This is a genomic window from Glycomyces sp. MUSA5-2 (assembly GCF_037034145.1).
GTDB classification, from domain to species: domain Bacteria; phylum Actinomycetota; class Actinomycetes; order Mycobacteriales; family Micromonosporaceae; genus Glycomyces; species Glycomyces artemisiae.
The window spans coordinates 114,730-161,968 of sequence record NZ_JBAGKG010000010.1 but is presented as its reverse complement, the minus strand read 5'-3'; the positions used below and the strand labels follow the sequence as shown (position 1 = coordinate 161,968).

Below are 47,239 nucleotides of genomic sequence, written 5' to 3'. Positions count from 1 at the left end.
ACCCAGAGGGGAACCGTAGGCGCCATCCTCGCCGACGGGTCCGACAACAACCGCTCGCACACCGGCCCGTGTCCCCCGAAAGGGGACACGGGCCGGTGTCGTGGCGGGCGGGGACTACTTCGTCTCGTCCCAGGCCGTCTGGTAGATCTCGACGTAGCGGTCGGCGCCGAGGTCGGTGAGGTTCTGCTGGAACTCGTCCCAGTCGGCGTCGCTGTTGATGTCGCGGACGCCGGTGACGAATTCGGCGCTCGCTTGGACGATGAAGTTCTCGATGTTGGTCTGGATCGTGGCGAGCTCCGTGGCGGTGTCACCGGTGATCTTGACTTCCCAGAAGGGGAACAGCTCGGCGGACTCGTGTCCTTCGTAGAGCTTCGTGGCCTCGAAGAGGCGGCGCTCGTAGCCCTCGGCCGTGTAGATGTCTGTCGCGGTGACCTGGCTGTTGCGGAACTCCGCGTCGGAGAAGAACTGCGCCATCGGGCCCCACGCGTTCTTCAGCTGCTCGCCGCTGGGGGCGGTCGTAAGCTCGAAGTTCGGTTCGAGCGACTCGTCGAGGGCCACATCGCCCTCCTCGGGCTGGACCCAGTCGACGCCCTCGACGCCGAACTCGGCCTGGAGGTGTCCCTCGTAGGAGACCATGAAGTCGACGATCTGCATGAGCTTCTGCTGCTTGGCCTCGCTGGAGCGGTTCGTGATCACGAAGGTCGCGCCGGGCGCGGCGCCCGCGCCGCCACCGCTGTAGTAGGTGTCGTCGCCGCCGGGGCCGGCGAGCGGCGCGACCGGGTCGTACTGCGCGTAGCGGCCGTCCTCGTTGTCGGCGCTGACGAACCACGGGTGCATGACAGCGACCGATCCGAGGATCACGCCTTCCGCGCTGTTGCCCTTGGCGGTGAGCGCGTCGCCGTTCTGCGTGAACGCACCCTCGTCGATGAGCCCGTCGGCATAGAGGGAGGTGACGTACGAGATGGCGTCGCGCCATTCGTCGCGGGTCGCCTGCAACGTGACCTGGCCGTTCACGGCGCCGAGGGCGGAGGGGTTGACGCCCTCCGCGTTCGAGTACATCTCGGCGGTGTAGAGGAACGGGTTCATCAGGTACGACAGGAGCGTGGCGCCGCCCGATGCGGAGAGCGGGATCTCGTCGGCCTGGCCGTTCCCGTTGGGGTCCTGGGTCTTGAAGGCCTCAAGGACGGTCCGCAGCTCCTCGGGCGTGGTGGGCTGCTCCAGGCCTAGGCGCGCGAGCCACTCGGAGTTCATCCACAGCTTCGACGGGTACGAGCAGTGGTAGCAGTCGTTCCACGCGGGGATGCCCCAGATCTTGCCGTCCGGGGCGGTCGCCAGCTCCTCGAAGCCGGGCTCCTTCTCGAACGCGGCGGTGAGGTTCGGGGTGTCCTCGCCGATGAGGTCGTCGAGCGGGAGGATCACGCCCTGGCCGCCGAGCTTCACCAGCTCCTCCATGGAGAACTGGTCGACCCACGGGATGAGCATGTACGCGTCGGGGTAGTCGCCGCTGGCGAGGGAGATCTGCCGCTTCTCGGCGGCCGCGGTCCCGTCCCAGTTGGTGGTCTCGAACTTGAGGTCGACGTCGAACTTCTCTTCGATCAGTTCGGTGAACGCGTTGTTCTCTAGGTCCTGGCCCTGGGCCGAGTCCTGGGGGGCGAAGATGGTGATCACGTCGTCCGGAGTGGTCTCCGGTCCGGAGGAGCACGCGGCGAATGCGAGGGAGGCGACGGCGAGCGCCGTTCCCGCCGCTGCGGCTCGGGCGAATCTGCTGGTCATCGTTGACTGCCTTTCGATGAGGAGTGGTGACGGGGATGAGGAGTGGGCGCGGTCAGCCCTTGACGGAGCCGAGCATCACGCCCTTCGTGAAGTGCCGGGCCACGAACGGGTAGACGAGGAGCACGGGCACCGTGGAGATCACGATGAGCGAGAACTTCATCAGGTCGGCCATCTGCTGGGCCGCGAGCTGGTCGGCGATGTTCGTGCCGCCGCGGGTGTTGACGATGAGGATGTCGCGCAGCACCAGCTGGAGCGGGTAGAGGTCTTCGCTGCGCAGGTAGATCAGCGCGGAGAAGTACGAGTTCCACTGGCCGATGCCGTACATGAGGGCGATGACCGCGAGCAGCGGCTTCGACAGCGGCAGCACCACCGACCACAGGAAGCGGAGGTCGGAGGCGCCGTCGAGCTGCGCCGCCTCGTACAGCTCGCCGGGGATCGAGGAGCGGAAGAACGTCATCGCGATGAGCACCTGCCAGGCCCCGATCGCCGCGGGCAGGATGATCGCCCAGCGGGTGTCGAGCAGGCCGAGGGCGCGCACGACCATGTAGGTCGGGATCAGGCCGCCGGAGAACAGCATCGTGAACAGGACGCCGCCAATGAGGACCTTGCGGCCCACGAGTTCGGTGCGCGAGAGCGGGTAGGCGATCATCACGGTGAGCGCGACGCTGACGAGCGTGCCGACCACGGCGTAGAAGACCGAGTTCCCGAAGCCGGTGAGGATCTGGTCGTTGCTCAGCACGGCTTCGTAGCCGATGAACGTGAACTCGACCGGCCACAGGAACACCCGCCCGCCCGAGACCGCCGCGGGGCTGGAGAACGAGCTGGCCACGATGTTGATCAGCGGCACGAACACGATGAGCAGGAACGTCGACAGCAGGATGTAGACGCCGACCATGAAGACGCGGTCGACGCGCGTGTCCTGCACGGTCGTGGAGCGGCGGCGCCGCGGCTTCGGCTTCTCGGTCGCCGCAGCGGCCGGCGGGGTCGCGGTTTCGAGTGTCATTGCAGGCGCTCCCTTCACCACAGGCCGTTGCCGGTGATGCGCTTGGAGACGGCGTTGACCGCCAGGAGGAGGATCAGGTTGATCACGGAGTTGAACAGCCCCACCGCCGTCGCGAGGCTGAAGTCGGCGCTGAGCAGGCCGATCTTGTACGTGTAGGTCGCGATGATCTCCGAGGTGGAGAGGTTGAGCGGGTTCTGGAGCAGGAACGCCTTCTCGAAGCCGACCGCCATGATGTTCCCGACCGACAGGACCATCACGACCACGACCGTGGGGGCGATCCCGGGCAGGTCGACGTGCCAGATCTTCCGCAGGCGCGAGGCGCCGTCGAGCCGTGCGGCCTCGTACAGGCTCGGGTCGATCCCCGCCAGCGCGGCCATGTAGATGATCGCCGAGTACCCGGCGGTCTGCCACACGTCGCTCCAGACGTAGACCGAGCGGAACGCGTTCGGGTCGGAGAGGAGGTTCGCGTTCACCCCGAAGAAGCCCATGACGTCGGCCATGAATCCGATGCGGGGCGTGAAGATCAGGATGAGCATCGAGACGACGACGACGGTCGAGAGGAAGTACGGGGCGTACGTGACCATCTGGACGGTGCGCTTGAAGAACCGCGCCCGGACCTCGTTGAGCGCCAGCGCGAGCAGGATCGGGACGGGGAACCCGGCGAGGAAGCCGTAGAGGCTCAGCATCAGCGTGTTGCGGATGAGGTCCCAGGCGACGGGGTTGGCGAAGAACCGCTCGAAGTGGCTGAGGCCTGCCCAGGGCGAGCCCCAGATCCCCTGGACCACGTTGTAGTCCTTGAACGCGATCACGTTGTTCGCCATGGGGATGTACTGGAAGATGACGAAGTACGCGACGGGGAGGACGAGCAGGAGATAGAGCTGCCAGTGGCGGCGGAGGTTCCGCCTGCGGGTCCGGCTGCGGCGTTCGCGCGCCGTCGATGCGGCGGTGCGCGCCGGTGCCGCGGCGGTCACCGGTCGGATCCTGTCGTCAGGTGCTTCTGGTTCGTGGTGCTCACACCCGCTCCTTTGCGGTCCGGTTGGAACTGTAACGGTAAAGTCGTGCGCTTCCTCACGTCAATACTTGAGGCGCAAAAACATCAGATCTTTTCTTGCATCCTTTCGCCAATGGGATCGAAAACGGTGATGTTCATCCGTTTCATCCCATCGGACTACCGTTGATGGGATGAATTGATTGCATCAATCGCCCCGGCGCACTCGGGGTCAGTCGGTCGCGAGGTCCGGGACGCGGTCGGCGAATTCGAGCTTGACCACGTACGCGGGCGAGGCGAAGGGGGCTTCGGCGGCGGGGAGGGCGAGGTGGAGTCCGGTGTCGTCCTGGCGGTGGCCGGGCAGGTCGACGGCCGCTCCGGCGGCGGGGCCGAGGAGGAGCGCGCGCCGCAGGCCGGTGAGGTCGATGCGTCCGGCGGCGAGGGTGGGGATCGCGAGTTCGGTTCCGGGCCAGTCGAGGACGGTCGCGTACAGGACCGTGCCGTCCTTGCTGCGGGTGAACCGGAGGTCGTCGCTCGTGCCGCGCACGGGTGCGACGAAGTTGTCGCCGCCCATGGTGGTCGGGCCCTCGCCGAACACGGTCCAGGGCCGGGTGTCGTAGACGGACTCGCCGAAGCGGGCGAGGTAGTCGCCGATGCCGAGGAGGAGCTCCCGCTGCTCCGGGGGGATGACGCCTTCGGCGGTGGGGGCGACGTTGAGGAGCATGGTGCCGCCCTTGGCGACCCGGTCGACGAGGGAGTGGACCAGGACTTCGACCGGGTAGTAGCCGATGCCCTCGGTGTAGCACCAGCTGGAGTCGGAGATGCTGTCGTCGGTGAGCCAGTAGGGCTCGTGGAGGCCGGCGGGGCCGCCGCGCTCGTAGTCGAACATCGCGGCCCGGTCGTTCATGCCGTCCTTGTAGGTGGTGGCGACCTGTGTGCCCCAGTCGGACTCGTGGTTGTAGTAGTAGGCGAGGAATTCGAGCAGGCTCGCCTCGTCGAGCTTGTCGAGGTTGAAGTCCTGGCAGATGAGCTCGGGCCGGTAGCGGTCGATGACCTCTTTGAGCCGGTCGACCCAGAGGCGCTCGTGCTCGGCCTTGTCGAGCTGGCCGTAGAGCTTCCGGAGGCTCGGGTCGGTCTGGGGCGCGACGTGGTCGAAGTAGCCGGTGAAGTGGTAGGCGTGGTGCATGTAGACCATGAACCTGAGCCCGGCGGAGCGGATGGCGTCGGCGTGGAGGCCGACGAGGTCGAGGCCGGGGCCGCGGTCGACGGAGTTCCACTCGTTGGTCTCGCTGGGCCACAGGGAGTACCCGTCGTGGTGCTCGGCGGCGAGTCCGGCGAAGCGGGCGCCCGCGGCGGCGAACAGGGCGGCCCACGCGTCGGGGTCGAAGGCGCCGCCGTCGGCGGTGAGCCGGGGCTTGAACTGGACGTGCCGGCCCTCGCGGTCGGCGCCGCCGTTGATGAAGCGGTGGTAGGGCCAGTCGGCGGGGTCGCCGTAGACCGCTTCGTGGTGCGCGCGCTCCTTCGTGTCCGGCACGTGCATGTGCCGCGGGTACCACTCGCTCTGGAACGCGGGCGCGCTGTAAGCGCCCCAATGGAAGTAGATGCCGAACTTGGCGTCCTTCAGCCACTCGGGCACGGGGTCGTGCCGTTCGACCGAGGCCCATGTCGGCTCGTAGGCGCTGGCGTCGTCGGTCATGGGGGGCCTCCTCGGGGCGGTGCGACGGTGAACTGCGCGTCGGAATCCTATATACATTCGATCTTTTCCGTCAACGCCGCGGAAAAAACCTGTGTTATCTCGCCGTTTGTCGGAATTGCTTCCTCAGTCATTGGATTATTTCAGCGTTGTAGGGCGGCAGCCGGTTGCACTGGGCCGCCCGACTCGGCCATACTGCTGCCATGTCCCGCACCGACGACGTCATCAACGGCATCAAACAGCTCATCCTCCGCGGCGAGTTGCGCCCCGGCCAGCGCCTCCCCGTGGAGAGCGAGCTCGCCGCCACGCTGGAGGTGTCGCGCGGCTCGCTCCGCGAGGGCGTCCGCGCGCTGTCCATCCTCGGGGTCCTCAACACCCGCCAGGGCGACGGCACCTATGTGACCAGCCTCGACGTCTCGAAACTGCTGGCGCCGCTGGGGTTCCTGGTGGACCTCCAGGGCGAGGGGCAGGCCGAGCAGGTGCACGCGATCCGGCGGCTCCTCGAGTGCGAGTCGGCCCGCCTCGCGGCCCCGCGCATCACCGGCGAGGCCCTCGATGAAGCGGACGCGCTCCTCGACGAGGCGCAGCTGATCCTCGACACCAAGCCCGAGGAGCACGAGCGGATCATCGAGATCGACATCGCGTTCCACCGCCTCATCGCCGACCACTCCGGGAACACCCTGCTCGCGGGGATGATCGAGGCGCTGGCAGGGCGCACGGTGCGCGAGCGGCTGTGGCGGAGCCTGCGGGAGGACGGCGCCGACCGCCGCGCGCACGAGGAGCACCTGGCGATCTGGCGGGCCCTGCGCAGCGGCGACGCCGACGCGGCCCGGGTGCGCATGGCGAACCACCTCATCGGCGTGGAGGAGGCGGTCCGCCGTCTCGCCGACGAGCGCCCGGAAGCGGCAGATCATTCGAATGCCACCACCTCGGCGTCGTAGGCGCCGAGGGTGAACCCGCCGTCGTGGCGCGCGTCGGCGAGCACGCCGGTGCCCTTGCCGTGGAACGCGATCGGTTTCGGTTCGGCGTCGAGGTTGAGGTAGAGCACGTGCCGGTCGTCCAGGGCGCGGGCCATGACGCCCGCAGGGACCTGCGGGCCGGGGGCGACGCCGAGGCGGGCGAGTTCGGCGTCCAGGAGCGGGTCGAGGATCTCGCGCCGCGCCGGGAGCGCGACGTAGACGGCGCGTCCGGCGCCGTACCGGTTGGCGGTGACGAGCGCCGGGCGCCCGTCGAGCCCGGCGGCGCGGGCGAGGACGTCGGCGGAACCGGGTTCCACGAGGTCGAACCGGGGCGTCGCGGCGGTGATCGTGCGGCCGTCGTACTCGACGTCGAGCTGCTCGACGCCGGTGCGGCCCAAGGCGAGTTCGTTCAGCATCGCGGTCTCCTCGTAGGAGCCGACGCGGATGCCGAAGACGTCGTCGAGGCGGCCCGGACGGGTGGCGGCGAACGCCTGCCCGTCGGCGTTCAGTGTGGCTGAATACGAGGTCATGATCGCGGTGCCGCCCCGCTCCACGAAGTCGCGGACGCGGGCGGCGGCCGCTTCGTCGAGGACGAGCACGCCGGGGATGACCAGGAGCTTGTAGTCGAGGCCGCTGCGGGCGAGGTCGACCAGGCGCGCGTCGAGGTTGCGGTCGAGGACCGCGTCGAACGCGGTCCGCGCCTGGGCGTCGTGCCGCTCGGGGAGGGCGGCGCTCGCGATCTGGCTCGGGAAGTCGAGGGCCACGGCGATCTCGGGGCGGGACCGGTAGGGGAAGCTGCGGCCTTGGAGCTTCGCGAACTCGGCGGCGATCCGCCGGTACTCGTCGAGCTTGCGGTTCGGTCGGCCGTCCCAGTCGACCATGCCCTGGAGGAACTGCTCCTCCCCCGCGTGCATGGTCTGCCAGGTCCAGCCGCACACGAGCTGGTTGCCGAGCATGAGGGACGCGTACGCGGACTTGCGGATCGAGCCGGGCACGGCGATCATGGTGGTGAACTCGGTGCACCAGAACGGGGTCGTGTTCTCGTACTGGATGCGGGCCATGCCGAACAGGGCGCCGCGCAGGCCGTCGTCGCCGATGGCCGTGCCGCCCGGGTAGAAGCCGTTCCCGGCGCGCGTGATCCGCCCGGAGTAGGCGAGCGGCGCGTAGTCGAAGTGCTTGCCGTCGGCGTAGTACCACATGTTCGTGGTGGTGAGGACGCCCGGCGCGTTCGCGTCGACCACGTCGAGGAGCTCGCCGAGGTAGGTCTCCACTTCGTGCGAGACGAAGCGGCGGAAGTCGAGCACGCGCTCGGGGGCGCCGGTGTACGCGCCGGACTTCGGGAGGCCGACGTCGGCGAAGTCGCCGATGCGGCGGGACCACCGGTGCCCGGCCCAGGCCGTGTTCAGCGCCTCGACGGTGCCGTACTTCTCCTGCAACCAGGCGATGAAGCGGGCCCTGACGGTCTCGGAGTAGGAGATCGGGCCGTCGCCGGGCTCGTTGTCGATGCCGAACGCCGCCAGCGCGGGGTGGGCGGCGTAGCGTTCGGTGACCTTGGCGGCGAAGCGCATCGCGTGCGAGCGGAACGCGGGGTCGCCGACGTCGTCCATGTACCGGTGGTTGGGGTAGAGGCGGTCGCCGTTCGCGTCGACCACGTCGATCGACGGGTGCTTGCGGTGCAGCCACAGCGGCGCGGGCCGCACGGCGAGGTCGAGGACGACGGCGATGCCGTGGTCCTGCATGAGGTCCATGACCTCGTCGAACCAGTCGAAGGTGAAGACGCCGTCGCTCGGTTCGAAGGTGTCCCAGGCGAGGTGGCCGAGGCGGACGAGGCGGATGCCGGCCTCGCGCATCATCGCGGCGTCGCGGCGCCACGTGGCCGGGTCGGAGTCGTGCGGGTGGTAGTTGGCGCCGACGATGAGGTCGGGCAGGTCCTGGCCTGCGGCGGAGCGGTTCACGGGTGTCCTCCGGTTCGGCGGTTCAGTAGACCTTGATGGAGTCGACGTCGATCGGCCGCTCCGGGAACGAGAGCCGGACGGCCTTGGCGAGGCGCACCGGGAACTCGAACTCCGGGGAGGCGTCCGATCCGGCGTCGGCGCGGTGGAGCGGCTCGAAGGCGTCGCCGTCGGGGCTCGTTTCGAGGATCCACGGGTGGACCGGGGGTTCGGCGAAGCGGACTTCGATCCTGTTGATCTCGTAGGGGAATTCGAGGCTGGCGGTGAGCCACGCGCCCGGGCCGCGGTCGGCGGCCCGCCAGCATTCGGTGCTGCGCGGGTCGGTGGCGTTGCCGCCGCCGTGGCCGGGGAGGGCGCTGCTGGCGGCGACGGGGCGGTAGTCGGCGAGCGAGTAGGTGCCCGCGCCTTCGGGCGCCTCGGTGATGTACGGGGCGGGCGGCGCGAGCCGGCGCGGCCGGACGGGACGGGGCTCGCCGACCGCGGTCAGCTCGATCTCGACCGGGGCGAGCCCGTCCGAGGCGGCCCGGATGCGCTGGCGCCCGGGGACGTAGCTGCGGAACTCGATCGCGACGGCCCCGTCGTTGAGGCTCTCGGTCTCGGCGCCGAGGGTGATCGCGGTGCCCGAGGGGAAGAGCCCTTCGCCTTCGACGACAGTGAGCGTGACGGACCGCTCGGCGGCGACCCGCTCGCCGTCCGTGTCGAGGAACTCGACGATGAGCTGGGCGTCGCCGGTGCCGTCGGTGGGGATCTCGCCGGTGTCGGCGCGCAGGCGCATCGCGGCGGCCTCGCCGGGCGGCGGGAACGCGGGCGGCGCGATGCCGAGCAGGCGCTCGCGGTACCAGTGCCAGGGGCGGCGCGGGAGCCGGTAGTAGTCGATGAGGCCGTTGCGGCCGCCGCCCTTGGCGATCGTCTTGTAATGGAAGGCGCACCAGAAGAGCTTCCCCGAGCGCCACGGGTAGTCGGTCTCGACGCCGTGGTGCCACTTCACCTCGTACTCGCCCGCGCCGTGACCCTGCACGCCGTGGTACTCGGACACGATGTTCGGGATGCCGGGGTCCATGAACAGCTCGGCGCCGTCGCCGTTGTACCCGGCGATGTCGCCGAGCACGTCGAAGCCCTTGCGCTGGGCGCCGCCGACCGCGGCGGGCCGGGTCGGGTCGAGCATGTGGACGAGGTCCACGAGCTCCACGGTGAGCGCCTTCGCCTTGTCGACGACGCGGTCGTTGGTGAAGAACGCCTCGTTGCCGACGCTCCAGACGACGATGCTCGCGTGGTTGCGGTGGGTGCGGATCATCTCCCGCAGGGACTGCCGCAGGCTCTCCTCGAAGTCGGCCTCGTGCTCCTCGTGGACGGGGTAGGCGCTGGCGGTCCAGTAGCCTTCGGCCTCCTGGCCGCCCATGCCCCAGAAGTGGAGCTCGGACCAGAACAGGACGCCCTGCCGGTCGCATTCGGCGGCGAAGTACGGGTGGTGCGGGTAGTGGGAGCCGCGGATCATGTTCATGCCCATGGCCTTCACGAGCGCGACGTCGCGGCGGATGCCCGCCCGGGTCCCGGCGTCGCCCCAGCCGCCGCGGTTCTGGTGGACGTTGGCGCCGTGGAGGTCGAGGTGCTCGCCGTTGAGGAAGAAGCCCCGGTCGGCGGTGAACTCGAACCAGCGCACGCCGAACTCGGTGGACTGGGCGTCGCGGGCCCCGCCGTCGACGGCGACGGTCGCGGTGAGGTCGTACAGGTGGGGGTGGTCGGGGTGCCACAGCAGCGGGTCGTCAAGGGCCCCTTCGAGTTCCACGGTCGCGGTGGCGCCGCCGGGGATCGTGGCGCGCTGCGGTTCGAGCGTGGTGACGGGCCTGCCGGCCTGGGCGATCGCGGCGGTGACGTCCACGTCGACCGGGTGCGGCTCGTCGTTGACGACCTCGACGGCGGCGCGCACGAGGGCGCGCGAGTGGTCGGCTTCGGGGGTGGTGACGCCGAGGCCGTGCCAGTCGATGCGGACCCGGTCGGCGACGATGAGGCTGACGTCGCGGTAGATGCCGCCGTTGAAGCTGTAGTCGCCGCCGCGGGGCGCCAGGCGCGGGTTCCAGTGGTTGTCGACCCGCACGAAGACCTCGTTGGGTCCGGGTTGGACGAGGTCGGAGAGGTCGACGGTGAAGGGCGTGTAGCCGCCGTCGTGGCGGCCCGCGGGCCGCCCGTTCACGAACACCTCGGCGGTCTGGAACACGCCGAGGAACTCCAGGGCGATCCACTTCCCCGCCCACGACTCCGGCACGTCGAGGGTGCGGCGGTAGCAGCCGTGGCCGATGTAGAAGCGCAGCTCGCGGAAGTCCGGCAGGTCGAAGGAGTGCGGCAGGCCGACGTCGAACCAGTCGGGGTCGGCGGGTTCGCGCTCGGCGCCGGGGTGCTCGCCGTAGGCGAAGGTCCAGCCGTCGTTGACGAAGCGGTGCTCGCGGATCATGCGGGGGCCTTTCGAAGGTGGGTGGTGAACCTTCACGAACCAGTTTCGGGAAGGTTCACGATAGGGTCGTGAAGCGGTGGTGTCAAGGGTGCGGCGGAGGTCAGGCCGAGCCCCTCCAGAGGAGCCTGGAGGGCACCGATCGCTCGATCGGGTCGATGCGGGCGAAGTCGGCGCCGGCGAGGATCTCGACGATGTCCATGACGTGCCGGGCCAGCTCGTCGCGGTCGAGCGCGATCGAGGTGAGCGGCGGGTCGACCGCCTCGCCCAGCGACAGGCCGTCGACGCCGACGATGCGGACCCGGCCGGGCACGTCGATGCGCAGCGCGTGCGCGCTCTGCACGGCGCCGAGGGCCATGAGGTCGTTGAACATGAGCACCGCGTCGGTGTCGGGGTGCCGCTCCATCAGCTCGGCGAAGGCCCTGCCGCCGCCGGAGATCGACTCGTCGCCGATGACGACGCCCGACAGCGCCTCCCCCACGGCCTCCTCGTACCAGCGGCGCCGCGCCGAGGGCTCGTAGGTTCCGAAGTACCGCTGGAAGTGGCCGGACTCGACCATCCCGAAGCGCCGCGCCCCGCGGTCGCGCAGCTCCTTGACCGCCTCCTGTATCCCGGACTGCATGTCCAGGCCGACCGAGTGGAAGCCGGGGAGGCGCTCGGCGTCGTGCGGGACCTCGGACTCCATCCGCACCACCGGGAGGCCGCCGCACACGTCGCGCAGGCGCTCGTCGGCGATGCCGAAGTGGCCGACGATGACGTCCACTTGCGGCGCGAGGAGGCTCAGCGCCTCCTCGACGCCGCTCTCCCCCGCCGTGAGCATGATCTGCCAGCCGCGCTCGGCCGCGGCGGCGAGGAGGGACGCGGCGATGTCGGTGTAGTACGGGTTGCCGAAGGACGCCACCATGACGCCGAGCGCGTGGGTCTTCTCGCGGGTCACCAGGTTGCGGGCGAAGCGGCTCGGGCGGTAGCCGAGGCGGTCGGCGGCCTCCAGGACCTTCCGCCGCGTCGACTCGCTGATGCCCCACGCGTCGTTCATCGCCCGCGAGACGGTCTGGCGGGACACGCCCGCCGCCTCCGCGACGTCGATGATCGTCACCCGCTTCGCCATGTGACCGCTCCTTCCCCGTTGCGGGCCATCGTATTGGCACCCGCGGTCGAGGGTTCGGCGCGGGAGCCGCGGCGGCGGAGCGCGTCCGTGTCGGCGCCGAGGGCGGCGCGCACGTCGGCGCGGGCGGCCTCGACGATCGGCGGCAGGTCGGCGCCGCGGAAGCCGCGGGCCGCGCCGACGATGAGCCTGCGGCCGTCCCAGGCGGCGGCCACGGCCCGGTCCGCGCCCGCGGCGACGAGCCATTCGGCGTCGCCGTCCTCGAAGACGCGGACCTCGACGCCCGGATGCGGCGAGGAGAACGAGAAGCCGCCCTGCGCGACCACCGGCGCGGTCGTGTCGGCGACCAGCACGCGGTCGGCGGCGCTCAGAAACGCCTCCATCGCATACGGGCCGTTCTCGATCCGCACAAGATCCGCGAGGCCGAGGCGCCGGTGGCCGAGGGGGGCTTCCGTCGGGCCCCAGTGCCAGCGGAGCCTGCCGAGCGCCGGGGACGCTCCGGCCTCCGCGGGACGCGCGGAGTCGAGGGAGAGGTCGAAGTCCTCGATGCCGGGTCGGCCGCGCAGGGCCGCTCGGAGCGGGCCTCTTCCAAGGACGAAGTGCTCGTGCGCGGGCGCACGGAGGTCGACAGGACTCGGGTGCGCAGCGCGCGGGTGGTCGGGCGTCACGGCCTCCTCCTCAGCGGTAGTGAACCTTCACGATAATGTTCCGGCGCCTCGGGGGCAAGAGCGCGGGCCGCCCTGTATCGCCGGACCGAAAGATACGATGTATGAGATTCGAGCACTCAAACCCTTGAATCTATTGGGCCTCGATTTCTGGGCAAACCAGTCATAACCGGGGCGGTTTGTTTCAGTGGTAAACACTGTCATCAGATTTTTTGGGGCGCGAACTCTTGTGCGCGGCCACGACGCGGGTTAGTTTCATATATCAACAAAACCAAATCGATGGCTCCCCGCTGCCCGCCGACTCCCCTCCGGGCAGCTGCCTGCGAGAGGACAGTTCCATGCAATCCCCTACCCCCTCAACGCCGTTCAAGCGCCGGTCCCTGTTCAAGGGCACCGCTCTAGGCGCCCTCGGCGCGGCGGGCCTCCCGTTCGCCGCCGCCTGCTCCGACATCGAGTCGGGCGAGGGCTCCACGCAGGCGACCTCCGGCTTCGACTTCCTTCCGACCCACAAGGACTGGCCGCTCCCGGTCCAACCCGACCTGGTCGGCGAGCCGCCGAACCACCCCTCCGGCTTCACCTCCTACCCCGAGCCGGTCCAGGCCGTCACTGACCTGCCCGCGGGCGGCGGCTCCTACGAGCTGACCGTGCCGTGCTGGGGCCCGGCCCCCGCGAAGGACGACCCGTACTTCTCGGCGGTGTACGAAGCCTGGGGCGGCACCAAGCTCGAACTGCGCCAAGGCGACGGCATGACCTTCGCCGACACGGCGGTGCAGTGGGTCAAGGCCGACGAGTACGGCGACGGCATCCAGCTCTTCAGCTACATGACCGGCTCCTTCAGCAGCTTCCAAGAGACGGTCGTCAACTCGTTCTACGACCTCACCGAGATCCTGAAGGGCGACATCTCGGAGCGCTGGCCGCTGCTGGCGGCGGTCCCGACGCCCGCGTGGGGGCTGTCGGTCTGGTCGAAGGACCCCGACGACCCCGACACCGCGGGCATCTACGGCATCCCCATGAGCTACTCGGGCGGCCAGGGCAACGGCATCCTCGCGCGCACCGACCTCATGGAGTCCGCCGGGATCGCGATGCCGACCACCGTCGAGGAGCTGCTCGAAGCGGCCCGCGCCTGGTCCGACGACGCGAACGGCAAGTGGGCGTTCGCCCAGCTCGACTGGTTCATCGGCCAGTGGTTCGGCCTCGGCGGCACCGACGGCTGGAACTGGGACCCGGACCAGGAGAAGATGGTCAACAACATCGAGCGGCCCGAGTTCACCGAGATGATGGAGTTCCGCCGCACGCTCTGGGACGAGCAGCTCATCCACCCCGATGTGCCGACCGGCACCCTGGACGCCGCCGCCCTCCAGGAGGCCGGGCAGGTCCTGTTCACCCAGGACAACCTGGTGCGCTGGAACGACTTCAACATCAAGGTCAAGAAGGGCGAGATCGAAGGCGCGGTGGCGCCGCTCCCGCCCCTGGCCGCGAAGGGCCGCACGCCCACGGTCGCGATGGCCGCGGGCATCGGCGGCTGGACCTTCCTCAACAAGAACCTCTCCAGGGAGCAGGTCGAGGAGATCCTCGACCTCGCGAACTGGTGCGCGTCGCCGTTCGGCACCAAGGAGTACGAGCTCCTCAACTACGGCGTCGAAGGCGAGCACTTCACGCTCGGCGACGACGGCACTCCCGTGTTCACCACGCTGGGCAGCGAGGTCGTCCAGGGCCCGGTGCACTACAAGGCGCTGGGCAGCCAGGTCGAGACGTTCCTGACCGGCGACCCCGACATGGTCGCCGCGCGCTTCGAGTACGACGCCTCGATCCAGGACTACGCCATGGAGAACGCGTTCGAGGGCGTGCGGATCGAAGCCCCGGCCGAGGCCAAGGCCGCCGGGCAGACCCTCTGGGACCAGCAGCAGGACATCGCGTTCGGCCGCGCCGAGCTCTCGTCGATCCCCGACATGGTGGAGACGTATCTCAACAACGGCGGGGAGGCCGCCCGCCAGTACTACACCGACGCGTACAAGGCCGTCCACGGCGAGTAGCGCCCCGGCCGGGCGGCCCCGCGGGGCCGCCCGGCCGGACGACAGCTCCATACAGGATCTACGACGACTGGAACCCAAGCCATGGCAACACTTCAGAGCACGGCGCCGCCGGACACCGGGCGGCCCGCGAGCCGCCCGATCGTCAGGCGCAAGCGGACCGTGGCGCAGCGGCTGCGGCACGACTGGCCCCTGCTGCTCCTGGCACTCCCCGTGGTCGCCCACCTCGCGGTGTTCCACTACTGGCCCACGGCCTGGAACATCATCGCGTTCATGGACTACAGCCCCTACCGGCCGTTCTGGGAGAACCCGTTCGTGGGCTTCGCATGGTTCGGGCGGCTGTTCGACGACCCGTACTTCACGCCCGCGCTGCTGAACACGCTGAAGTTCTCCGCGCTGAACCTGCTGTGCATGTTCCCGCTGTCGATCGTGCTGGCGCTCGTCATGAACAGCATCATCTCGATCAGGGCCCGCAGCGCGTTCCAGTCCATCGTGTACCTCCCCCACTTCTTCTCGTGGGTCCTAGTCGTCACGGTGTTCGTGCAGGTCCTCGGCGCCGACGGCCTCGTCTCGAACTGGATCATGGACGGCGGCGGGGAGCGGCTCAACTTCACGTCCAACCCCGAGACGTTCACCCTGCTGGTGTGGATGCAGTGGGCGTGGAAGGACGCCGGCTGGGGCATGATCATCTTCCTCGCGGCCCTCTCCTCGATCAACCCGAGCCTCTACGAGGCCGCGGCCTCCGACGGCGCGAACCGCTGGCGCCGCATGTGGCACATCACCCTGCCCGGCATCCGGCCGGTCATCATCCTGCTGCTGATCCTCCAGATCGGCGGGATCCTCTCCGTCGGCTTCGAGCAGTACCAGCTCCAGCGCCAGTCCGTGGGGTACCAGGCCACGGAAGTGCTCGACACCTACGTGTACTACCAGAGCATCGTCGGCAGCCAGGGCGAGTCGTTCGGCACGGCGGCGGGCCTGTTCAAGGGCGTGATCGGGCTGGCCCTGATCCTCGTCTCCAACCACATCGCGCACCGCCTCGGAGAGCAAGGGATCTACCAGAAGTCATGACCGCCACCGACATCCGACTCAAGCCCCGGCGCGGCAGCGCCCGGCCCATCTGGGACGAGGAGCCGTCGCTCCTCGGAAAGGCCGTCAAGGCCCTGTTCCTGATCTGCTACGGCGCGGCCATCGTCCTGCCGCTGTGGGCGGTCGTCGCCACCAGCCTCGCGAGCGAGCAGGCGCTCACCCGCGCCGGCGGGAACCTCCTGATCCTGCCCACCGACGTGAGCTTCCAGGCGTACCGCGAGATCTTCTCCGGCGGCGCGCTCACCGACTCGCTGGTCCTGACCACGATCCTCACCGTCGGCGGCACCGGCATCAGCATGGTCCTGACGATCTGCGGCGCCTACGCGCTCTCACGCACCGGGTCGCTCCTGCACCGCCCGATCCTGTGGCTCATCCTGCTCACGTTCCTGTTCGGACCGGGCATGTACCCGAGCTTCCTGGTGGTGCAGAAGCTCGGCCTGTTCAACTCGTACTGGTCGCTCATCCTGCCCGGCGCGGTGGGGACGTTCAACATCATCATCCTGCGCGCGTTCTTCATGAACTCGATCCCGGGGGAACTCCTGGACGCGGCCAAGATGGACGGCGCGGGCGAGTTCCGCACCCTGTTCACCATCGTGCTGCCGATGTCGAAGGCGATCCTCGCCGTCATCGCCCTGTTCTACGCCGTGGGCTACTGGAACATGTACTTCCAGGCGGTGCTGTACACGCCCGGCCTGGAGACCCAGCCGATCCAGGTGGTGCTCCAGCGGATGCTCATGTCCACGCAGGGGCTCCCCGAAGGCGCGCAGGCCGCCGCCCAGTACCAGGACCAGGGCGAGTCCGCGCCGACGGCGGCGCTGAAGATGGCCGTCGTGGTCTGCACGATCATCCCGATCGTGATCATGTACCCGTTCATCCAGAAGCACTTCACGAAGGCCGTCATCACCGGCGCCGTGAAGGGGTAAGGCTCTCGGTCCGTGAGGGGATTCGAAGAGAAGGGCGTCCGGATTCGTTGCCGGGCCCGGACGCCCGCATAAACGGCGAAGGCGGCCGTCCTGTCAGGACGGCCGCCTTTCCGGTGCTCAGGCAGTGCGTTCGAGGTACGACGCCGTCAGCTCCACAAGGCGCTCGCGGGCCGGGACGGTCTCGAAGCCGTGGCCCACGCCGTCGAAGACGTGCAGGTCGAGGCGGTCGCCGTACAGCCCCTGGTACTCCCCCAGGAGCCGCGTGCCGAGCACGAAGTCCTCTGAGCCCACGGCCAGGAGCACCGGACCGGGGTAGGCGGCGGCGTCGGCGAACGGGTCGATGCCCGCGGCGTCGTCGACGAACCCCTGGTGGACGGGCAGGCCCCCGAAGTCGTCGTAGCCGTGCTCGGCGATGGCGTCGGCGCGGCGCTTCGCGCCCTCCTCGCCCATCGCGACGGCCCCGGCGGCCGGGGCCCACAGGGCGAGCGAGCGGACCGGGCGCTTCGCCGCGGCGAGCTGCGCGGTGAGCCCGCCGAGGCTCATCCCCATGAGCGACAGGCGGTCCGGGTCGACCGCGGGGTGGGCGGCCAGCGCGTCGAGGACGGCGAGGGCCTGGGCGACCTGGTCGGAGACGGTGAGGTCGGCGAAGTCGCCGTCGGAGTCGCCGCATCCGGCGAAGTCGAAGCGGCAGGCGGCGACGCCGCGGGCGGCGAGGCGTTCGGCGAGGCGCACGAACGTGTAGCCGAACTCGGCGCGGTTGCCGCCGAAGCCGTGGCAGAGGGCGACGGCGGGGGCGTTCGGCGCGGTCGGGAGGTGGAGGACGCCGCGGAGGGTGCGGCCGTCGTGGTCGATGTCGATGTGTTCCATGCGGACCTCGTCTGATCGGGAGTTGTCTGGAGGGGTCATCGGTGCTGCCTGCGGTAGGCGGCGGGCGGGAGGCCGCATTCGAGCGTGAAGGCGCTGTAGAAGCGGCTGACGGAGCTGAAGCCGGATTCGGTCGCGACGGAGGCGATCGGGAGGGCGGTGGTGACGAGCAGGCGGCGGCCTTCGGCGAGGCGGCACCTGGTGATGTAGTCGCCGATGGTGGTGCGCACGATCTTGCGGAAGTGGGTCATCGCGTAGTTGGGGTGGAGGCGGGCGGCGGCGGCGACGTCGGCGACGGTGAGGGGTTCGCGGAAGTGCTCGGCGATGTGCCGGACCATGGTGACGGCGTGCTGGAGCGCGGGGTCGGCGCCGGTGTACTCGTGTTCGGGTTCCCGGGGGGCGTCGAGGGCGAGGCGGCGGACGCGGGCCTCGACTTCGAGGAGGAGGATGCGGCGGCGCTCGGGCTGGCCGCTGGCGAGGTCGGCGGCCCACTGGGTGAAGTTGGCGGGGTCGGATTCCTTTGCGGCCGTTGGGGGTGCGATGAGGGGGATGCCGGAGAGGAGGCGTCCGACGAGGGCGGTGGGGAGGCCCCAGCCGAGGAAGGTCGCGAAGGGCACGTGGACCCAGTGGGCGCGGGTGGCGGCGTTGGCGACGAGCTGGTGGGGGACGGCGGCCCAGAACGCGGCGACGGAGCCGGGGCCGACCTCGACGGGCAGGCCGCCGAAGAGGTAGAGCATGGTGCCGCCTTCGGCGACGAAGTTGATCTCCAGGTCGTCGTGCTGGTGGGCGGTGTCCATGAGGACGGGGCGCCCGGCCCAGCCCACGAGTTCGGGCGGGGCGATCTCGATCTGAGGATCCAAGAGATACACGCTCGCTTCGATGAAGAATTCTCCGATCAGAACTTATACGGTGGTGCCGCAGCGGCCGTCACCGGCCGCGTCCTGTGACCACATGGCAAGAGGAGTCGTTGTGTTCTCGATCGGTATCGTCGGCGCGGGCCAGTTCTCGGGCGCGTTCGCGAAGCTGTTCAACGCCCACCCGGGGGTCTCCCGGGTCACCGTCACCGACCTCGTGGCCGACCGCGCGGCGACGCTCGTGCGGGAGCTGGGCCTGGCGGGGGCGGAGGACGACTTCGACGCGATGCTCGCCTCCGACGTCGACGCCGTCGCGGTCTTCACGCAGCGGTGGACGCACGGGCCGCTCGTCGTGAAGGCGCTGCGCGCGGGCAAGCACGTGTACTCGGCGGTGCCGATGGCGTTCACCGTGGAGGAGATCGGCGCGATCATCGAGGCCGTGAAGGAGACCGGCCTGACGTACATGATGGGCGAGACCAGCCAGTACAACCCGACGACGGTGCTCGCGCGGCAGAAGGCCGCCGAGGGCGCGTTCGGGCGGGTGTTCTACGCCGAGGGCGACTACGTGCACGACATGGACCACGGGTTCTACGCGGCGTACCAGTACAGCGGCGGGGAGGACTGGAAGCGCACCGCGAGCTTCCCGCCGATGAAGTACCCGACGCACGCCGTGGGCGGGGTGCTCGGCGCGTGGGACACGCACGCGGTGAGCGTGAGCGCCATCGGCGTGCCGGACCGGCGCGGCGACGGCGTCTTCGACAAGTCCGTGAGCATGTTCGACAACGACTTCTCGAACGCCACCGCGCTGTTCGAGACGGCCGACGGCGGCAGCTTCCGCACCAACGAGTTCCGGCGCGTCGGCCTCGCCCACTGGATCCCCGAGTCCCGGTTCACCTTCTACGGCACCGAGGGCATCCTTGAGCAGAACTCGCGCGCCACGTTCTGGCACAAGCGGTCCGCAGAGCTGGAGGACGTCACGGAACTCGTGCAGCCCGGCTGGGCGACCGGCGCGGACGACCCGGTCCTCGCCAAGGTCGACCCGGCGCTGCACGACTCGTTCATCTCCGGGCACGCGCCGGTCCACGACACCTCGGCGCTGCCGGTCGAGTTCAAGGGGCTCGGCAACGGGCACATGGGAAGCCACCAGCTGCTCGTGCACGACTTCGTGACGGCGGTGAACGAGCGGCTGCTGCCGAGCGTGAACGCGTGGACGGCGGCGCGGTACACGCTGCCGGGCCTCATGGCCCACGAGTCGGCGCTGCGCGGCGGCGAGCGGCTGAAGATCGACGACTTCGGCGACGCCCCTCAGGGCTAGCGCGCGGTTCCGCCCGGCGGGCATCGGGCGGCTCGCGCCGCCGCTCGGCCCGTCAGGGCGGGCGGCGCATGTTCGCGCCGGGGCCGGGTAGCCCGGTGGTGAGCAGAGGAGGAGCCATGACCGACATGGAGCCGAACGAGCTGATCGACCCGCCCGAGCCCGGACCCGGCGACCCGGTCCCCGGCCCGCCCGACCCGGACCCGATCCCGGGCGACCCGCACGACCCCGATCCGGCCAGGCCCGTCCCGGACGAGCCGGGCCCGACCGAACCGGACCCGACGCGCCCGCTCCCGGACGAGCCGGCGCCGCCGCAGCCCTGGTAGCCGCATGGCGATCCACTGGACGACCGTGCTGCTGGACTTCCCCGGCGCGGACTTCGACGCGGCGGCCGGGTTCTGGACCGAGGCCACCGGGAGCGCGCTCTCGTCGCCTTGGGCCGAGCACCCGGAGTTCGCCTCGCTGGTGCCCGCGCACGGCGACCCGTACCTGGCGCTCCAGCGCCTGGGGCGCGGCGCGGCGCGGGTCCACCCGGACTTCCACGTCGAGGACCTTGCGGCCGAGACCGAACGGGCGCTGGCGCTCGGGGCGGCGAAGACGGGCGGGGAGCCCGGACTCGTGGTCCTGGCGTCCCCGGCGGGGCTGCCGTTCTGCCTGATCGTGCACAAGGAGGGCCAGTCCGACGTGCCGCCGCCGACGGATTGGAACGGCCGGGCGAGCCGCCTCGACCAGATCTGCGTCGACGTGCCTCCCGAGGCGTTCGACCGCGAACTGGCGTTCTGGAGCGGGTTCACCGACTGGCCGCGGTCGACCTCCGACAACGGCGAGTTCCGCCGCCTCCTGCCGCCGCCGGGCCTGCCGGTGCACTTCCTGCTCCAGCGCCTCGACAGCGCGGCGCCCGGGCAGGACGCCAAGGCGCACTTGGACTTCTCGTGCGCCGATGTCGAGGCCGAGACGGCCCGGCACGCCGCAGTCGGGGCCGTCCCGGTCCGCCGCCACCGCCACTGGCAGGTCATGCGGGACCCCGTCGGCCTGGAGTACTGCCTGACCGACAAGGCCCCGGACGGCTCGTGGGCGCCGAGCGCCTGATCCGCTGAGTCAGCCCTCTTCGGGCCCTTCAGTTCAGGCGGCGGGAGAGGTGGACGCGGACCTCGTCGCCGTCGCCCTTGCCGATGCGGCGGCGGATCGCGGCGGCGACGGGGAGCTTGTGGGTGCCGTCGCCGAGGGCCATGAAAGCCCCGCGGAACGGCTCGCCGTCCACGGTGCCCTCGACCTTGACGAGGCCGCGCGTGCCGAAGACCGCGGCCGAGTCGGGCAGCTGCACGCAGGTCCAGGTGTCGCCGGGCCGGACCTTGCCGAGGACGGCGGTGAAGTCGATGTCGAGCGGTCCTTCGGTCATGATGCCTCCTCAGGCGGGTTCAGGGTTCAGGCGAGCCAGCCGACGAGTGCGCCGATCAGCGTCAGTTTCGCGATCCAGTCGAAGGCGTGGAGCGCGGCGAGCGGCACCGGGATGCCCTCGTGGACCACGGCGCCCGCGAGGATCGCCGCGGGCAGCACTCCCAGCGCGAGCCCGAGCAGCGCGCCCGCCCCCGCCCCTTCCCATCCTGCGGCATGCATCAGGCCCGCGACGAGGATCGCGGCGACCAGGCTGCGCGCGACGACCGCGGCCATCTGGACGGCGACGGGGACGCCGGGCCGGGGCGTGCTGTGGCGGCCGACGTACGCGGCGACCGGCGGCGCGCCGTACAGGACCGCGCTGAACACGAACGAGACGACAGCGGCGACGGCGATCCCTATGAGCACCATGGCGACCTCCTTTAAAGTACGTTCCAGTACTGAAACATGGTAGCCCTGGTTTTCAGTCCGGTCAAGTACTAAAATTCGGGCATGACCGACACCGCCCGCCGCCGCGGCCGTCCCCCCGGGCGCACCGGCGCCGACCTGCTCGCCACCGCCCGCGAAGTGTTCCTCGAACACGGCTACGCGGGCACGACGATGGACGAGGTCGCCGCGCGGGCCCATATCTCCAAGGCCTCGCTCTACCGCGCGCACCCGTCGAAGCACGCGCTGTTCGCCGCCGTCGTCCGGGCCTGGGCCGAGGCCGGACGCGACGCCATGCGCCCGCACCTGGAGCGCCTGGTGGCGGGCGACGACGTCCGCGCCGACCTGATCGTCCTCGCCGGGATCATGCGCTTCGGCATCCTCAGCCGCGAGGTGCTGAACATGCGCCGCCTCGTCACCGGCGAGGCCGAACGCCACCCCGACGTCGCCGCGGGCTACCTCGAAGCGAGCTGGAACCGCAACATCCGCGCCCTCGCCGACGCCTTCCGCGCCCTCGCCGACCGCGGCGCCCTCCGACTCGACGACCCCCTCACCGCCGCCGACCAGTTCACCTGGCTCGTCATCGGCGCCCCCCTCAACCGGCGTCTCCTCACCGGAACCGACGCCTCCGACACCCCGGACGCCCCGGTGGAGAGCGCAGTGGACCTCTTCCTGGCCGGATACGGCACGCCCGCGGCCCCCTGACGCGGCCCCGCGCCGTCGGCGCGGGGCCGCCCTTCCCGTCATGGGGAGGTCAGGGCTTCGGTCGGGGAGAGCCTGGCGGCCTTGACCGCCGGGTAGAGGCCCGCGACCGCGCCGATCGCGGCGGTGGCCGCGATGCCTCCGGCGAGGGCCCAGGCGGGGATCGTCGGGGGCCAGTCCTGCCAGGTCGCGTAAGTGGCGGTGATGAGGGAGCCGAGGGCGACTCCGCCTGCGCCGCCGAGCAACGAGAGCAGGAGGGACTCGGCGAGGAACTGGCCGCGGATGTCGGCGCGGGTGGCGCCGAGGGAGCGGCGGAGGCCGATCTCGCCGCGGCGCTCCAGGACCGAGATGACCATCGTGTTCGCGACCCCGACGCCGCCGACGAGGAGCGCGACCGCGCCCACGCCGAGCAGGAGGCCGGTGAACGACGCCTCCGCGGCTTCGGCCGCCACCAGGGCGTCCGAGGGCCGGGAGACCTCGACCTCCTCGGGGTGCTCCGGGTTCGCCGTCGCGCCGAGGACCGACTGGACGTCGGCCACCGCGGTCTCGGCGGCCCGGGTGTAGACCTCCGTGGCGTGCAGGTCGAAGCCGAGGTAGGTCGAGGCGGCGTCCCATCCGACGAGCGCCGCGTTGTCGAGTTCGGGCGCGAGCTCGACCGGGGCGAGGACGCCGACGACGGCGAACCACTGGCCGCCGAGCCAGATCTGCACGTCGGGACCCGCGGTGACGCCCAGGGCCGCGGCGGCATCCGCACCGAGGACCGCGGCCGGGAAGTCCCCGGCCGCGCCGTCGATCCACTGGCCCGCAACGAGTTCCGCGCCGACGACGTCGAGGAGGTCGGGTTCGGCGGCCTTGACCGCGATGCCGCCCGACTCGTTCTCGGGGATCTGATCGGTGCGGTAGACCTTCGCGTCCGGCACCGTGCCGGTCGCCGCGGCGGACTCGACCGGGCCGATCCGCTCGATCATCGCGACGGCTTCGAGCGGGAGCTGCGACTCGCCGCCGAACAGGGCCTGGCCCGGGGCGACGGTGAGCAGGTTCGTGCCGAGCTCGTCGAGCTTGCGGTCGAGCTCGGCCGAGCTGGACGCGGAGATGCCGACGACCGCGGTCATCGCGGCGATGCCGATCGCGATCCCGATGGCGGACAAGGTCACCCGCAGGGGGCGGGACCGCAGGCCGTGCGCGCCGACGCGCAGGAGGTCAGTCCACCGCATCGCGCACCATCCGGCCGTCGCGCATCTCGATCCGCCGCGGCAGGGCCGCCGCGATGTCGCGGTCGTGGGTGATCACGACGACGGTGGTGCCGCGCTCGTGGAGGCCGCGGAGCAGGCCCATGACCGCCGCGCCCGAGGCCGAGTCGAGGTTCCCCGTCGGCTCGTCGGCGAGCAGCAGGCGGGGCCCGCCGACGATCGCGCGTGCGACGGCGACGCGCTGGCGCTCGCCGCCGGACAGCTCGTGCGGGCGGTGCCCGGTGCGGTGCGCGAGGCCCACGGTGTCGAGCGCGGCCGCTGCGGCCTCGCGGCGCTTCGCGCGGGGCACGCCCCGGTACAGGAGCCCGTCGGCGACGTTGTCGAGGACCGGGACGCCTTGCGCGAGATGGAACTGCTGGAACACGAAGCCGAGCTCCGCGGCCCGCAGGCGCGACAGGCGCCGGTCCGAGAGCGCCGCGACGTCCTCCCCCGCGACGCGCACCCTGCCGGAGGTGGGCCGGTCGAGCGTCCCCGCGAGGTTGAGGAGCGTCGACTTCCCCGAGCCCGAGGGGCCGACGATCGCGACGAGTTCGCCCGCGCCGATCTCCAGCGACACGCCGTCGAGCGCGGTCACGCCCGGGTAGGTCTTCGCGACCTCCTCAAGCACCACGACGCTCATTCGGGCACCGCCACGATCGCGCCCGCCTCCAGGTCGCCCGAGACCTCGACCCGGCCGTCGGCGAAGACGCCGGTCTCGACGGGCACGAGTTCGCTCGCGCCGCCGTCGACCACTTCGACGCCGTAGCCGCCTTCGCGAAGCGCCAGCAGCGCTTCGACGGGCACGGTGAGCACGTCTTCGCGGGTCTCCGAGACCAGCTCGACCGTGACCGGCGCGGACACGAGCGCGCCGAGCACCGACTGGTCCTCGACGGCGACGGTGACCTCGACGGTCTCCGGCTCCTCCTCGCCCTCCTCCTGCGAGCCCGAGACGGTCTGCCCGATCGCGGACACCACGCCCGCGGCCTCGGTACCGTCCGGCAGGACCACCGTCACCGCCTGGTCGGCGGCCACCAGGTCCTGGTCGGCGATGTCGAGCTGCACGGTCACGCGCCGCTCGTCGGAGGTGTACGACAGGACGGGCCCGTTGGCCGGGTCGCCCACGGCCGCAAGCTGGTCGGCGACTCTGACGGGCTTCGGCGAGAACAGGACGGCGCCCACGGCCACCGTCCCCGTCTCCTCCAGCCCGTTGTCCTCCTGCCACTCCTCGACCGCCGCCGCGGTCGCGTCCGTGTAGGCGTCGTCCTCGGTGAACCCGTCGTAGCCGAGGTCCACGAGGTTCGATTCCAGTTGCGCCACATCGGGTCCCTCGACACCGGGCGCGAGGTCCCTCCACAGGGGCAGGTCGCCGGTCATGGCGACCACCGGCGCGTTGTCGACGTCGTAGACCGCGTCTCCGGCTCCGATCACCGTGCCCGGCTCGGGCAGCCAGGTCACCACGCCGGGCGCCGCGCCGTTGAGCGTGTGCGCCTCCCCGTACGAGAGCGTGCCCACGACCTCCTCTGACCGGGCGAGGTCCTGCTGCTCCACGACCGCCGTCGCGCCGGGCGCGTCCGCCGACGCCGCCGGCTCGTCGCCGCCGGTCCAGTACAGGGCCCCGGCCGCGGCGAGACCCGCCGCCGCGGCCGATCCGGCCGCGATCGCCACCGTCCGCCGCCTCACTGGCCGCGCACCTCTCCGAGGACGTCCTGGCACGCCTCCATCGCGGCGTCCCACTCCGGGTCCGCCTGGCCCTCCTCCAGCAGCGTCGGCCCGAAGCCGTCCTCGCCCGGGTCGGGCATGCCCTCGACCCCGTTGTCGCGCATGCACTGCGCGAACTCCAGCAGCGCCGCCTGCACCTCGGGGTCCGACAGGTCGGCCTCGCCGGACGCGAGGTGCTCCTGGCACGCCTCGACCGCTTCCGGCTCGTCCTCCATGATCTCCCGCAGCTCCTCGGCGCCTTCGAACCCGCCGTCGGGGTCGGGGTCGGGGAAGTCGATCCCCTGCTCCCGCATGCACTCGGCGAAGTCCTGGAGGCCCTGCTCCTCGCTCACCTCCCCTTCGGTGGCCTCCTCGGAAGCGGTGCCCCCGGCGCTGGCGACCTCGTCGGCGGGCTCCTCGCTGCATGCGGCGGCAAGCGTCAGCGCGGCCAGCGCGGCCGCTGCGAGCAGTACTCGTCTCATCGTGGCGTCTCCTTCGTTCTCGGATGGACGCCGCAAGTGAAGCCGGGGCGGCATGTGGTCTGCGTGAGCGTGCGTGCTTACGCCGCGCTTACACCGGACCTGGCAGCATCGTCGTGGACGGGGAGGAGCCGGGGGATGCGCGTACTGGTGGTGGAGGACGAGCGGATGCTCGCCGACGCGATCGCGAAGGGCCTGCGGGCCGAGGGCATGGCCGTGGACGTCTGCTACGACGGGGACGCGGCGCGGCTGCGGCTCGCGGCGTACGACTACGACGTGGCGGTCCTGGACCGGGACCTGCCGCGCGTCGGCGGCGACGACCTGACCCGGAAGGTGGTCGCCGGGCCGCATTCGACGCGGGTGCTCATGCTCACCGTCTCCTCGGGGATCGACGACCGCGTGCACGGCCTGTCGCTGGGCGCGGACGACTACCTGGCGAAGCCGTTCGCGTTCGCGGAGCTGGTCGCGCGGGTGCGGGCGCTGGCGCGGCGCACGGCACCGGCGGCGCCGCCGGTGCTCGAACGCGCCGGGATCACCCTCGACACGGTGGGGCGGCAGGTGTTCCGCGGCGGCCGGTACATCCCGCTGTCGAAGAAGGAGTTCGGGGTGCTCGCGGAGCTCATGCGCCCCGGAGCGGCGGTCGTCTCGTCGGAGCGGCTGCTCGAAAAGGTGTGGGACGAGCACATCGACCCGGCCACGAACGTGGTCCGGGTGGCGATGATGACGTTGCGCCGCAAGCTGGGCGACCCGCCCGTGATCGAGACGCTGCCGGGGTCCGGCTATGTCATCAGGGAGGCGCCGTGAAGCTCCGCACGAGGCTGACGCTCTGGTACGGCGGCGCGTTCTTCGCCGCGGGGGCCGTGCTCGTCGCCGTCGTCTACCTGATCGTGCGCGACCGCGTCACCGCGAACATGCCCGTCTCCGGGGACTCGGTCGAGTCCCTCGTCCAGGCGCGGGCCCAGCTCGGCATGACCGACGAGCAGCTCACCGCCCTCATCGACACGGTGATTCAGCGCCAGCAGGCCGCGAACGACGCCACGCTCCAGGCGGTCCTGTTCGGGTCGATCGTCGCGCTCGTCGTCGTGGGGCTCCTCGCGGTCGTGTTCGGGTCGCTCATGGCCGGGCGGGTGCTGCGCCCGATCGACGCGATCACGGCGACGGCCCGGCGTGTGGCCGACCGGTCGCTGCACGAGCGCATCGACCTCGACGGCCCGAACGACGAGCTCAAGCGGCTCGCGGACACGTTCGACGGGATGCTCGCCCGGCTCGACCGGGCCTTCGAGGGGCAGCGCAGGTTCGTGGCGAACGCCTCCCACGAGTTGAAGACGCCGCTGGCGATCAACCGGACGCTCCTGGAAGTGGCTGCGGCGGAACCGGACGCGGGCCACCGGGTGCGGGACCTGGCCGCGAACCTCCTGGCGGTGAACGAGCGGCACGAGCGGCTCATCGACGGCCTGCTCACGCTCGCCGGGAGCGAGCAGGCCCCGGTCGACCCGGTCCGGGTGGACCTGGCGGACATCGCCGCGCACGTGGCCGCGCAGTTCGCCGCTGAGGCGTCGGAGGCGGAGGTGGCCGTGGAGGTCGCGAACGCTCCGGGGGTCGTCGTCGGGGACGCCGCGCTGCTGGAACGGCTGGTCGCCAATCTCGTCGCGAACGGCATCCGCCACAACCACCCCGGGGGAACACTCGCGATCACGACCGGGACCGTGGAGCGGCGGGGGCGGATCGCCGTGTCGAACACCGGGCCCGTGGTCGCCGCGTACGAGGTCGACGCGCTGTTCCAGCCGTTCCGCCGCGGGGAGGGGCGCGACCGCGTCGAGTCCGTGCGCGGCATCGGCCTCGGGCTCTCGATCGTCGACTCCATCGCGCGCGTCCACCACGGGGCGCTGACCGCCGTCCCGAACCGGGACGGGGGCCTGACCGTCACCTTGGAGTTCCCCTAGCCGGAACGGATACAGTGCTCATGTGGCGATGACGGCTCAGGACGTAGTGGATCTGGTCGATGCGCACCTCGGGGTGCCGCGGCGTGAAGTGACCGTGGACGAATACCTTGCGGGCGAACCGGACCAGGAGGTGCACGGCGTCGCGTTCACGATGATGGCGACGCTCGACGTGCTCCAGCGGGCGGCCGCGCAGGGCCTCGACCTGGTGTTCTCCCATGAGCCGCTGTACTTCCACCACCGCGAGGAGTGGAACGCGATGCTCGCGGACGCGGACGACCCGGTCCACCGCGCGAAGGCGGCGTTCATCGCGGAGCACGGGCTGGTGGTGCGGCGCCTCCACGACGCGGTGCACGACACGCGGCCGGACCGGATCATCGACGGTGCCGCGCATGTACTGGGCTGGAAGGACTTCGAGCGCGGCGACCTGCCGGGTGTCTTCGACGTTCCGGCCACGACGCTCGGCGCGCTCGCCGGTCATGCGGCGCGGGCGTTCGGTGCGAGCGCGCTCCGCTACATCGGCGATCCCGAGCTGCCGGTCTCGGTTGCGGGGCTCCAGCCCGGGTTCTTCGGGTTCGAGAAGAACCGGGCGGCGCTCGCCCGCCCGGAGGTGGACGTGCTCCTCATCGGCGAGTCGAACGAGTGGGAGACGGCCGCCTATGCCGCCGACGCGGTGAGCGCGGGGCTTGCCAAGGGGCTCATCGTCATCGGGCATGTGCCCTCGGAGCAGGAGGGGATGGCCGCGACGGCGGGCCGCCTCGCCGAGCTGCTGCCCGGGTTCCCGGTCGCCTTCGTTCCCACGGCCGACCCGTTCGCCACGCTGCCCGTTTAGCTACTCGGCCAGGCGCTTGCGCGCCTCGTCCACGTCGGGGTGCTGGAGTTCGTCGAGGACGGTCTCCGCTTGGCGCCACGACTCGCGGGCCGCGCCGCGGTCGCCGGAGGCGGCTTGGGAGTCGCCCAGGTTGAGCAGGCACACCGCGGTGTCGTAGCGGTTCCCGAGCTGCCGGTTGAGGCGGATGGCCTCCTGGAACGTGTCGATCGCTTCGGGGAAGCGGCCCAGCTGGTGGTGGACGAAGCCGATGGTGTCCAGGGCCGCGGCCTCGCCGAGCGGGTCGGCGATCCGCTGGAACCCGGCGCGCGCCCGCAGGCCGTGGTCGAGGGCGCTCTCCTGCTCCCCCACGTGGGCGAGGAACCAGGCGACGAGGTTGAGGGTGGTGGCGCTGTCGGTGTCCTCCAGGCGCTCTTCGAGTTCGAGCGCCCGCCGGGCGTGTTCGAGGGCCCGAACGTAGTCGTCCCGTCCTGAGTAGAGGATCGCCAGGTTGGTGAGGACGAGCGACTCGCCCTTGAGGTCGCCGAGGTCGCGGTACAGCTCCATCGACCGCGTGAAGTGGCGTTCGGCGTCGTCGCCGCGGCGCATCCTGGCGTGCGCGCGGCCGACGCCGCGGTGCGAGTACGCCTCCAGGGCCGGGTCCGCGAGCCGTTCGGCGGCTTCGAGCGCGACCTGCTGCGAGGCGATCCACTGGCTCCAGGCGCCTTGGAGCTCGAAGTACCCCACGAGGATCATCGCGAGCTGCCAGGCCGACCGGTCGTCGCCGCGGGCGACGGCCCAGTCCACGAGGGTGAGCAGGACTTCGGCCTCGGCGGCGAACCAGGCCATCGCGGCGTCGTGGTCGGCGACGGTCTCCGGGTGGGCGACCGCGGGCGGCTCCCCCAGCGACAGGCTGGCCCGCTGCGGGTTGAGGATCGTCGCCGCGACGTGCCCGGTGTGGAGGTAGTGGTCGAGGATGCGGCGGGCCGCGTCGTTCCGGTCGGCTTCGGACGCCTCGACGTGCAGCAGTTCGGTGCTGTACTCGCGCATGAGGTCGTGGAGCGCGTACCGGCCCGGGGCGGGCTCCATGAGGAGGTTGACGCGCACGAGTTCGTCGACCCGCTGAGCGGCCGACGCGGGCGCGCAGTCGCACAGGCTGGCCGCGGCGGCCGCGGTGACGTCGGGGCCGGGGTGCAGGCCGAGAAGGCGGAGCAGGCGGGCGGCGTCGGGGCTGAGCGAGCGGTAGGACCAGGAGAAGACCGCGCGCACGTCGGTCTCGGTGGACGGGGCGCCGAAGGCGTCGAGGCCGGCGCGCAGCTGCTCTGCGAGCGTGGACAACCGGGTGCCGCGCTTCGCCACGGCCTGGGCGGCGGCGATGGCGAGCGCCAGCGGCAGGCGCGCGCTCGCGGCGATGATGTCGTCAGCGGCGCCGCTCTCGGCCGCGAGCCGCTCACGGCCGATCCGGCGCGAGAGGAGGCGGCGGGACTCGGCGAGGGTGGGCAGCTCCAGGCCGATCTGGGCGGCGCCCTCCTCGGCGATGAGGCCCATGAGCACGTCGCGGCTGGTGACCAGGACCAGGCACCCGGCCGAGCCGGGCAGGAGCGGGCGCACCTGGTCGCTGCCGTTCGCGTTGTCGAGGACGATGAGCATCCGGCGTCCGTCCATTGCGGAGCGGTAGGCGGCGGCGAGCTCGTCGGGGTCCTCGGGGACGTCCTCGCCGCGCACGCCGAGCGCGCGCATGAACCGGGCGAGGACCCGGTGCGGCGGGAGCGCCTGCTCGCGGTGGTAGCCGCGGAGGTTGGCGAACAGCTGGCCGTCGGGGAACTCGTCGGCGACGCCGCGGGCCCAGTGGACGGCCAGGGAGGTCTTGCCGATCCCGGCGGTGCCGGTGACCACGCCGACCAGCGGGCCCGACGAGTCGTCCTTGGCGGCCAGCAGCGCGTCGAGGCTCGCGAGCTCGGCGGCCCGGCCGGTGAAGGCGACCGTGTCGGAGGGCAGCTGGCGCGGCACGGCCAGCGGCGTCGCCGCGTCCGGCTCGGTCTCGGTGCGGCTGGTCAGGATGCTCTTGTGCAGCGCGAGGACCGCTTCGCTGGGGTCGATCCCGAGCTCGTCGCGGAGCAGGCGGCTGTACCGGTGGTAGGCGTCGAGCGCCTCGCCGCGCCTGCCGGACCGGTGCAGGGCCTCCATGAGCGCGGCCCACAGGCGCTCGCGCAGCGGGTACCGCGCGGTGAGCGCCACCAGCTCGTCGACCAGGTCGGCCGGGTTCCCGTCGTGCAGCAGGAGGGCCGCGCGGCGCTCGATCAGCGCCAGCCGCTGCTCGGTCAGGCCGGGCACGACCTCGCGGTGCAGGGCCTCGGACGGGACGTCGGCCAGCGCCTCGCCCCGCCATTCGCCGAGCGCCGCCTCTACCGCGGCCAGCTCGCGGGCGCCGTCGCCCGCGGCGGCATCGGCTTCGGCGATGCGGCGGCGCATCCGCCCCACGTCGGTGCGGTCGGCCGGGACGTCGAGCCGGTAGCCGTCGGGGCAGGTCGCCACCAGGTGCGCGGCGTCGATCCGCTCCAGCTGCGCCCGCACGCGCACCGCGCACAGCTGCACCGCGCGGCGGGGGTTCCGGGGCAGGTCGGCCCCCCAGACGGCGTCGGCCAGCTCGTTGACGCCGACCTTGGCCCCGGCCTTGACCACCAAGGCGGCGAGGAAGGTCCGCAGGCGCGGGGCGGTGAGCTCCAGTTCCGTGCCGCCGAGCGCGACGCGCAGGGGCCCCAGGACCCCGAACTCCACCGCGGCGGACGGCGAGGCGGGCGCGGTGGTCTCGGGCATGCCACCCATTTTGCCCCACCCCTGCGACGCGGCGCGTCGGCGATGAAGCCGTTTTGAAGCCGGGGCCCGGAATGATTGCGCCCGGGGCCGCTTCACGGCCCCGCCGACCTTGAAGGGATCTCCGGATGTCCATCCGTTCCATGTCCGCGCTCGCCTTGGGCGCCTTGATGCTGCTCGCCGGATGCAGCGACGCGGGCGACGCCGACGCCGCGGGGGAAAGCGACGCGTCGGACCAGACCACGGCCGGGACGGACGACCAGACGTCGTCCGAGCCGACTCCGACCACCTTCGACGACTTCCCCGGCGAGGAGCTGCTGTACTTCGACGCGGAGTCGGCGTCGATCGGCACGCGGATCAAGGCCGTCGGCACCGAGTGGACCACGGAGTTCCTCGACTACACCGCAGACGCCGGCAGGCACTACCTGGTGATCTACGTGGTGGCGACCGGCGAGCTGGACGACCGCGGCCTGGACCACGCCGGCCTGTCGAACCTCGGCTACACGCTTGAGATGCGGTACCCGTCCTCCGCGGGCTCCTGCTCGGCGGACTACACGGCGAACGACCCGGCCTACTGCACCTACGACGGCTGGAACTCCACCATCCTCAGCGCCCAGTTCGAGCCGCTCGCCAGCGACGACTGGACGAACTACCTCTGGATGGAGGGCAGCATCTTCGGCGTCGAGATGGAGCCCGGCCAGACCATGGTCGGCGCCGTCGCCGTCAGCGTCGAGGACAGCGCCGCACCGACCGGCGGCTTCGAGTTCTGCGCCCGCGGCAAGGACAACACGCTCGACAACAACGTGTTCCCCTGCATCGCGGTCCCGGACCCGGCCCCGATCGGCTGACCCGCGAGCAGCGCCTCCGGCTACCGTCGCGCGGGGAGCCGGAGGCGCTTTTCCGTGCCCGCCGGGGGGGGCGGGAAGTCCGGGCGGGTGGCCTAGTCCGGGGTGCGGCGGAGGCGGATCTTGGTGATCGCGTTCCGTTTGATCTCAAGGACTTCGGCCGTGTAGTCCTCGATGGCGACGGTCTCACCGGGGCGGTCGGGGACGCGGCCCAGGTAGTCGAGGACCAGGCCCGCGACGGTGGCGTAGTCGCCGTGGCCGGTGCGCTCCAGGTCGACGTCGAGGTCGACGAGGTCGTGGAGCGGGAAGCCGCCAGGGAGGACGATCGCGCCGTCCGCTTCGCGCTGCACGGTCTGGATGTCGCGGTCGAACTCGTCGTAGATCTCCCCCACGATCTCCTCGACCAGGTCCTCCATGGTGATGATGCCTTCGACCGCGCCGTACTCGTCGACGACGATCGCGAACTGCTCGTGCTCGTCGCGCATCTGCCGCAATGCGTCGGTGACCTTGAGGCTCTCGGGCAGGAGCATGCTCGGGCGGGCCCGCTCGGCGGCGGTCGCGTCGGTGCCGACCAGGTCGCGCAGGTGGACGGTGCCCTGCACGTCGTCGATCCCGGTGGGGCCCACGACGGGCGCGCGCGAATGGCCGGTCTCGATGAGGATGCGCGCGGCCTCGGCCGCGGAGGTCGCGACGGGGATGGAGGTGACGTCGCGGCGCGGGACCACGATCTCCCGCAGCACCCGCTCGGCGATCTCGAACGCGCCGGAGAGGATGGTCCGCTGGTCGGCGGTGAACTCGCCCTGCGACTCGATGAGGTCGCGGATCTCCTCTGTGGAGACCTCCTCGCGCGCGGCCTGCGGGTTGTTGCCCGTCAGGCGCACCACCAGGTCCGTCGAGACCCCGAGCAGCCAGACCGCCGGGCGGGCGAGCATCGCGAGGACGTCGAGCGGGCGCGCCACCAGCAGCGCCCACCGCTCGGCGCGCTGCATAGCGATCCGCTTGGGCGCCAGCTCGCCGAACACGAGCGTGACGAACGTGAGCACCAGCGTCACCAGCACGATCGCGACCGACTCGGCTCCGGAGCCGAACATCGACAGCGCGGGCACGAGCGGCTGCGCGAGCGCGACCGCCGCGGTCGCCGACGCGAGGAACCCCGCGAGGGTGATCCCGATCTGGATCGTCGCGAGGAACCGGTTCGGGTCGCGGGAGAGCTTCGCGAGCACCCGCCCGCCCCGCGAGGTGCGCTCCAGGCGCTGGATCTGGCTGTCGCGCAACGTCACCAGTGCCATCTCGCTGCCCGCGAACACCGCGTTCAACCCGATCAGCACCACGACGAGCCCGAGCTGGCCCCCATAGCCGCCCACGGCAACAACCCCCTCGATCCGACGTTCCCGAGAGCCTACCGACCGGGGCCGTCCGACAGCTCCGCGGCCAGAAACGCTCCGGCGCGGAGGAGGGCGATCGTGCGGTCGGCGATGGACTCCAGGCGGGCGTCGAGGGCGGCGGCGGATTCTCCGGTCTCGCCAAGGTCGCGGATCGCGGTGATCGCGAGTTCGACCTCGGGGATGCGGTAGCCGCCCGCGCGCAGGGCCGCGGTGATGCGCGCTTCGCGGATCGCGGTGAGGCCGTAGCGGCGCGACGATCCGGAGGGCGTGGGCACTCGGTCGGGTGCGACCAGGCCGCACTGCTCCCAGAAGCGGAGCGTCGAGCTGCGGACGCCGAGCGCCTGCGAGAGTTCGGTGATGGTCATGGCATCGGAGGCGACGGGCTCGGCCTCGGTCTCGGCCTCGCCGCTGATGGCCTCTAGTGCCGTCCGTGCGGCGAGCGCCTGCGCGCGCTCGTCGTGCAGCCGCTGGTGCAGGCCGCTGACGAGCGCCGCGGCGGTCACGCGGGGCTCGGAGCGGACCGCGCGCATGACGTGCCGGGCCGCGACCGGGCCGACCGCGAACGCGAGGTCGCGGTAGGCGCGCAGCGCCTCCACATGCCCGGCCGAGAACCGGCGGTACCCCGCCGCCGAGCGGGACGCGGGCGGGATGACGCCCTGCGCTTCGAGGTCGCGCACCTGCTGCACCGAGTAGCCCGAGGCCGCGGCCACCTCGGCCGTGCCGAGCGGTGCACCGTCCACGCCGCGCCTCCAACCCTCCATAAGCACTTCAACCATACGCTTGAACCATGACCATGGAGCAGATCCTCGACACCATCCGATCCTTCGACGGCGTCCTCGAACTCGCCCCCGCCGAGGGCGGCGAGTTCCCCGAGATCGCCTGGGGCGACCACTTCTTCTACTTCGCCCCCGACGGTCAAGTGCCGCAACGGGAGCAGCCCTACGCCACGATCATCACCAAGGACTATCCCGACGACACCGCCTGCGACCTCGACCGGCCGGGCCGGTGGCGGCTGAACATCCACGTCGGCACCGAGGCGTTCACCGAACTCATCGGGGAGCGCCCTCGCGAGGAGGGGGCGCCGCGCGACTTCACCGCGACCGACACCGTCCTCCCCCACCCGCTGTACCGCCTCCAAGGCTGGATCGCGATCGTCAACCCGGGTGAACGCACCGGGGCGCAGGCGCTCGGGCTCCTGCGCGCCGCCCACGACGACGCCGTGCGCCGGGCCGAACGCCGCGCGGCCCGGCCCGGGTCCTGACCCGGGCCAGCCTCGCGGACGCGTCCGCCGACGGCGTCGTTCACCAGTCGTGGACGGTGCCGTCGTGGAGGCGGTTGAAGGGGAGGTACGCCTGGACGTAGGGGTACTTCCCGGCTTCGTCGGTGTCGAGGTCGACGCCCAGGCCCGGCTGGTCGCCGGGGTGGAGGTGGCCGTCGGTCCAGGTGAACGACTGCTGGAAGACCTGGTCGGTGCGGTGCCCGTGTTGCATGTACTCCTGGATGCCGAAGTTGTGGATCGCCAGGCCCAGGTGCATGGCCGCGGCCATCCCCACCGGCGAGATGTCCGTGGGCCCGTGCATCCCCGACTTGATCTGGTACTGCGCGGCGTAGTCGAGGACCTTCTTCAAATGCGAGATGCCCCCGGTGTGGGTGACCGCGGACCGGACGTAGTCGATGAGCTGCTCGCGGATGATCTGCTGGTAGTCCCACACCGTATTGAAGATCTCCCCGATCGCCAGCGGCGTCGTCGTGTGCTGGCGGACCAGGCGCAGGGCCTCCTGGTTCTCGGCGGGAGTGACGTCTTCAAGCCAGAACAAGTCATAGGGCTCCAGGGCTTTGCCGAGTTGCGCGGCCTGGATGGGGGTGAGGCGGTGGTGGGCGTCGTGCAGCAGCGGCAGCTCAGGCCCGAACTCTGATCGGACGGCTTCGAACACGGTCGGCACGTGGCGCAGGTAGGAGCGGGTGTCCCAGTCCTCCTCGGCCGGCAGCGCCCCGCGCTGGGCCGGTTCGTGGTCGTAGCGGACCCCTGCCATCGCCTCGTAGGTGGCGTTGGAGGCGATCCCGTAGATCGACTTCAATCCCGGGACACCGGTCTGGATGCGGATCGCCCGGTACCCCTGCGCCAGGTGGGCGCGGACCGAGTCGAACAGTTCCTCGACGGTCTTGCCGGAGGCGTGCCCGTAGGCGAGGAGCCCGGTCCTGGAGGCGCCGCCGAGGAGCTGGTAGACCGGCATGTCGGCGGCTTTGCCTTTGAGGTCCCACAGGGCCATGTCGACCGCCGCGATGGCGGCCATGGTCACCGGGCCGCGCCGCCAGTACGCGGAGCGGTACAGGAACTGCCAGGTGTCCTCGATCCGATGCGCATCCCGCCCCAGCAGCAGCGGCACCACATGATCGGACAGGTACGACACGACCGCCAGCTCACGGCCGTTCAACGTCGCATCACCCAACCCGGTGAGACCGTCGTCAGTGGTCAACTTCAACGTCACGAAATTCCGATCCGGACTCGTGACGATCACTTCAGCCTTATCGATGATCACGAGGCGGCCTCCGGCACGTCGAAGCCTTCGCGGGCGAGCGCGGCCAGCGCGATCTCGGCGTCCTGGGCCGGGGTGCCTCCGGCGACGCCGAAGCCGCCGAGGTGGCGGCCCTCGGCCTTGAGAGGGAAGCCGCCGCGGACGTTGGTGAGGAGGTTGTCGGTGCCGAGCGGCAGCGCGACGGCGAGCTCGTCCGGCATCCATCCGGAGGGCTTGCGGGTTGAGGCGCCGGTGTTGGCCTTCCGCCTGCTCGTCTCCACGCTGTGCGGCGTGGTGCCGTCGGCGCGGACGTAGGCGACCAGGCCCAGGGCCGGGTCGACCACGGTCACCGCGACCGGGACGCCGAGTCGCGCGCCCTCCTCGATCGCGGCGGCGACCAGGGCCTGCGCGGACGTGTGGCTCACCGCGGCGGTCTCGACGAACTGCGGCACGGCATCTCCTTTCGGTGCGGCGGCGCTCATGCGGCGCCGCCTGCGGATTTCGCTTCACGGCGGCGCCGGTGAAGGATCGGCTCGGTGTACCCGTTCGGCTGGCGGTCGCCGAGGAAGACCAGGTCCGAGGCGGCCTGGAACGCGATGCTCGCCGCGAAACCGGGGCTCATCGACCGGTACGCGGGGTCCTCGCGGTTCTGCTCGTCGACGACGGCGGCCATCCGGCGGAGGCTTTCGCGCACTTGGTCTTCGGTGACCACGCCGTGGCGCAGCCAGTTCGCGACGAGCTGGCTGGAGATGCGCAGCGTGGCCCGGTCCTCCATGAGCGCGACCTGGTGGAGGTCGGGGACCTTGGAGCAGCCGACGCCCTGGTCGACCCAGCGCACGACGTACCCGAGGAGCGACTGGAGGTTGTTGTCGAGCTCCTCCCGGATCTCCTCGCCGGTCCATTCGGGCTTGTCGACCACCGCGATCTGGAGGAGGTCGTCGAGCGCGGCTCGCGGGCGTCCGGCGAGTTCGCGCTGGCGTTCGGCCACGTCGACCCGGTGGTAGTGCAGCGCATGCAGCGTGGCGGCGGTCGGCGAAGGGACCCAGGCGGTGTCGGCGCCCGCGCGGGGGTGCGCGATCTTCTGGTCGAGCATCGCGGCCATGAGGTCGGGCATCGCCCACATGCCCTTGCCGATCTGGCCGTGCCCGGGCAGGCCGACTTCGAGTCCGATGTCGACGTTCTGGTCCTCGTAGGCGGCGATCCACCGCTGGGACTTCATGTCGACCTTGCGGACGAAGGCCCCGGCCGCGAAGGAGGTGTGGATCTCGTCGCCGGAGCGGTCGAGGAACCCGGTGTTGATGAAGACGAGCCGGTCGGCCGCCTCCGCGATGCAGGCCTTGAGGTTGAGGGTCGTGCGCCGCTCCTCGTCCATGAGGCCGAGCTTGATCGTGCCGGCCGGCAGGTGCAGGAGGGTTTCGACGCGGGCGAAGAGGTCCACGGTCAAGGCGACCTCGTCGGGGCCGTGCATCTTCGGCTTGACGATGTAGACCGAGCCGTGGCGCCCGTTGCGGCGGGGGTTCGCGGCGTCTCGGCCGGGCAGGGCGGCGAGGGTGGTGAGGACGGCGTCCATGATGCCCTCGCCGATCTCGGCGCCGTCGGCGTCCAGGATCGCGTCGGTGGTCATGAGGTGGCCGACGTTGCGGGCGAAGAGCACCGCCCGGCCGGGGACCGCGAGTTCGGTGCCGTCGGGCGCGGTGTAGCGGCGGTCGTCCTCCAGGGTGCGGACGACGGTGCGGCCGCGCTTGTCGAAGCGGGCCTCCAGGTCGCCGCGGTTGAGCCCGAGCCAGTTGCGGTAGGCGGCGAGCTTGTCGTCGGCGTCGACCGCGGCGACGGAGTCCTCGAAGTCGACGATCGCGGTCAGGGCCGATTCCAGGACCACGTCGGCGAGGCCCGCGGGGTCCGAGGCGCCGACCGTGCTCGACCGGTCGAAGGCGAGTTCGATGTGGAGGCCGTTGTGGCGCAGCAGGATGCGTTCAGGGCTGCGCGGGTCGCCGCGGTGTCCGGCGAAGCGGGCGGCGTCGGCGAGCGCGGTCCGCTCCCCCGACGCGAGCGTAGCGGCCAGCGCGCCGTCGGCGACCTCGTAGGACACGACCTCGGCGTGGGAGCCGCTCGCGAGCGGGGCGGCCTCGTCGAGGAACGTCTTGGCGTAGGCGATGACCTGGGCGCCGCGGGCGGCGTCGTAGCCGCCGGGCGCGGCCTCGCCGGGGAGCGCGTCGGTGCCGTACAGCGCGTCGTAGAGGGAGCCCCAGCGGGCGTTCGCGGCGTTGAGCGCGTAGCGGGCGTTGGAGACGGGGACGACGAGCTGCGGCCCCGCGAGGCGGGCGACCTCGTCGTCCACGTCCGCGGTGGTGACGGAGACGTCGGCGGGTTCGGGACGCAGGTAGCCGATCGATTCGAGGAACGCGCGATACTCCTCATGGTCCACAGGGGACGGGTGGTCGGCGTGCCAGCGGTCGATCGCCGCCTGGAGCCGGTCGCGCTCGGAGAGCAGGGCCCGGTTGCGGGGGCCGAGGTCGGCGACGATGCGGGCGAACCCCTCCCAGAACTCGCGCGGCTCGATCGGCGTCCCGGGGAGGAGTTCCTCCTCCACGAACGCGTGCAGGTCGCGGTCGACGGCGAGGCCGCCGGCGTCGATTCTGGTCATGCTGATTGTCCTCGTCTAGTCGGTGCGGTGTCGTCGGCCGCGAAGATCGTTCCGGGGTTGAGGATGCCGTCGGGGTCGAGGGCCCGCTTGACGCGCAGGGAGATGTCGAGCAGGTCGTCGCCGATCTGCGCGGCGAGCCACGGGCGCTTGAGGCGCCCGACGCCGTGCTCGCCGGTGATGGTGCCGCCCAGGCGGATCGCGAGGTCCATGATCTCGCCGTAGGCGAGGCGGGCGCGCTCGTTCCGGGCGGGGTCGGCCGGGTCGCACACGACGAGGGGGTGGGTGTTGCCGTCCCCGGCGTGCGCGATGAACGCGATCGTCACGTCCCGATCGCGCGCGATGGCCTCGACGCCCGCGACGAGCTCGCCGAAGCGCGGCAGGGAGACGCCGACGTCTTCGAGCAGCAGGGGGCCGAGGCGCTCGACCGCGGGGATGGCGATCCGGCGGGCGTGCGCGAACCGTTCGCCCGCTTCGGGATCGGGGGCCTCGAAGGCTTCGCGGGCGCCGTGCGCGGCGAACGCTTCGAGCATGACGGCGATCTCGGCGCCGTCGGGGTGCTGGTCGTCGGAGCGGGCGACGACGAGCGCGGCGGCGTCGCGGTGCAGGCCCGCGCCGAGGACGTCTTCGACGGCGTTGACGGCGATGCGGTCCATGTATTCGAGCATCGAGGGGCGAATGCGCGAGGCGATCTGCTGGACAGCGGCGGCCGCGCCCTCGGTGTCGTCGAACCAGGCGACGACGGTCCGCGGCGGCGGCGGGGCCGGGAGGAGGCGGAGGGTCAGCTCGGTGATGACGCCGAGGGTGCCTTCACTGCCGACGAACAGGTCGAGCATCGACAGGCCCGCGACGTCCTTGAGGCGCGGGCCGCCGACCCGGACGGCGCGGCCGTCGGCGAGCACGACCTCGGCGCCGAGGATGTAGTCGGCGGTGACGCCGTACTTGACGCAGCACAGGCCGCCCGCGTTGGTGGCGGCGTTGCCGCCGATGGAGCAGATCTCGAAGGACGCCGGATCGGGCGGGTACCAGAGGCCGTGCGCGGCCGCGGCGGCCTTCACTTCGGCGTTGAGCAGTCCCGGTTGGACGGTCGCCATGCGGGTGACCGGGTCGACCGCGATGGCCCGCATGCGCTCGGTGCTCAGGACGATGCCGCCGTGGACGGCGGTCGCGCCGCCGGACAGGCCGGTCCCGGCGCCGCGGGGCGTCACGGGGACGCGGTGCTCGGCGGCCCAGCGGATCGCGGCCTGGACCTGCGCGGTGGTCTCGGGGAGCACCACGGCGAGCGGCACGCCCGCGTCGGGGTCGAGGGCGCGGTCCCGGCGGTAGGGCTCCATCGCGGCGGGGTCGGTGACCAGGGAGTCGTCGCCGAGCGCGGAGCGGAGGCCTGCGACATGCGAATCCATCATCGGTTCCGCATGGTGGAATACTGATTTCGCATAGGTGTAGCGTACCGGGACGCCATATCGATGGCAATCGCTTGACACCAGGAATCGGAGGGACCGATGGCCCGAGGGACCGGGGTGCAGTCCGTCGAGCGGGCGCTCGCGCTGCTGGAAGCGCTCGACACCGCAGGGGACGCGGTGGGCATCGGCGAACTCGCCGCGGCCACCGGACTCCCCGCCGGCACGATCCACCGACTGCTGCGGACGCTGGTCGACCGGGGCTGGGCGCACCAGCTGCCCGACCGCCGCTACATGCTCGGCACCCGCATCGCGCGCATGGGCGCGAGCGCGAACGCCCTGCTGGGCCGCCGCGCCCGGCCCGTGCTCCGCGCGGTCGCCGTCGAGCTCGGGGAGACCGCGAACCTGGCGGTGCTCGCCGCCGACGCCGCCGAGTACGTCGCGCAGGTCGCCGGGACCCACTCCATGCGCATGTTCACGGAGGTCGGCAGCCGGGTCCCGTTGCACAGCACCGGGGTCGGCAAGGCGCTGCTCTCCCGGCTCCCCGACGAGACCGTTCGGGACCTGTTGCGCCGCATGGGGATGCCCCGGTTCACCGACACGACGATCACCGACCCCGAGCGGATGGTCCGCGAGCTCGCCGCCGTCCGCGAGCGCGGCTACGCGGTCGACGACGGCGAGATGGAGCTGGGCGTCCGCTGCGTGGCGGTCCCCTTCACCGCCGGGGTGCGGTTCGCGATCTCCGTGTCCGGGCCCGCGCCGCGCATGACCGACGCACTGGTGGCGCGGGCGGCGGCGGCGCTGACGGACGCCGCCGCCCGGCTGCGGGACGAGCTGGACGACCGGCACGCGGCTCCGGACCGCGGCGGTGAGGACGTCGCACCGTCCTAGCCCTGGCGGACTCGGCGCTCCACAGCCGTCGACATGTTTGTCACACCGTGGAACCGATCTGCCCGTTGTCGGTAGATATGGACATCGACTTTGTTGCATGATTTAATCAACACTTGTATCGATGTTCGTGCATCTACGAATGTCGTGGATCGAAGCCGCTCCACAGAAAGGCAAGTCCCGCATGCAACGCAGATCGCTCCTCACCGCAGCACTGGCGGCACCGCTCGCCACCGCGGGCGCCGTCGGCGCCCTCCAGTCCCCCGCGCAGGCCGCGACGTGGTCCTCCTCCGACGACTGGGGGAAGTGGACCGACGGCGCCTACACCGTCAACAACCACGTCTGGGGCAGCGGCGCAGGCGACCAGTCCATCTGGGCGAACTCCCACTCGAACTGGGGAGTGTGGGCCAACCACCCCAACACCGGCGGCGTCAAGTCCTACCCGCACGTCGCCTACCAGCTCGGGCGCGACGTGTGGAACATGGGCAGCGTCTCCGCGAACACCAACGTCACCGTGCCCTCGGGCTCGAACCTGGCCTACTGCACCACGTACGACGTGTGGGGCAACGGCCACGACTACGAGATCATGATCTGGACGCAGTACTACGGCGCGGTCGGCCCGATCGGCTCCTACGTCACCGACGTCAGCCTCGGCGGCCAGAACTGGGCGTTCTACCAGGGCAGCAACGGATCGAACGCGGTCTACAGCTTCCTGGCGCGCAACCACACCACCGACACCTGGGTCGACATCACCGCGCACGCCCAGTGGCTGGTCGCCAACGGCCGCATGCCGCAGGTGACCATCGGCGAGATCGCCTTCGGCTTCGAGATCACCTCGTCGACCGGCGGGTACAACTTCAACTGCAACAACTACTCCCTGTGGACCTAGCGGACGGCCAGGCCACAAGAGACGGCCGCCCGGACGGCGATTCGATCGCCGTCCGGGCGGCCGCGGCCGTTACGCCGGTTCGCGCCACATCGGGAGGAGCCGGGGTCCGCCGTCGGGCAGTCGGATCGGGTCGCCGGACCGCTCGAAGCCGTGGCGCTTGTAGAGGCGGGCGGAGTCGTCGGTGCTCGCTTCCAGGTACGCCGGGGCGGCCTCGCGGTCGGCCGCCGCGAGCCGTTCGCGGAGGATCGTCCCGCCCGCGCCCGAGCCGCGGTGGGCGGGGGCCACGGCGATCGAGTAGAGGTAGAGGTGGGGGAACCGGCGCGGGTGCGCGGCGCCGGTGGCGCGCAGCGCCTGCTCCGCCCGCCGCAGGAGCGGCAGGCCGGTCGATGCCGCCAGCGCCGCGACCTGATCGGCCTCGGCTCGGAGCTTGTCGAGCGAGTCGAGGCGCCGCCACACCGAGACGCCCGCGATGGCCTCGCCGCGCGTCGCGATCCATACTTCGTCCTCGACGAGGTGGCCGCGGAGGGTCGCGGTGAAGTACTCGTCGTACAGGTCCTCGGGCACCGGCCCCGCGGACGTCAGCCACGCGTTGACCGCCTCGTCGGCCGTGGCCGCGGCGTACGCCGGGACGAGCGCCTCCAGGTCGTCCTCGACCGCCCTGCGAACCGTGAACCCGTCCATGCTTCCTCCTGGATGTACGTCGTATCGTTGTTTCGAGGTTATCCGTGCACACCTGGGAAGTCCTATGATTTCGTCACGGATTCGAGGTGTGACGAAATGGAGCCGCGATGGACCGCTGCGCGCAGTGCGGCGCCCGCATCGACCAGCCCGAGCGGGGTCGGCGCCGCCGCTACTGCTCCCGTTCGTGCCAGGCCCGCGCGTACCGGGAACGAAGCGCCGCACGGCCGACTGAGCGCATCGCGCGCCCGCGCGAACTCACCCCGGCCCGCATCGCCGCGGCCGCGGTGGCCCTCGCGGACCGGACCGGGTTCGAGGGGCTCACCATGCGCCGCTTGGCGACCGAGCTCGGGATCGCCACGATGGGCCTGTACCGGCACTTCCCGTCGCGGGACGCGCTCGTGGTCGCGATGACCGACGCCGTCCTCGACGAGGTCCGGCCGCCCGGTCCGCACCTGACCGGCTGGCGCCCGCGGCTCGAACACGAGGCGCGCGAGGAATGGGCGCTCTACCGCCGCCACCCGTGGGTCCTGCCCGCGATCGCCCGCAGCCGCCCGCCCGTCGGCCGCGGCCTGCTCGCCAGCGTCAACCGGATCCTCAGCGGCATCGAGGACCTCGGCGTGGGCCCCGAACGGCTCCTCTCGGTCTACCTCGCCGTCTCCGGGCTCGTGCAGGGCCTCGCGCTGCTCCCCGCGGCCGAGGCGGCCGCCCGCGCGGCCACCGGCGAGGACCTGGCCGAATGGTGGTCCCGCCGGGGCGAGGCGCTCGCCGACCTCTTGGCCGAGTTCCCGTTCCTGGCCGAGCGCTTCGGCCCCGAGGCCATGGACCTCGACTTCGACGCCCTCTTCGAGTTCGGCCTCGCCACGCTCCTGGACGGACTCGAAGCCCGGTCCTGACGTCCACAGTGCTGTGTCCGGCGCCGATGCGAGGCATGACGGCGGCGCCGTGAGCGCCTATCATGTCCGCATGGTCGACCAAGGGCCCGAGGCCGCGGAGACGCTCCGGTCGTTTCGGCTGCGCGCCATGCTGACGCAGGAGGAGCTGGCGTACAAGGCCGGTGTCAGCCCGCGCACCGTCAGGGGCATCGAGCTGGGTCAGGTCCGGCCCCAGCCGAGCACGCTCCGGCTGCTCGCCGCGGCCCTCGACCTCGCGCCGGACGCCCGCGCACTCCTGTCGGGCTCCCCCGGCCGCGCCGCCGCCGTGCCGCGCGAGCTCCCGCGGGTCCTCCCCGCGTTCGCCGGGCGCGCGGGCCCGCTGGACGAGGCCTTCACCGCGGTCGAGGACGGCGCGTCCGTCATCGCGTTCCAGGGCATGGCGGGCGTCGGGAAGACCGCGCTCGCGGTGCGGATCGCGCACGACCTGGCCCCGCGCTGGCCCGACGGGCAGCTGTTCCTCGACCTCCACGGCTTCACGCAGGCGGTGCCGGCGCCCGGTCCCGCCTCGGTCCTGGCGCGCGTGCTGCGCGGGCTCGGGGCGACCGAGCAGGCCCTGCCCTCCGACGTCGGGGAACTCACCGCCCGGTACCGCAGCGTCCTCGCCGACCGGCGCGTGATCCTCGTCCTCGACAACGCGGCCGACACCGCCCAGGTCGAGGCGCTCCTCCCCGGCACGCCGAGCAGCCTCGTCCTCGCGACGAGCCGCCGGGACCTCTCGGCCCTCGCGGGCGCGTACGCGATCTCCCTCGAACCGCCGCAGGAGGACGAGGCCGCGGCCATGCTCACCGCCGCCCTCGCCGACCGGATCACCGCTGACGAGGCCGCGGCGATCGCCGACCGGTGCGGGCGGCTCCCGCTCGCGATGGGGCTCGCGGCGGCGCGCCTGCACAGCCGCCCGCACTGGCGCGTCGAGGACCTGCTCGCGCGGCTCACCGACGACGAGCGGCGGCTCGACGAGTTCGACATGGGCCACCGCGGCGTCACGGCCGTGCTCCGGTCCTCGTACCTCGAACTCGCCCCCGGGCAGCGGCGGCTGCTGCGCCAGCTCGCCCTCGTCCCGGGCGCCGACGTCGACGCCCGCGCCGCCGCCGCGCTGTCCGAGACGGACGGGCAGCGGGCGTCGGCCCTGATTGAGTCTCTTGTAGACGTCCATCTCGTCGAGACCAGATCGCCGGGGCGGTACCGGCTCCACGACCTGGTGCGGCTCTTCGCGTCCCGGCTCGCGAACGCCGAGGACACCGGGCAGGAGCGCGACGAGGCCCTGGCGCGGCTGTACGGCGTGTACCTGCATTTCGGCTACCGCGCGGCCGCGCGGACCGTCCAGAACGTGGCGCGCTTCGACACCGGCGCGGCAGCGCACGACCTCGGCCTGCCCGGCTTCGCCGACCGCGACGCGGCCCTGGCATGGTTCCGGGCCGAGCACGCCAACCTGGAGTCCGCCGCGGCGGCGGCCGCGAGGGCCGGGCTCCACGAGCAGGCCTGGCACCTGGCGACGGTCTTCAACGGCTTCGTCTCGTACCACCGCGACCCGGCCGCCCACGCGGCCGTCAACGACATCGCGCTCGCCAGCGCCCGCGCGCTCCAGGACACCTGGAAGCTCGCGTACTCCCTCGGCGACGCCGGGCGCAGGCTCGGGGTCGAGGGCCGCATCGGCGACGGGATCGCCTGCCTCGCAGAGGCGGTCGCCCTCAAGCGGGACCTGGGCGAGCACGGCGACGCGGCGCTGACGCTCGCCAACATCGGCGTCCTGCACCGCCGCTCCGGCCGGTTCGCCGAGTCGCTGGCGGTGTACGAGGAGGCGCTGGACCTGGCGGCGGCCACGGGCGACGCGGTGGCGGTCGCGACCGTCCTGCTGAACATGGCCGCGCCGCTGATCCGCCTCGGCCGCCTCGACGAGGCCGAACGCCGCCTCGCGGAGGCCGAGGAGCGGTTCGCCCCCGGCGACGACCACAACCGGAACCGCATCAAGGTCTTCCGGGGCAACCTGCTCCGCGAGCGCGGGGACGCGGCCGGGGCGGCGGCGGTGCACGCGTCCTGTCTGGACGCCTGCGTGAAGGAGGGCATCCGCACCGGCATCACCGCGACGCTGCTCGAACTCGGCGAGGACCTGCTCGCGCTGGGCCGCGGCGAGGACGCCGTGGAGCGGTTCGAGCAGGCGGTGGCGCAGTCGGAGGAGATCGCGGACCACTCCTACGAGCGCGCGGCCCGCAACGGCCTCGGCCGGGCCCTCACCGCGCAGGGCCGCACCGCCGAGGCGGTCGTCCAGCACGAGCGGGCCGCGGCCCTCGCCGCAGCGCAGGACGACGCCTACGAACTGGCCCAGGCGAACCGGGGCCTCGCGCAGGCCCGCGAAGGCCGGGGCGGCCCCGCGCCGGAGTAGCCGGATACACCGTCGGCGAGCGCCCGCAGCAGGGCGCCCGCCGACGGGACCGGTGGATCAGCCGTTCTCGATGAACTTGTAGCGGCGCGGGATGTAGCCCTGGTTCTGGAGGAGGTTCGCGTCGATGCGCTGGTGCCGCATGTCCAGCGCAGGGGTCGCCAGGTCGTAGTACCACATGTAGCCGGAGTCGATGCTCCACGAGTCGAACAGCATCGTGTGGTTGTCGTAGGCGTTGACGATGTCGCCAGCCTTGAGCTCCCTCCAGAGGATCTGGCGGGAGATGTCGGGGAGGCTGCGCGTGCTGTGCCCGGGGGCGGGGCTGTGCCAGCACATCGACACGAAGCCCGAGCAGTCGGTGCGGTAGCGGTGGCAGCCGTGGACCGCGTCGGGCTCGGTGTCCGAGCCCCCGACGTACTGCACGTTCCGCTCGAACCACTCGTGCGCGCGGTTCATCACCTGCGAGCGCTTGATCGGCCCGTTGTAGTCGGCGTGCGCCGCCCCGGCGAAGCCGAGCGCGCCCACCGCGGCCGCGGCGGGCAGCAGGAGCGCCGACGTCAGCAGTCGCCGCCGCGACGGGTTCGCCTGTTCGGTGTCGGTCATGGAGTTCTCCTTCGGGAGGGATGATCCGTGCCGTGTGGCACGCTCCACAAAGTCAAACAAGATCCCGCTGCGGGATCGAGGCAAGCGAGCGGCAAGCCAAGGGCACCGTTCGTCCGGCGGCCGGCCTGGATTCGGGGTCGCGCGTCGGTCGAGCCCGCCTCGGCTCACGGTTCGGTCCCGCCGCCCCCGCCGTCCTCGCGCCGCAGCCGCGCCCGCAGCTCGGCCCAGTGCTCAAGCCGCTCCCCCACGCGCGCTTCGTACCCGTTGCGCGTGGGGCGGTAGAACCGCTGGCGGTCCATGCCCTCGGGGAAGTACTCCGCGCCGGAGAAGCCCTCGGCGGTGTCCGGGTCGTACCGGTAGCCCTTGCCGTAGCCGATGTCCTTCATCAACCTGGTGGGGGCGTTGAGGATGTGGGCGGGCGGGGCGAGCGAGCCGGTCTGCTTCGCGCTGCGCTGCGCCTCCCCGAACCCGCGGTAGACCGCGATCGACTTCGGCGCGGTCGCGAGGTAGACGACGGCCTGCGCGATCGCGAGCTCCCCTTCGGGCGAGCCGAGCCGCTCGTACACCTCCCACGCCGCGAGCGCCTGCCGCACGGCCTGGGGGTCGGCGATCCCGATGTCCTCGTTGGCGAACCGGATGATGCGACGGGCGATGAACAGCGGGTCCTCGCCGCCGTCGAGCATCCGCGCGAGCCAGTACAGGGCGGCGTCGGGGTCGGAGCCGCGCATGGACTTGTGGAGCGCCGAGATGAGGTTGTAGTGGCCCTCCTGCGCCTTGTCGTACAGCGGCGCGCGCTGCTGCACGGTCTCGGCGAGCGCGGCGGTGTCGAGGGGAGCCGTGCCCTCGGGCAGCTCCTGCAACTGCTCGACCATGTTGAGCAGGTAGCGGCCGTCGCCGTCGGCCATGGCGATGAGGGAGCCGCGGGCCTGGTCGTCGAG

At 71.7% G+C, this 47,239-nt stretch carries 43 protein-coding genes (1 of these 43 cut by a window edge); 17 read left to right on the top strand and 26 right to left on the bottom strand.

The genetic code is table 11. From position 1 onward, the window contains the following. Window positions 1-114 precede the first annotated feature (114 nt). From WA640_RS24875 to WA640_RS24860, 4 genes are all read right to left on the bottom strand, one after another. Complete coding sequence (locus tag WA640_RS24875; RefSeq protein ID WP_335991451.1) at window positions 115-1,773, bottom strand: hypothetical protein; 1,659 nt, start codon at window positions 1,771-1,773, stop codon at window positions 115-117. 52 nt (window positions 1,774-1,825) lie between these two features. Further along, window positions 1,826-2,776, bottom strand: a complete 951-nt coding sequence (locus tag WA640_RS24870) for a carbohydrate ABC transporter permease (protein WP_335991450.1) — start codon at window positions 2,774-2,776, stop codon at window positions 1,826-1,828. 14 nt (window positions 2,777-2,790) lie between these two features. Next, on the bottom strand, window positions 2,791-3,747 hold the full coding sequence (locus WA640_RS24865; protein WP_219926950.1) for an ABC transporter permease: 957 nt from the start codon (window positions 3,745-3,747) through the stop codon (window positions 2,791-2,793). A 249-nt stretch (window positions 3,748-3,996) separates the two neighbouring features. Next, entirely contained in the window at window positions 3,997-5,460 is a 1,464-nt protein-coding gene (locus WA640_RS24860) for an alpha-L-fucosidase (RefSeq protein WP_335991447.1), read from the bottom strand. A gap of 200 nt (window positions 5,461-5,660) precedes the next feature. Here WA640_RS24860 and WA640_RS24855 point away from each other — a divergent pair, with 200 nt between their 5' ends. Then, entirely contained in the window at window positions 5,661-6,398 is a 738-nt protein-coding gene (locus WA640_RS24855) for a FadR/GntR family transcriptional regulator (protein ID WP_335991445.1), read from the top strand. On the opposite strand, the gene WA640_RS24850 is transcribed toward WA640_RS24855, so the two are convergent. The 4 genes from WA640_RS24850 to WA640_RS24835 form a co-directional block, all read right to left on the bottom strand. Next, the gene (locus tag WA640_RS24850; protein WP_335991443.1) at window positions 6,368-8,371 is read right to left on the bottom strand and encodes a beta-galactosidase; all 2,004 of its coding nucleotides are present in this window, start codon (window positions 8,369-8,371) and stop codon (window positions 6,368-6,370) included. The genes WA640_RS24855 and WA640_RS24850 overlap by 31 nt on opposite strands. A 22-nt stretch (window positions 8,372-8,393) precedes the next feature. Further along, window positions 8,394-10,817 carry a glycoside hydrolase family 2 protein gene (locus WA640_RS24845; protein WP_335991440.1) on the bottom strand — a complete coding sequence of 808 codons (2,424 nt, stop codon included), beginning with the start codon at window positions 10,815-10,817 and terminating at the stop codon, window positions 8,394-8,396. 100 nt (window positions 10,818-10,917) lie between these two features. Beyond that, window positions 10,918-11,922, bottom strand: coding sequence for a LacI family DNA-binding transcriptional regulator (locus tag WA640_RS24840; protein WP_335991438.1), 1,005 nt, complete (start codon window positions 11,920-11,922; stop codon window positions 10,918-10,920). After that, on the bottom strand, window positions 11,907-12,587 hold the full coding sequence (locus WA640_RS24835; RefSeq protein ID WP_335991436.1) for a hypothetical protein: 681 nt from the start codon (window positions 12,585-12,587) through the stop codon (window positions 11,907-11,909). Before WA640_RS24835 ends, WA640_RS24840 begins: the two co-directional genes overlap by 16 nt. Window positions 12,588-12,922: 335 nt before the next feature. On the opposite strand from WA640_RS24835, the gene WA640_RS24830 reads away from it, so the two are divergent. From WA640_RS24830 to WA640_RS24820, 3 genes are all read left to right on the top strand, one after another. Further along, window positions 12,923-14,617, top strand: coding sequence for a hypothetical protein (locus WA640_RS24830; RefSeq protein WP_335991433.1), 1,695 nt, complete (start codon window positions 12,923-12,925; stop codon window positions 14,615-14,617). Between the two features lie 81 nt (window positions 14,618-14,698). Continuing rightward, entirely contained in the window at window positions 14,699-15,682 is a 984-nt protein-coding gene (locus WA640_RS24825) for an ABC transporter permease (RefSeq protein WP_335991430.1), read from the top strand. Beyond that, window positions 15,679-16,623 (top strand): carbohydrate ABC transporter permease, encoded by a 945-nt coding sequence (locus WA640_RS24820; protein ID WP_335991427.1) that lies wholly within the window; start codon window positions 15,679-15,681, stop codon window positions 16,621-16,623. Before WA640_RS24825 ends, WA640_RS24820 begins: the two co-directional genes overlap by 4 nt. Before the next feature lie 117 nt (window positions 16,624-16,740). Here the strand turns inward: WA640_RS24820 and WA640_RS24815 are convergent, their stop codons facing one another. Together WA640_RS24815 and WA640_RS24810 are read right to left on the bottom strand one after the other, a co-directional pair. Next, complete coding sequence (locus WA640_RS24815; RefSeq protein WP_335991423.1) at window positions 16,741-17,490, bottom strand: alpha/beta hydrolase family protein; 750 nt, start codon at window positions 17,488-17,490, stop codon at window positions 16,741-16,743. A gap of 35 nt (window positions 17,491-17,525) precedes the next feature. After that, window positions 17,526-18,347 (bottom strand): helix-turn-helix domain-containing protein, encoded by an 822-nt coding sequence (locus tag WA640_RS24810; protein ID WP_106366316.1) that lies wholly within the window; start codon window positions 18,345-18,347, stop codon window positions 17,526-17,528. A 91-nt stretch (window positions 18,348-18,438) separates the two neighbouring features. Between WA640_RS24810 and WA640_RS24805 the strand changes: the two genes are divergently transcribed. From WA640_RS24805 to WA640_RS24795, 3 genes are all read left to right on the top strand, one after another. Further along, window positions 18,439-19,656, top strand: coding sequence for a Gfo/Idh/MocA family protein (locus WA640_RS24805; protein ID WP_442904819.1), 1,218 nt, complete (start codon window positions 18,439-18,441; stop codon window positions 19,654-19,656). 116 nt (window positions 19,657-19,772) lie between these two features. Beyond that, window positions 19,773-19,979, top strand: coding sequence for a hypothetical protein (locus WA640_RS24800; protein ID WP_106366318.1), 207 nt, complete (start codon window positions 19,773-19,775; stop codon window positions 19,977-19,979). 4 nt (window positions 19,980-19,983) lie between these two features. Beyond that, the gene (locus WA640_RS24795; protein WP_335991415.1) at window positions 19,984-20,742 is read left to right on the top strand and encodes a VOC family protein; all 759 of its coding nucleotides are present in this window, start codon (window positions 19,984-19,986) and stop codon (window positions 20,740-20,742) included. Between the two features lie 28 nt (window positions 20,743-20,770). Here the strand turns inward: WA640_RS24795 and WA640_RS24790 are convergent, their stop codons facing one another. Together WA640_RS24790 and WA640_RS24785 are read right to left on the bottom strand one after the other, a co-directional pair. Further along, window positions 20,771-21,052: a DUF1905 domain-containing protein gene (locus WA640_RS24790; protein WP_106366320.1), complete on the bottom strand. Its 282-nt coding sequence runs from the start codon at window positions 21,050-21,052 to the stop codon at window positions 20,771-20,773. A 26-nt stretch (window positions 21,053-21,078) separates the two neighbouring features. Beyond that, window positions 21,079-21,459, bottom strand: coding sequence for a DUF1761 family protein (locus tag WA640_RS24785; protein WP_335991411.1), 381 nt, complete (start codon window positions 21,457-21,459; stop codon window positions 21,079-21,081). Window positions 21,460-21,540: 81 nt separating this feature from the next. Here WA640_RS24785 and WA640_RS24780 point away from each other — a divergent pair, with 81 nt between their 5' ends. After that, window positions 21,541-22,179, top strand: coding sequence for a TetR/AcrR family transcriptional regulator (locus WA640_RS24780; protein ID WP_335991409.1), 639 nt, complete (start codon window positions 21,541-21,543; stop codon window positions 22,177-22,179). 38 nt (window positions 22,180-22,217) lie between these two features. Here the strand turns inward: WA640_RS24780 and WA640_RS24775 are convergent, their stop codons facing one another. Genes WA640_RS24775 through WA640_RS24760 form a run of 4 tightly spaced genes read right to left on the bottom strand, consistent with a single transcriptional unit; the run spans window position 22,218 to window position 25,585 of the window. Beyond that, window positions 22,218-23,390 carry an ABC transporter permease gene (locus WA640_RS24775; RefSeq protein WP_335991406.1) on the bottom strand — a complete coding sequence of 391 codons (1,173 nt, stop codon included), beginning with the start codon at window positions 23,388-23,390 and terminating at the stop codon, window positions 22,218-22,220. Beyond that, a complete protein-coding gene (locus tag WA640_RS24770) occupies window positions 23,377-24,045 on the bottom strand; it encodes an ABC transporter ATP-binding protein (RefSeq protein WP_106366324.1) in 669 nt (222 codons plus the stop codon). The genes WA640_RS24775 and WA640_RS24770 overlap by 14 nt, the downstream gene beginning before the upstream one ends. Continuing rightward, entirely contained in the window at window positions 24,042-25,085 is a 1,044-nt protein-coding gene (locus WA640_RS24765; RefSeq protein WP_335991403.1) for a peptidoglycan-binding protein, read from the bottom strand. The genes WA640_RS24770 and WA640_RS24765 overlap by 4 nt, the downstream gene beginning before the upstream one ends. After that, window positions 25,082-25,585: a hypothetical protein gene (locus tag WA640_RS24760; RefSeq protein ID WP_335991401.1), complete on the bottom strand. Its 504-nt coding sequence runs from the start codon at window positions 25,583-25,585 to the stop codon at window positions 25,082-25,084. The genes WA640_RS24765 and WA640_RS24760 overlap by 4 nt, the downstream gene beginning before the upstream one ends. A 135-nt stretch (window positions 25,586-25,720) precedes the next feature. Between WA640_RS24760 and WA640_RS24755 the strand changes: the two genes are divergently transcribed. The 3 genes from WA640_RS24755 to WA640_RS24745 are packed head-to-tail and all read left to right on the top strand — an operon-like array spanning window position 25,721 to window position 28,354. Continuing rightward, a complete protein-coding gene (locus tag WA640_RS24755; protein ID WP_335991399.1) occupies window positions 25,721-26,386 on the top strand; it encodes a response regulator transcription factor in 666 nt (221 codons plus the stop codon). After that, entirely contained in the window at window positions 26,383-27,525 is a 1,143-nt protein-coding gene (locus WA640_RS24750; protein WP_335991397.1) for a sensor histidine kinase, read from the top strand. Before WA640_RS24755 ends, WA640_RS24750 begins: the two co-directional genes overlap by 4 nt. A gap of 28 nt (window positions 27,526-27,553) precedes the next feature. After that, complete coding sequence (locus tag WA640_RS24745; protein WP_335991458.1) at window positions 27,554-28,354, top strand: Nif3-like dinuclear metal center hexameric protein; 801 nt, start codon at window positions 27,554-27,556, stop codon at window positions 28,352-28,354. Here WA640_RS24745 and WA640_RS24740 read toward each other — a convergent pair whose 3' ends face one another. Then, complete coding sequence (locus WA640_RS24740; RefSeq protein WP_335991396.1) at window positions 28,355-31,147, bottom strand: AfsR/SARP family transcriptional regulator; 2,793 nt, start codon at window positions 31,145-31,147, stop codon at window positions 28,355-28,357. Window positions 31,148-31,272: 125 nt separating this feature from the next. Here WA640_RS24740 and WA640_RS24735 point away from each other — a divergent pair, with 125 nt between their 5' ends. Further along, window positions 31,273-31,992 carry a hypothetical protein gene (locus tag WA640_RS24735; protein ID WP_335991393.1) on the top strand — a complete coding sequence of 240 codons (720 nt, stop codon included), beginning with the start codon at window positions 31,273-31,275 and terminating at the stop codon, window positions 31,990-31,992. A 92-nt stretch (window positions 31,993-32,084) separates the two neighbouring features. On the opposite strand, the gene WA640_RS24730 is transcribed toward WA640_RS24735, so the two are convergent. Both WA640_RS24730 and WA640_RS24725 read right to left on the bottom strand, forming a co-directional pair. Beyond that, window positions 32,085-33,353, bottom strand: coding sequence for a hemolysin family protein (locus WA640_RS24730; RefSeq protein ID WP_335991390.1), 1,269 nt, complete (start codon window positions 33,351-33,353; stop codon window positions 32,085-32,087). A gap of 35 nt (window positions 33,354-33,388) precedes the next feature. After that, window positions 33,389-34,135, bottom strand: coding sequence for a MerR family transcriptional regulator (locus WA640_RS24725; protein WP_442904822.1), 747 nt, complete (start codon window positions 34,133-34,135; stop codon window positions 33,389-33,391). Between the two features lie 32 nt (window positions 34,136-34,167). On the opposite strand from WA640_RS24725, the gene WA640_RS24720 reads away from it, so the two are divergent. After that, window positions 34,168-34,635 (top strand): DUF6194 family protein, encoded by a 468-nt coding sequence (locus WA640_RS24720; protein WP_442904821.1) that lies wholly within the window; start codon window positions 34,168-34,170, stop codon window positions 34,633-34,635. A 40-nt stretch (window positions 34,636-34,675) separates the two neighbouring features. Here WA640_RS24720 and manD read toward each other — a convergent pair whose 3' ends face one another. The 4 genes from manD to WA640_RS24700 are packed head-to-tail and all read right to left on the bottom strand — an operon-like array spanning window position 34,676 to window position 39,937. Next, window positions 34,676-35,914, bottom strand: coding sequence for a D-mannonate dehydratase ManD (gene manD / locus WA640_RS24715; RefSeq protein ID WP_335991383.1), 1,239 nt, complete (start codon window positions 35,912-35,914; stop codon window positions 34,676-34,678). Next, a complete protein-coding gene (locus WA640_RS24710; RefSeq protein WP_335991380.1) occupies window positions 35,911-36,342 on the bottom strand; it encodes a GlcG/HbpS family heme-binding protein in 432 nt (143 codons plus the stop codon). The genes manD and WA640_RS24710 overlap by 4 nt, the downstream gene beginning before the upstream one ends. 26 nt (window positions 36,343-36,368) lie before the next feature. Further along, complete coding sequence (locus WA640_RS24705; RefSeq protein ID WP_335991378.1) at window positions 36,369-38,534, bottom strand: malate synthase G; 2,166 nt, start codon at window positions 38,532-38,534, stop codon at window positions 36,369-36,371. Then, window positions 38,531-39,937, bottom strand: coding sequence for an FAD-binding oxidoreductase (locus WA640_RS24700; protein ID WP_335991376.1), 1,407 nt, complete (start codon window positions 39,935-39,937; stop codon window positions 38,531-38,533). The genes WA640_RS24705 and WA640_RS24700 overlap by 4 nt, the downstream gene beginning before the upstream one ends. A 96-nt stretch (window positions 39,938-40,033) precedes the next feature. Between WA640_RS24700 and WA640_RS24695 the strand changes: the two genes are divergently transcribed. Then, complete coding sequence (locus WA640_RS24695) at window positions 40,034-40,822, top strand: IclR family transcriptional regulator (RefSeq protein WP_335991374.1); 789 nt, start codon at window positions 40,034-40,036, stop codon at window positions 40,820-40,822. Between the two features lie 181 nt (window positions 40,823-41,003). After that, on the top strand, window positions 41,004-41,708 hold the full coding sequence (locus WA640_RS24690; RefSeq protein WP_335991371.1) for a GH12 family glycosyl hydrolase domain-containing protein: 705 nt from the start codon (window positions 41,004-41,006) through the stop codon (window positions 41,706-41,708). Window positions 41,709-41,777: 69 nt separating this feature from the next. Here WA640_RS24690 and WA640_RS24685 read toward each other — a convergent pair whose 3' ends face one another. After that, entirely contained in the window at window positions 41,778-42,389 is a 612-nt protein-coding gene (locus WA640_RS24685) for a GNAT family N-acetyltransferase (protein ID WP_335991368.1), read from the bottom strand. A gap of 107 nt (window positions 42,390-42,496) precedes the next feature. Here WA640_RS24685 and WA640_RS24680 point away from each other — a divergent pair, with 107 nt between their 5' ends. Both WA640_RS24680 and WA640_RS24675 read left to right on the top strand, forming a co-directional pair. Next, entirely contained in the window at window positions 42,497-43,282 is a 786-nt protein-coding gene (locus WA640_RS24680; protein WP_335991366.1) for a TetR/AcrR family transcriptional regulator, read from the top strand. Between the two features lie 70 nt (window positions 43,283-43,352). Then, window positions 43,353-45,701: an ATP-binding protein gene (locus WA640_RS24675; RefSeq protein WP_335991364.1), complete on the top strand. Its 2,349-nt coding sequence runs from the start codon at window positions 43,353-43,355 to the stop codon at window positions 45,699-45,701. Between the two features lie 57 nt (window positions 45,702-45,758). On the opposite strand, the gene WA640_RS24670 is transcribed toward WA640_RS24675, so the two are convergent. Together WA640_RS24670 and WA640_RS24665 are read right to left on the bottom strand one after the other, a co-directional pair. After that, complete coding sequence (locus tag WA640_RS24670) at window positions 45,759-46,301, bottom strand: hypothetical protein (RefSeq protein WP_335991362.1); 543 nt, start codon at window positions 46,299-46,301, stop codon at window positions 45,759-45,761. Window positions 46,302-46,465: 164 nt separating this feature from the next. After that, window positions 46,466-47,239 carry the 3' portion of a replication-associated recombination protein A gene (locus WA640_RS24665; protein ID WP_442904820.1) on the bottom strand. 585 nt of this gene lie beyond the right edge of the window, so 774 of the gene's 1,359 nt are visible here — the last part of the coding sequence; its start codon lies off the right edge, out of view; the stop codon is at window positions 46,466-46,468.

Coding starts and splice junctions, on each gene's coding strand:
- WA640_RS24875 (WP_335991451.1), bottom strand. CDS start 1,773: ATGACCAGCAGATTCGCCCGAGCCGCAGCGGCGGGAACGGCGCTCGCC.
- WA640_RS24870 (WP_335991450.1), bottom strand. CDS start 2,776: ATGACACTCGAAACCGCGACCCCGCCGGCCGCTGCGGCGACCGAGAAG.
- WA640_RS24860 (WP_335991447.1), bottom strand. CDS start 5,460: ATGACCGACGACGCCAGCGCCTACGAGCCGACATGGGCCTCGGTCGAA.
- WA640_RS24855 (WP_335991445.1), top strand. CDS start 5,661: ATGTCCCGCACCGACGACGTCATCAACGGCATCAAACAGCTCATCCTC.
- WA640_RS24845 (WP_335991440.1), bottom strand. CDS start 10,817: ATGATCCGCGAGCACCGCTTCGTCAACGACGGCTGGACCTTCGCCTAC.
- WA640_RS24840 (WP_335991438.1), bottom strand. CDS start 11,922: ATGGCGAAGCGGGTGACGATCATCGACGTCGCGGAGGCGGCGGGCGTG.
- WA640_RS24830 (WP_335991433.1), top strand. CDS start 12,923: ATGCAATCCCCTACCCCCTCAACGCCGTTCAAGCGCCGGTCCCTGTTC.
- WA640_RS24825 (WP_335991430.1), top strand. CDS start 14,699: ATGGCAACACTTCAGAGCACGGCGCCGCCGGACACCGGGCGGCCCGCG.
- WA640_RS24820 (WP_335991427.1), top strand. CDS start 15,679: ATGACCGCCACCGACATCCGACTCAAGCCCCGGCGCGGCAGCGCCCGG.
- WA640_RS24815 (WP_335991423.1), bottom strand. CDS start 17,490: ATGGAACACATCGACATCGACCACGACGGCCGCACCCTCCGCGGCGTC.
- WA640_RS24805 (WP_442904819.1), top strand. CDS start 18,439: ATGGCAAGAGGAGTCGTTGTGTTCTCGATCGGTATCGTCGGCGCGGGC.
- WA640_RS24800 (WP_106366318.1), top strand. CDS start 19,773: ATGACCGACATGGAGCCGAACGAGCTGATCGACCCGCCCGAGCCCGGA.
- WA640_RS24795 (WP_335991415.1), top strand. CDS start 19,984: ATGGCGATCCACTGGACGACCGTGCTGCTGGACTTCCCCGGCGCGGAC.
- WA640_RS24790 (WP_106366320.1), bottom strand. CDS start 21,052: ATGACCGAAGGACCGCTCGACATCGACTTCACCGCCGTCCTCGGCAAG.
- WA640_RS24785 (WP_335991411.1), bottom strand. CDS start 21,459: ATGGTGCTCATAGGGATCGCCGTCGCCGCTGTCGTCTCGTTCGTGTTC.
- WA640_RS24780 (WP_335991409.1), top strand. CDS start 21,541: ATGACCGACACCGCCCGCCGCCGCGGCCGTCCCCCCGGGCGCACCGGC.
- WA640_RS24775 (WP_335991406.1), bottom strand. CDS start 23,390: ATGCGGTGGACTGACCTCCTGCGCGTCGGCGCGCACGGCCTGCGGTCC.
- WA640_RS24770 (WP_106366324.1), bottom strand. CDS start 24,045: ATGAGCGTCGTGGTGCTTGAGGAGGTCGCGAAGACCTACCCGGGCGTG.
- WA640_RS24760 (WP_335991401.1), bottom strand. CDS start 25,585: ATGAGACGAGTACTGCTCGCAGCGGCCGCGCTGGCCGCGCTGACGCTT.
- WA640_RS24755 (WP_335991399.1), top strand. CDS start 25,721: ATGCGCGTACTGGTGGTGGAGGACGAGCGGATGCTCGCCGACGCGATC.
- WA640_RS24745 (WP_335991458.1), top strand. CDS start 27,554: ATGACGGCTCAGGACGTAGTGGATCTGGTCGATGCGCACCTCGGGGTG.
- WA640_RS24740 (WP_335991396.1), bottom strand. CDS start 31,147: ATGCCCGAGACCACCGCGCCCGCCTCGCCGTCCGCCGCGGTGGAGTTC.
- WA640_RS24735 (WP_335991393.1), top strand. CDS start 31,273: ATGTCCATCCGTTCCATGTCCGCGCTCGCCTTGGGCGCCTTGATGCTG.
- WA640_RS24725 (WP_442904822.1), bottom strand. CDS start 34,135: ATGGAGGGTTGGAGGCGCGGCGTGGACGGTGCACCGCTCGGCACGGCC.
- WA640_RS24720 (WP_442904821.1), top strand. CDS start 34,168: ATGGAGCAGATCCTCGACACCATCCGATCCTTCGACGGCGTCCTCGAA.
- WA640_RS24705 (WP_335991378.1), bottom strand. CDS start 38,534: ATGACCAGAATCGACGCCGGCGGCCTCGCCGTCGACCGCGACCTGCAC.
- WA640_RS24700 (WP_335991376.1), bottom strand. CDS start 39,937: ATGATGGATTCGCATGTCGCAGGCCTCCGCTCCGCGCTCGGCGACGAC.
- WA640_RS24695 (WP_335991374.1), top strand. CDS start 40,034: ATGGCCCGAGGGACCGGGGTGCAGTCCGTCGAGCGGGCGCTCGCGCTG.
- WA640_RS24690 (WP_335991371.1), top strand. CDS start 41,004: ATGCAACGCAGATCGCTCCTCACCGCAGCACTGGCGGCACCGCTCGCC.
- WA640_RS24685 (WP_335991368.1), bottom strand. CDS start 42,389: ATGGACGGGTTCACGGTTCGCAGGGCGGTCGAGGACGACCTGGAGGCG.
- WA640_RS24680 (WP_335991366.1), top strand. CDS start 42,497: ATGGACCGCTGCGCGCAGTGCGGCGCCCGCATCGACCAGCCCGAGCGG.
- WA640_RS24675 (WP_335991364.1), top strand. CDS start 43,353: ATGGTCGACCAAGGGCCCGAGGCCGCGGAGACGCTCCGGTCGTTTCGG.
- WA640_RS24670 (WP_335991362.1), bottom strand. CDS start 46,301: ATGACCGACACCGAACAGGCGAACCCGTCGCGGCGGCGACTGCTGACG.